The organism is Mammaliicoccus fleurettii, from assembly GCF_002018435.1.
In the GTDB taxonomy this organism is placed as follows: Bacteria; Bacillota; Bacilli; order Staphylococcales; family Staphylococcaceae; genus Mammaliicoccus; species Mammaliicoccus fleurettii.
On sequence record NZ_MWJM01000009.1, the window covers coordinates 1 to 57,671 of the forward strand.

General features: G+C 31.5%; 59 protein-coding genes and 1 pseudogene (1 of these 60 running past the window's edge). 16 read left to right on the top strand and 44 right to left on the bottom strand.

Going from position 1 to position 57,671, the window contains the following annotated elements; all coding sequences use genetic code 11:
* Positions 1-228: 228 nt before the first annotated feature.
* A complete protein-coding gene (locus B2G86_RS08380; RefSeq protein WP_158079032.1) occupies positions 229-1,131 on the bottom strand; it encodes a nuclease-related domain-containing protein in 903 nt (300 codons plus the stop codon).
* 94 nt (positions 1,132-1,225) lie between these two features.
* Entirely contained in the window at positions 1,226-2,563 is a 1,338-nt protein-coding gene (locus B2G86_RS08385; protein ID WP_078357654.1) for a glucose-6-phosphate isomerase, read from the bottom strand.
* Positions 2,564-2,775: 212 nt separating this feature from the next.
* Between B2G86_RS08385 and B2G86_RS08390 the strand changes: the two genes are divergently transcribed.
* A complete protein-coding gene (locus B2G86_RS08390; protein WP_078357655.1) occupies positions 2,776-3,978 on the top strand; it encodes an argininosuccinate synthase in 1,203 nt (400 codons plus the stop codon).
* Complete coding sequence (gene argH, locus B2G86_RS08395) at positions 3,975-5,348, top strand: argininosuccinate lyase (protein WP_078357656.1); 1,374 nt, start codon at positions 3,975-3,977, stop codon at positions 5,346-5,348. Before B2G86_RS08390 ends, argH begins: the two co-directional genes overlap by 4 nt.
* Before the next feature lie 718 nt (positions 5,349-6,066).
* Here the strand turns inward: argH and B2G86_RS08405 are convergent.
* The 6 genes from B2G86_RS08405 to B2G86_RS08430 all read right to left on the bottom strand — a co-directional run bounded on the left by B2G86_RS08405 (position 6,067) and on the right by B2G86_RS08430 (position 12,714).
* Positions 6,067-7,311 (bottom strand): Glu/Leu/Phe/Val family dehydrogenase, encoded by a 1,245-nt coding sequence (locus tag B2G86_RS08405; protein ID WP_078357657.1) that lies wholly within the window; start codon positions 7,309-7,311, stop codon positions 6,067-6,069.
* A 108-nt stretch (positions 7,312-7,419) separates the two neighbouring features.
* Positions 7,420-8,610, bottom strand: coding sequence for an ornithine--oxo-acid transaminase (locus B2G86_RS08410; protein WP_078357658.1), 1,191 nt, complete (start codon positions 8,608-8,610; stop codon positions 7,420-7,422).
* A 70-nt stretch (positions 8,611-8,680) separates the two neighbouring features.
* A complete protein-coding gene (gene pruA, locus B2G86_RS08415; protein WP_078357659.1) occupies positions 8,681-10,225 on the bottom strand; it encodes an L-glutamate gamma-semialdehyde dehydrogenase in 1,545 nt (514 codons plus the stop codon).
* 287 nt (positions 10,226-10,512) lie between these two features.
* Positions 10,513-10,893: a S1 domain-containing post-transcriptional regulator Ygs gene (gene ygs, locus B2G86_RS08420; RefSeq protein ID WP_078357660.1), complete on the bottom strand. Its 381-nt coding sequence runs from the start codon at positions 10,891-10,893 to the stop codon at positions 10,513-10,515.
* A 944-nt stretch (positions 10,894-11,837) separates the two neighbouring features.
* Entirely contained in the window at positions 11,838-12,038 is a 201-nt protein-coding gene (locus tag B2G86_RS08425; RefSeq protein WP_078357661.1) for a hypothetical protein, read from the bottom strand.
* An 82-nt stretch (positions 12,039-12,120) separates the two neighbouring features.
* Positions 12,121-12,714 (bottom strand): peptidylprolyl isomerase, encoded by a 594-nt coding sequence (locus tag B2G86_RS08430; protein ID WP_078357662.1) that lies wholly within the window; start codon positions 12,712-12,714, stop codon positions 12,121-12,123.
* Positions 12,715-12,790: 76 nt separating this feature from the next.
* Between B2G86_RS08430 and kapB the strand changes: the two genes are divergently transcribed.
* The 8 genes from kapB (at position 12,791) to mnhG (ending at position 19,053) form a co-directional block, all read left to right on the top strand.
* Complete coding sequence (gene kapB / locus B2G86_RS08435; protein WP_078357663.1) at positions 12,791-13,168, top strand: sporulation phosphorelay system protein KapB; 378 nt, start codon at positions 12,791-12,793, stop codon at positions 13,166-13,168.
* Between the two features lie 152 nt (positions 13,169-13,320).
* Positions 13,321-15,732 (top strand): Na+/H+ antiporter subunit A, encoded by a 2,412-nt coding sequence (locus tag B2G86_RS08440; protein ID WP_078357664.1) that lies wholly within the window; start codon positions 13,321-13,323, stop codon positions 15,730-15,732.
* Positions 15,713-16,141 (top strand): Na(+)/H(+) antiporter subunit B, encoded by a 429-nt coding sequence (locus B2G86_RS08445; protein ID WP_078357665.1) that lies wholly within the window; start codon positions 15,713-15,715, stop codon positions 16,139-16,141. Before B2G86_RS08440 ends, B2G86_RS08445 begins: the two co-directional genes overlap by 20 nt.
* Positions 16,141-16,482, top strand: a complete 342-nt coding sequence (locus B2G86_RS08450) for a Na(+)/H(+) antiporter subunit C (RefSeq protein WP_078357666.1) — start codon at positions 16,141-16,143, stop codon at positions 16,480-16,482. Before B2G86_RS08445 ends, B2G86_RS08450 begins: the two co-directional genes overlap by 1 nt.
* A complete protein-coding gene (locus B2G86_RS08455) occupies positions 16,475-17,965 on the top strand; it encodes a Na+/H+ antiporter subunit D (RefSeq protein WP_078357667.1) in 1,491 nt (496 codons plus the stop codon). The genes B2G86_RS08450 and B2G86_RS08455 overlap by 8 nt, the downstream gene beginning before the upstream one ends.
* Positions 17,965-18,447 (top strand): Na+/H+ antiporter subunit E, encoded by a 483-nt coding sequence (locus B2G86_RS08460; protein ID WP_078357668.1) that lies wholly within the window; start codon positions 17,965-17,967, stop codon positions 18,445-18,447. Before B2G86_RS08455 ends, B2G86_RS08460 begins: the two co-directional genes overlap by 1 nt.
* On the top strand, positions 18,444-18,734 hold the full coding sequence (locus tag B2G86_RS08465; RefSeq protein WP_078357669.1) for a Na(+)/H(+) antiporter subunit F1: 291 nt from the start codon (positions 18,444-18,446) through the stop codon (positions 18,732-18,734). The genes B2G86_RS08460 and B2G86_RS08465 overlap by 4 nt, the downstream gene beginning before the upstream one ends.
* Positions 18,712-19,053: a monovalent cation/H(+) antiporter subunit G gene (mnhG, locus tag B2G86_RS08470; RefSeq protein WP_078357670.1), complete on the top strand. Its 342-nt coding sequence runs from the start codon at positions 18,712-18,714 to the stop codon at positions 19,051-19,053. Before B2G86_RS08465 ends, mnhG begins: the two co-directional genes overlap by 23 nt.
* A 97-nt stretch (positions 19,054-19,150) precedes the next feature.
* Here the strand turns inward: mnhG and B2G86_RS08475 are convergent, their stop codons facing one another.
* From B2G86_RS08475 to B2G86_RS08505, 7 genes are all read right to left on the bottom strand, one after another.
* Positions 19,151-19,519, bottom strand: a complete 369-nt coding sequence (locus B2G86_RS08475) for a PaaI family thioesterase (protein WP_078357671.1) — start codon at positions 19,517-19,519, stop codon at positions 19,151-19,153.
* Positions 19,520-19,541: 22 nt separating this feature from the next.
* Positions 19,542-20,825 (bottom strand): Na+/H+ antiporter family protein, encoded by a 1,284-nt coding sequence (locus B2G86_RS08480; RefSeq protein WP_241837742.1) that lies wholly within the window; start codon positions 20,823-20,825, stop codon positions 19,542-19,544.
* 226 nt (positions 20,826-21,051) lie between these two features.
* Positions 21,052-22,527 carry a M17 family metallopeptidase gene (locus tag B2G86_RS08485; RefSeq protein ID WP_078357673.1) on the bottom strand — a complete coding sequence of 492 codons (1,476 nt, stop codon included), beginning with the start codon at positions 22,525-22,527 and terminating at the stop codon, positions 21,052-21,054.
* Positions 22,528-22,543: 16 nt separating this feature from the next.
* The gene (locus B2G86_RS08490) at positions 22,544-22,864 is read right to left on the bottom strand and encodes a YuiB family protein (protein ID WP_078357674.1); all 321 of its coding nucleotides are present in this window, start codon (positions 22,862-22,864) and stop codon (positions 22,544-22,546) included.
* Positions 22,865-22,929: 65 nt separating this feature from the next.
* Entirely contained in the window at positions 22,930-24,144 is a 1,215-nt protein-coding gene (locus B2G86_RS08495; RefSeq protein WP_078357675.1) for an NAD(P)/FAD-dependent oxidoreductase, read from the bottom strand.
* Positions 24,145-24,297: 153 nt separating this feature from the next.
* A complete protein-coding gene (locus tag B2G86_RS08500) occupies positions 24,298-24,657 on the bottom strand; it encodes a HesB/IscA family protein (RefSeq protein WP_078357676.1) in 360 nt (119 codons plus the stop codon).
* A gap of 11 nt (positions 24,658-24,668) precedes the next feature.
* On the bottom strand, positions 24,669-24,905 hold the full coding sequence (locus B2G86_RS08505; protein WP_025904683.1) for a YuzB family protein: 237 nt from the start codon (positions 24,903-24,905) through the stop codon (positions 24,669-24,671).
* A gap of 153 nt (positions 24,906-25,058) precedes the next feature.
* On the opposite strand from B2G86_RS08505, the gene B2G86_RS08510 reads away from it, so the two are divergent.
* The gene (locus B2G86_RS08510) at positions 25,059-26,123 is read left to right on the top strand and encodes an NAD(P)/FAD-dependent oxidoreductase (RefSeq protein WP_078357677.1); all 1,065 of its coding nucleotides are present in this window, start codon (positions 25,059-25,061) and stop codon (positions 26,121-26,123) included.
* Positions 26,124-26,157: 34 nt separating this feature from the next.
* On the opposite strand, the gene B2G86_RS08515 is transcribed toward B2G86_RS08510, so the two are convergent.
* Entirely contained in the window at positions 26,158-26,484 is a 327-nt protein-coding gene (locus tag B2G86_RS08515; protein WP_078357678.1) for a YuzD family protein, read from the bottom strand.
* A 109-nt stretch (positions 26,485-26,593) separates the two neighbouring features.
* Between B2G86_RS08515 and B2G86_RS08520 the strand changes: the two genes are divergently transcribed.
* Complete coding sequence (locus tag B2G86_RS08520; RefSeq protein WP_017001072.1) at positions 26,594-26,836, top strand: NifU family protein; 243 nt, start codon at positions 26,594-26,596, stop codon at positions 26,834-26,836.
* 552 nt (positions 26,837-27,388) lie between these two features.
* On the opposite strand, the gene dltD is transcribed toward B2G86_RS08520, so the two are convergent.
* The 8 genes from dltD to B2G86_RS08560 all read right to left on the bottom strand — a co-directional run bounded on the left by dltD (position 27,389) and on the right by B2G86_RS08560 (position 34,155).
* On the bottom strand, positions 27,389-28,567 hold the full coding sequence (gene dltD, locus B2G86_RS08525) for a D-alanyl-lipoteichoic acid biosynthesis protein DltD (protein WP_078357679.1): 1,179 nt from the start codon (positions 28,565-28,567) through the stop codon (positions 27,389-27,391).
* Positions 28,564-28,800 carry a D-alanine--poly(phosphoribitol) ligase subunit 2 gene (gene dltC / locus B2G86_RS08530; protein ID WP_078357680.1) on the bottom strand — a complete coding sequence of 79 codons (237 nt, stop codon included), beginning with the start codon at positions 28,798-28,800 and terminating at the stop codon, positions 28,564-28,566. The genes dltD and dltC overlap by 4 nt, the downstream gene beginning before the upstream one ends.
* 16 nt (positions 28,801-28,816) lie before the next feature.
* Positions 28,817-30,037, bottom strand: a complete 1,221-nt coding sequence (dltB, locus tag B2G86_RS08535) for a D-alanyl-lipoteichoic acid biosynthesis protein DltB (RefSeq protein ID WP_078357681.1) — start codon at positions 30,035-30,037, stop codon at positions 28,817-28,819.
* Complete coding sequence (gene dltA / locus B2G86_RS08540; RefSeq protein WP_078357682.1) at positions 30,034-31,494, bottom strand: D-alanine--poly(phosphoribitol) ligase subunit DltA; 1,461 nt, start codon at positions 31,492-31,494, stop codon at positions 30,034-30,036. Before dltA ends, dltB begins: the two co-directional genes overlap by 4 nt.
* Before the next feature lie 15 nt (positions 31,495-31,509).
* Positions 31,510-31,653, bottom strand: a complete 144-nt coding sequence (locus tag B2G86_RS08545; RefSeq protein ID WP_078357683.1) for a teichoic acid D-Ala incorporation-associated protein DltX — start codon at positions 31,651-31,653, stop codon at positions 31,510-31,512.
* A 317-nt stretch (positions 31,654-31,970) separates the two neighbouring features.
* On the bottom strand, positions 31,971-32,936 hold the full coding sequence (locus B2G86_RS08550; protein WP_078357684.1) for a 2-hydroxyacid dehydrogenase: 966 nt from the start codon (positions 32,934-32,936) through the stop codon (positions 31,971-31,973).
* Between the two features lie 21 nt (positions 32,937-32,957).
* Complete coding sequence (locus B2G86_RS08555) at positions 32,958-33,725, bottom strand: TIGR01457 family HAD-type hydrolase (RefSeq protein WP_078357685.1); 768 nt, start codon at positions 33,723-33,725, stop codon at positions 32,958-32,960.
* On the bottom strand, positions 33,712-34,155 hold the full coding sequence (locus B2G86_RS08560) for a DUF86 domain-containing protein (RefSeq protein ID WP_078357686.1): 444 nt from the start codon (positions 34,153-34,155) through the stop codon (positions 33,712-33,714). Before B2G86_RS08560 ends, B2G86_RS08555 begins: the two co-directional genes overlap by 14 nt.
* Positions 34,156-34,264: 109 nt before the next feature.
* On the opposite strand from B2G86_RS08560, the gene B2G86_RS08565 reads away from it, so the two are divergent.
* Positions 34,265-34,534, top strand: a complete 270-nt coding sequence (locus B2G86_RS08565) for a DUF3055 domain-containing protein (RefSeq protein WP_078357687.1) — start codon at positions 34,265-34,267, stop codon at positions 34,532-34,534.
* 585 nt (positions 34,535-35,119) lie between these two features.
* Here B2G86_RS08565 and B2G86_RS08570 read toward each other — a convergent pair.
* From B2G86_RS08570 to B2G86_RS08615, 10 genes and pseudogenes are all read right to left on the bottom strand, one after another.
* Positions 35,120-35,497: pseudogene (locus B2G86_RS08570) on the bottom strand (YutD family protein); the annotation flags it as partial.
* A 9-nt stretch (positions 35,498-35,506) separates the two neighbouring features.
* Positions 35,507-36,427, bottom strand: a complete 921-nt coding sequence (gene lipA, locus B2G86_RS08575) for a lipoyl synthase (RefSeq protein WP_078357689.1) — start codon at positions 36,425-36,427, stop codon at positions 35,507-35,509.
* Positions 36,428-36,503: 76 nt separating this feature from the next.
* Positions 36,504-37,835, bottom strand: a complete 1,332-nt coding sequence (locus B2G86_RS08580; protein ID WP_078357690.1) for a bifunctional metallophosphatase/5'-nucleotidase — start codon at positions 37,833-37,835, stop codon at positions 36,504-36,506.
* Positions 37,836-37,847: 12 nt separating this feature from the next.
* Positions 37,848-38,669: a sulfite exporter TauE/SafE family protein gene (locus tag B2G86_RS08585; protein ID WP_078357691.1), complete on the bottom strand. Its 822-nt coding sequence runs from the start codon at positions 38,667-38,669 to the stop codon at positions 37,848-37,850.
* A gap of 12 nt (positions 38,670-38,681) precedes the next feature.
* Positions 38,682-39,530, bottom strand: coding sequence for a DUF72 domain-containing protein (locus B2G86_RS08590; protein ID WP_078357692.1), 849 nt, complete (start codon positions 39,528-39,530; stop codon positions 38,682-38,684).
* A gap of 152 nt (positions 39,531-39,682) precedes the next feature.
* The gene (locus B2G86_RS08595) at positions 39,683-40,315 is read right to left on the bottom strand and encodes an ATP-binding cassette domain-containing protein (protein WP_078357693.1); all 633 of its coding nucleotides are present in this window, start codon (positions 40,313-40,315) and stop codon (positions 39,683-39,685) included.
* Positions 40,312-40,674 carry a YxeA family protein gene (locus tag B2G86_RS08600; RefSeq protein ID WP_078357694.1) on the bottom strand — a complete coding sequence of 121 codons (363 nt, stop codon included), beginning with the start codon at positions 40,672-40,674 and terminating at the stop codon, positions 40,312-40,314. Before B2G86_RS08600 ends, B2G86_RS08595 begins: the two co-directional genes overlap by 4 nt.
* Positions 40,674-42,674: a DUF1430 domain-containing protein gene (locus B2G86_RS08605; RefSeq protein ID WP_078357695.1), complete on the bottom strand. Its 2,001-nt coding sequence runs from the start codon at positions 42,672-42,674 to the stop codon at positions 40,674-40,676. The genes B2G86_RS08600 and B2G86_RS08605 overlap by 1 nt, the downstream gene beginning before the upstream one ends.
* Positions 42,675-42,924: 250 nt before the next feature.
* Entirely contained in the window at positions 42,925-44,178 is a 1,254-nt protein-coding gene (locus B2G86_RS08610; RefSeq protein WP_078357696.1) for an N-acetylmuramoyl-L-alanine amidase, read from the bottom strand.
* A 19-nt stretch (positions 44,179-44,197) separates the two neighbouring features.
* The gene (locus B2G86_RS08615; RefSeq protein WP_078357697.1) at positions 44,198-44,518 is read right to left on the bottom strand and encodes a phage holin; all 321 of its coding nucleotides are present in this window, start codon (positions 44,516-44,518) and stop codon (positions 44,198-44,200) included.
* A 141-nt stretch (positions 44,519-44,659) separates the two neighbouring features.
* Between B2G86_RS08615 and B2G86_RS08620 the strand changes: the two genes are divergently transcribed.
* Together B2G86_RS08620 and B2G86_RS08625 are read left to right on the top strand one after the other, a co-directional pair.
* A complete protein-coding gene (locus B2G86_RS08620; protein ID WP_078357698.1) occupies positions 44,660-44,989 on the top strand; it encodes a helix-turn-helix transcriptional regulator in 330 nt (109 codons plus the stop codon).
* Positions 44,990-45,024: 35 nt separating this feature from the next.
* Positions 45,025-45,489, top strand: coding sequence for an ImmA/IrrE family metallo-endopeptidase (locus B2G86_RS08625; protein ID WP_078357699.1), 465 nt, complete (start codon positions 45,025-45,027; stop codon positions 45,487-45,489).
* A gap of 593 nt (positions 45,490-46,082) precedes the next feature.
* On the opposite strand, the gene dgoD is transcribed toward B2G86_RS08625, so the two are convergent.
* The 5 genes from dgoD to B2G86_RS08650 are packed head-to-tail and all read right to left on the bottom strand — an operon-like array spanning position 46,083 to position 50,888.
* Complete coding sequence (gene dgoD, locus B2G86_RS08630; protein ID WP_078357700.1) at positions 46,083-47,231, bottom strand: galactonate dehydratase; 1,149 nt, start codon at positions 47,229-47,231, stop codon at positions 46,083-46,085.
* A gap of 1 nt (position 47,232) precedes the next feature.
* Positions 47,233-47,877, bottom strand: a complete 645-nt coding sequence (locus B2G86_RS08635) for a bifunctional 4-hydroxy-2-oxoglutarate aldolase/2-dehydro-3-deoxy-phosphogluconate aldolase (protein ID WP_078357701.1) — start codon at positions 47,875-47,877, stop codon at positions 47,233-47,235.
* 12 nt (positions 47,878-47,889) lie between these two features.
* Positions 47,890-48,843: a sugar kinase gene (locus B2G86_RS08640; RefSeq protein ID WP_078357702.1), complete on the bottom strand. Its 954-nt coding sequence runs from the start codon at positions 48,841-48,843 to the stop codon at positions 47,890-47,892.
* Positions 48,844-48,863: 20 nt separating this feature from the next.
* Positions 48,864-49,649: an SDR family NAD(P)-dependent oxidoreductase gene (locus tag B2G86_RS08645; RefSeq protein ID WP_078357703.1), complete on the bottom strand. Its 786-nt coding sequence runs from the start codon at positions 49,647-49,649 to the stop codon at positions 48,864-48,866.
* An 18-nt stretch (positions 49,650-49,667) separates the two neighbouring features.
* Positions 49,668-50,888 carry an ROK family transcriptional regulator gene (locus B2G86_RS08650; protein WP_078357704.1) on the bottom strand — a complete coding sequence of 407 codons (1,221 nt, stop codon included), beginning with the start codon at positions 50,886-50,888 and terminating at the stop codon, positions 49,668-49,670.
* Positions 50,889-51,122: 234 nt separating this feature from the next.
* On the opposite strand from B2G86_RS08650, the gene glcP reads away from it, so the two are divergent.
* Positions 51,123-52,490: a glucose transporter GlcP gene (glcP, locus tag B2G86_RS08655; protein ID WP_078357705.1), complete on the top strand. Its 1,368-nt coding sequence runs from the start codon at positions 51,123-51,125 to the stop codon at positions 52,488-52,490.
* A gap of 84 nt (positions 52,491-52,574) precedes the next feature.
* On the opposite strand, the gene sufB is transcribed toward glcP, so the two are convergent.
* The 5 genes in view from sufB to sufC are tightly spaced (at most 46 nt apart) and all read right to left on the bottom strand, a layout consistent with a single transcriptional unit that may run on beyond the window.
* Positions 52,575-53,972, bottom strand: a complete 1,398-nt coding sequence (gene sufB / locus B2G86_RS08660; protein ID WP_078357706.1) for a Fe-S cluster assembly protein SufB — start codon at positions 53,970-53,972, stop codon at positions 52,575-52,577.
* A 46-nt stretch (positions 53,973-54,018) separates the two neighbouring features.
* Complete coding sequence (gene sufU / locus B2G86_RS08665; protein ID WP_078357707.1) at positions 54,019-54,459, bottom strand: Fe-S cluster assembly sulfur transfer protein SufU; 441 nt, start codon at positions 54,457-54,459, stop codon at positions 54,019-54,021.
* A complete protein-coding gene (locus B2G86_RS08670; RefSeq protein WP_174221883.1) occupies positions 54,449-55,720 on the bottom strand; it encodes a cysteine desulfurase in 1,272 nt (423 codons plus the stop codon). The genes sufU and B2G86_RS08670 overlap by 11 nt, the downstream gene beginning before the upstream one ends.
* Positions 55,717-57,033 carry a Fe-S cluster assembly protein SufD gene (gene sufD / locus B2G86_RS08675; protein WP_078357709.1) on the bottom strand — a complete coding sequence of 439 codons (1,317 nt, stop codon included), beginning with the start codon at positions 57,031-57,033 and terminating at the stop codon, positions 55,717-55,719. Before sufD ends, B2G86_RS08670 begins: the two co-directional genes overlap by 4 nt.
* Before the next feature lie 35 nt (positions 57,034-57,068).
* Positions 57,069-57,671: the 3' portion of a Fe-S cluster assembly ATPase SufC gene (gene sufC / locus B2G86_RS08680; RefSeq protein WP_078357710.1), read on the bottom strand. 177 nt of this gene lie beyond the right edge of the window; the window shows 603 of its 780 coding nt (coding positions 178-780); its start codon lies beyond the right edge, outside the window — the gene reads right to left on this strand; it ends in the stop codon at positions 57,069-57,071.

Sequence of the window (57,671 nt, forward strand, 5' to 3'; positions counted from 1 at the left end):
TATATTTTGTTAATACCCTAGAAAAACCAAAGGTTGATTACATCTAAAGATATTACACAAAATTATGGACTTGACTCGTATTTTGCGTTTCTGGACCGTTAATTATTTTTATCGGTCCGTATTTTCTGTTTCTGGACCGTTAATTTATTTTATCGGTCCGTATTTCCTGTTTCTGGACCGTTAATTATTTTTATCGGTCCGTATTTTGCGTTTCAAAATACTTTTCATTCACTGAGCATAATACTTTGTGCTTTTTCCAGTTCCAATTCTTTTAAAATTATTATATAAAACCCTTTTGATAGAACTTCTATAAACACCTGTCCATTCTTCTGCTTCTTTGACTGAAAAAGGTGCATCTTTCAATAAATATAATTCTTTTAATGATTTTATAATAATATCACTTCTCATCAATACGGTACCACAATGGTTGCAGTTTAAATATTTTCGTTTATTATAAATCAACTCTGTTTGCAACATCTTCCGACATTTTGTACATCTTACCCCTCCATTTATCTCATCAAACTGTATTTTTTGAAAATGTTTATTGTTGGTTAAAAATGGCTGGTGTAGTGATTTCAACTTGTCATAAATCAATTTATTGTGATCATATTTGAAGTTATTTGATACCATTTCTTTTAATTTGTACAACTCGCTATTCACTAAAATATCCACTTTAGATCTTAAATCACCATGTAATGTAAATGTTGGATGTATAAATACAATATAACTTTTCACCCTTCTATTTATATTATATTTCTGAATAACTCTTTTTAATCCATCATGTGCTACTTCAAATTGATTAATAAGATCTTTTGCTACATAACCAGAACTTCTATATAGCTTTTGGTTGTCATAATAATAGTCTCCTGTGAAATTTTTAATTTCAAATTGAATGATTTCATCATCAGTTACCACTAAGAAATCAAATTGAATTTGGTTGTAATTTTTAATTTGTAAATCATATATCCACCATAGACCTTCTATTTCATTTAGAAGGCTAGCAAATTGCTTTTCTCCTTCGAAACCTTGTTTAATGACTTGGTATTGTTCATCTAATTCTTTTGGAAAATCTTCCACCCTTTCTTTAACCGCTTCAACATAATCAATGAATAAATTGTTAATCAACTTCAAAATTTTTTCACCTCATATTTTCAAAATTTCACTTACAAATCAAAAAAAGCCCTCCGAATAAAAATTCGGGGACTTTTTTAAAATCATTCTCATATTATAGTCTGTCTTCTAATTCTTTTTTCAAATCTTCAAATCCTGGTTTACCAAGTAGAGCAAACATATTTTGTTTATATGCTTCAACTCCTGGTTGGTTGAATGGATTAACGCCTAGTAAGTATCCACTCATAGCACAAGCCAACTCGAAGAAGTATACAACATAGCCGAATGTATATGCATCTAATTGAGGCACTTTAACAACTAAGTTTGGTACGCCACCATCTGTATGAGCTAATAGTGTACCTTGGAATGCTTTAGTGTTAACAAAATCAACAGTTTCACCTGCTAAGAAGTTCAAACCATCTAAATCGTCTTTATCTTCTTCTATTGTAATATCATGTTTAGGGCTCTCAACTTTAACAACTGTTTCAAATAAGAAACGACGTCCTTCTTGTACATATTGTCCTAATGAGTGAAGGTCAGATGTAAAGTTTGCACTTGAAGGATAAATACCTTTATAGTCTTTACCTTCTGATTCACCGAATAGTTGTTTCCACCATTCACTAAAGTATTGTAATGCAGGCTCATAGTTAATTAACATTTCAGTTGAATAACCTTTTGCATAAAGAATATTACGGATTGCTGCATATTGATATGCAATATTTTCTTCAAGTTCAGATGATGATAAATCTTCACGTGCTGCAGCAGCACCATTCATCATTTCTTGAATATCTACACCACTTGCTGCAATTGGTAGTAATCCTACAGCTGTTAATACTGAATATCTACCACCTACGTCATCTGGCACTACAAATGTTTCGTAACCTTCTCCAGTAGCTAAATCATTTAAAGCACCTTTTTCTTTATCTGTAGTAGCAAAGATACGATTTTTAGCTTCATCTTTACCATATTTTTCTTCTAAAATTTTCTTGAAAATTCTAAATGCTACAGCTGGTTCAGTCGTTGTACCTGATTTAGAAATAACATTAATAGAGAAATCTTTACCATCTATATATTCAATTAAATCATGTACATATGATGATGATAAATGATGTCCAACAAATATAATCTGAGGATTCTCACCTTTTTCGTAGTTAGCAAATGTTGAATTCAACATCTCTACTGCAGCACGTGCACCTAAATAAGAACCACCAATACCGATAACAAGTAATACTTCTGATTGTTCTTTAATACGTTTAGAAGCTGATAAGATTCGATCAAATTCTTCTTTATCGTAATCAACAGGTAAATCAACCCATCCTAAAAAGTCACTACCTGCTCCTGTTTTTTCATGTATAACATGATGTATATTCTTTACTAAATCTCTTGATTGGTCTAGTTCATGTTCACCAAAAAACGTTAATGCTTTTTTATAATCAAATTGAATATGTGACATAGTATCCTCCTATTGAATTCATAGTTAATTTAAACAACGTCTTTATTTTACTCTAGTTTTCATAGGCTTTCAATTGAAATGTAACGATATACTTTGTAATGCATAAATATTTAATAAAACTATTGAAAATACAAAATCAATATGGTATCGTATGTTTATCGATTAAATATACAAGATATTAAATATTAATACAAAAGGGAGCGATTTAAGTTATGTCTAATAAAGTAGTTTTAGCTTACTCAGGTGGTTTAGATACAAGTGTTGCAGTAAAATGGTTAATAGAAAAAGGTTATTCAATAGTTGCATGTTGTTTAGATGTTGGTGAAGGTAAAGACTTAGACCTTGTACAACAAAAAGCATTCGATATGGGCGCAGAACAATCATATGTCATTGACGCTACTAAAGAATTTAGCGAAGATTTTGTTGGTTATGCAATTAAAGGTAATACAATGTATGAAGGAACATATCCTTTAGTATCTGCATTAAGTAGACCTCTTATTTCCAAAAAATTAGTAGAAATAGCTCAAGCTGAAGACGCTATTGCTATCGCACATGGTTGTACTGGTAAAGGTAATGACCAAGTACGTTTTGAAGTTGCTATTAAATCATTAGCACCACATATTAAAGTATTAGCACCAGTTCGTGAATGGTCTTGGAGTCGTGAGGAAGAAATTGATTATGCAAAAAAACATAATATTCCTATTCCTATCAATTTAGACTCTCCTTATTCAATTGACCAAAATTTATGGGGTCGTAGTAATGAATGTGGTATTTTAGAAGATCCATTCGCAACACCACCAGAAGATGCATATGATTTAACTAATCCAATAGAAGAAACTCCGGATACACCAGAAGAACTTGAAATTGTTTTTGAAAATGGATTACCTACTTCAATAAATAATAAGTCGTATCCATTAGATCAACTCATTTTAAATTTAAATGAAATTGCTGGTTTACATGGTATCGGAAGAATTGACCATGTAGAAAATCGTCTAGTTGGAATTAAATCTCGTGAAGTGTACGAAACACCTGGTGCAAAAGTAATTATGGAAGCACATAAAGCTTTAGAAACGATTACTTTAACTAAAGATGTTGCACATTTCAAACCAGTTATCGAAAAACAATTATCAGAACAAATTTATAATGGCTTATGGTTCTCACCTTTAACTGAGAGCTTAAAACAATTTATTGATTCTACTCAAACTCAAGTAACTGGTACAGTACGTGTTAAACTATTCAAAGGAAATGTTATTGTAAATGGACGTAAATCTCCATTTAGTTTATATAATGAAGAACTTGCAACATATACTAAAGAAGATGCATTTAATCAAGAAGCTGCAGTAGGATTTATCGAAATCTTTGGCTTACCTACAAAAGTTAAAGCATTATTAGAAACAGAGGGTGTTTTAAAATGACAAAAAAAGCATGGGGTGGAAGATTCGAGTCTAACCCTGAATCATGGGTAGATGCATTCAATGCATCTATCCATTTTGATAAAAATTTGATTGATCAAGATATACAAGGCAGTATTGCGCACGCAACAATGCTTGCTGAACAAAATATTATTCAAAATGATGAAGCTGAATTAATTATTCAAGGTTTAAAAGAAATAAAACAAGATTATTACAACAATAATTTAGAACTATCAGAATCATTAGAAGACATTCATTTAAACGTTGAACACGCATTAATTCAAAAAATTGGTCAAGTCGGTGGAAAGCTACATACAGGTAGAAGTAGAAATGATCAAGTTGCAACTGACATGCATCTTTATACAAAGGAAAATGTCCAAGAAATTATTAAACTTGTTGAATCTTTACAAAAATCTATTATCAGCATTGCAGATGATCATATTCATACAATTATGCCGGGTTATACACACCTTCAAAGAGCACAACCAATATCGTTTGCTCACCATATAATGACGTATTTTTGGATGTTAGAACGTGATAAATCAAGATTTAATGACAGCATTAAAAGGATTGATATTAATCCACTTGGTGCAGCAGCATTAAGTGGCACTACACATCCAATAGATAGACATCGTACACAAGAACTTCTAGGTTTCAGTAGTTTGTATGAAAATAGTCTTGATGCTGTAAGTGACCGTGATTACATTGTTGAAACATTGCATAACATTTCATTAACGATGGTCCATTTATCAAGATTTGCTGAAGAAATCATATTTTGGTCTACAGATGAAGCTAAGTTCGTTACTTTATCAGATAGCTTTTCAACAGGATCTTCTATTATGCCACAAAAGAAAAATCCAGATATGGCAGAATTGATTAGAGGTAAAGTAGGAAGAACAACTGGTTACTTAATGAGTATGTTAGTTACTTTAAAAGGACTACCTTTAGCCTATAACAAGGATATGCAAGAAGATAAAGAAGGATTGTTTGATGCTATTCATACTATTAAAGGATCTTTACGTATATTTGAAGGTATGATTACATCAATGCAAGTCATTAAAGATCGTTTAAATGAAACAGTTCATAAAGACTTTTCAAATGCGACAGAATTGGCAGATTACTTAGTAGAACAAAATATACCATTTAGAGAAGCACACGAAATTGTAGGTAAAATCGTATTATGGTGTATACAAAATGGAAAATATTTATTAGATGTACCTTTAGAACAGTATCAATCATATAACAATAAAATCGAATCCAATGTATATGATTATTTAAAACCTGAAAATTGCTTAAGCCGTAGAAAAAGTTATGGTTCAACAGGACAAGAGTCCGTACAACATCAGATTAATGTAGCTAAAGAACTTATTTAAAATAAAATTATTATTCCAGAGGCTGGGACAATTAAATTGTCTCAGCCTCCATTTTGTAGTCAAATCTGCTTTTAATGGACTTCTTATCAGCAATTTTACCTAGTATTGCTTTTAATGCACCTCTTATCAGCTATTTTACCGAGTATTGCTTTTAATACACCTCTTATCAGCTATTTTACCTAGAATTGCTTTTAATGGACTTCTTATCAGCAATTTTACCTAAATCTGCTTTTAACGCACCCCTTATCAGCAATTTTACCTAGTATTGCTTTTAATGGACCTCTTATCAGCTATTTTACTGAGAATTGCTTTTAACACACCCTTATCAGCTATTTTACCTAGAATTGCTTTTAATGGACTTCTTATCAGCAATTTTACCTAAATCTGCTTTTAACGCATCACTTATAAGTATAATCGTAGAAAAAATGCATATAAAAATAGATCATTAGTAACGATTTTGTAAGTGCGGACGCCTGAGGGAATAGTATGCGTGAGAGACTACAGGCTCGATCCATACCCCTAGGCAAGCATGCACGTACAAAATCGTAAAGTATTATAAAAAATAAGCATATCACTATAAACTTTTAAAAAATCAGTTAAGTGATATGCTTATTTATTTTGAGTTAGAATTTATGTCCCAAAATCATTTTGAGGGTGAGACAAATTAATTGTCTCACCCTCAAATCATTCTATTCACAGTAGATTACTGGATTGAAGCTTATGCCCAACCTCTGTATCTAGCTGCTTCTGCTGTACGTTTAATACCTACAATATAAGCTGCTAAACGCATATCTATTTTTCTGTTTTCTGATAAGTTATAAACTGTATCAAATGCTTTAACTAGTTTTTCACGTAATTTTTCATTAACTTCTTCTTCAGTCCAATAATAACCTTGATTATTTTGTACCCACTCAAAGTATGAAACCGTTACGCCACCTGCACTTGCTAATACATCTGGTACTAATAAAATACCACGTTCACTTAAAATTTTAGTAGCTCCCATTGTAGTTGGACCATTTGCTGCTTCAACAATAATATTAGCTTTTATGTCATTTGCATTTTCTTCAGTAATTTGATTTGAGATTGCTGCTGGAACAAGAATGTCACAGTCAATTTCAAATAATTCTTTATTTGAAATAGTATCATCAAATAAATTAGTAACAGTTCCAAAGCTATCACGACGATCCAATAAATAATCGATATCTAAACCTTCAGGATCATGAAGTGCACCATAAGCATCAGAGATACCTACAATTTTTGCCCCTTGGTCATATAAGAATTTCGCTAAGAAACTACCGGCATTACCGAAGCCTTGTATAACGACTCTAGAACCTTCGATTGTTTTACCGCGTCTTTTGGCAGCTTGTTCAATTGCAATAACTACACCTAATGCAGTAGAACGGTCTCTACCTTGAGAACCACCTAACACAATTGGCTTACCAGTAATGAATCCAGGTGAATTAAATTCATCCATTTGACTGTATTCATCCATCATCCAAGCCATAATTTGTGAATTTGTAAATACATCTGGTGCTGGTATATCTTTTGTTGGCCCTACTATTTGAGAAATAGCACGAACATATCCACGAGATAATCTTTCAACTTCATGAATACTCATTTGTCTTGGGTCACAAACGATACCACCTTTACCGCCACCATATGGTAAATCTACAATTCCACATTTTAATGTCATCCACATAGATAAAGCTGTTACTTCTTCAACGTCAACATCAGGATGGAAACGTACGCCACCTTTTGTTGGACCAACTGCATCATTATGTTGGGCACGATACCCAGTAAACGTCTTAACAGAACCGTCATCCATTCTAACTGGTATACGCACTGTTAATAATCTCATTGGTTCCTTAATTAAATCGTACATCCCCTCATCAAAACCTAATTTATTAAGGGCTACACCAATAATTTCTTGTGTCGATGAAACTAAATTTAAATTTTCGCTCATGATCCTCTTCGCCTCTTTTTTAAATACTTTTAATCTCTAAATAATTGTAACATAATTGATTATTTTTAAAAGGTCTTTAACACTTTTTTGTAAACGTTATCAGCTTTTTTATTTAAAAACAGACTTAACTTGATCAAGTGCCCAATCTAAATCTTCTTTTTCAATGATTAATGGCGGTGCAAAACGGATTACTGTATCATGAGTTTCTTTACATAATAGTCCTAATTCTTTTAATTTCTCACAATATGGTCTAGCATCTTCAGTTAACTCGATTCCGATGAATAATCCTTTACCTCTTACTTCTTTAATAGATGGATGTTCGATTTTTTTCAATTCATCTTTGAAGTAAGTACCAAGCTCTAATGAACGCTCTGATAATTTTTCATCAATTATTACATCTAATGCTGCATTTGAAACAGCAGCAGCAAGTGGATTACCACCAAAAGTAGAACCATGAGAACCTGGATTAAATACTTCTAATATTTCTTTATTACCTACAATACATGAAATTGGGAATACGCCTCCGCCTAATGCTTTACCAAGAATATACATATCTGGTTGTACGTTATCCCAATCAGTAGCAAATAATTTTCCAGTTCTTCCTAAACCTGCTTGAATTTCATCTGCTATAAACAACACATTATTTTCATCACAGACTTCTCTAATTTGTTTTAAATAGCCATCTTCAGGTACATTAATACCCGCTTCACCTTGAATAGGCTCAATTAACACAGCTGCTGTGTTAGGTGTAATAGCTGATTTAATTTGCTCAATATCACCAAAATCAACGAGTTTAAATCCTCCTAATAATGGACCATAACCTCTTTGATATTCTTTTTCTGAAGAAAGTGAAACTGCAGCCATAGTACGACCATGGAAGTTTCCATTCATCGCAATAATTTCTGCTTTATTATCTTCTACACCTTTCACTTGATATGCCCAACGTCTTGCAGCTTTAATTGCTGTTTCAACAGCTTCTGCACCTGTATTCATAGGTAGTACCATTTCTTTGTTGGCAAGTTTACATATTTTTTCATACCATGGACCTAATTGATCACTATGGAATGCACGTGAAGTTAGTGTTACACGATCCGCTTGATCTTTTAATGCTTGGATGATTTTCGGATGACGATGACCTTGGTTAACAGCTGAATATGCTGATAACATATCTAAATAACGATTACCCTCTGGATCTTTCACCCAAATGCCTTCTGCTTCTGAAATTACAATTGGTAATGGCAAATAGTTTGGAGCACCAAATGTATTTGTTTGTTCAATTATTTCTTGTGATTTTGTCATATTAAATCTCCTCCCATTAAAACAGTAGAGCATGTATACGCCCTACTGTATTTTGAATATTCCAACATCATTATAACATTTCTGACGTAGTTCGTCCTTGTAAATGAAGTACTAAGTAATCTGGGCCTCCAGCTTTTGAGTCTGTACCAGACATTTTGAACCCACCAAATGGTTGATATCCAACAATCGCGCCTGTACAACCTCTATTAAAGTATAAGTTACCTACTAAGAAGTTTTTGCGTGCTTGTTCTAATTTAAATCTATTATTAGAAATAACGCCGCCTGTTAAGCCATATTCAGTGTTGTTAGCAAATTCGATTGCTTGATCAAAATCTTTTGCTTTACTGAAACCAACAACTGGTCCAAAGATTTCTTCTTGCATCACTCTATCATCATGTTTCAAATCAGCTATAACAGTTGGGTTAACAAAATGACCTTTTTCTTCATCAGTTGTTCCACCAGCTACAATACGGCCTTCTTTTTTACCGATTTCAATATATTTTTTAATTTTATTTAATGAATTTTCATCGATTACAGGTCCCATATAATTTTCATGATTTGTAGAATCGCCGACTGTTAATTTTTCAGTACGCTCAACCACTTTATCTAATAAATCATCATAAATATCTTCAACAGCAATTACACGAGAACATGCAGAACATTTTTGTCCTGAAAAACCGAATGCTGATTGTACTATAGAATCTGCAGCTAAATCTAAATCACCTTCAGAATCAACAATGATAGTATCTTTACCACCCATCTCAGCAATTACACGCTTAAGATGTGTTTGACCTTTTTGTACTTTTGCTGCTCTTTCATAAATAGATACACCAACATCGCGAGAACCTGTGAATGAAATTAAACTTGTATCTTTATGATCAATTAAGTAATCACCGATTTCACTTGATGAACCAGGTATATAGTTTACTACCCCTTTTGGTAAACCAGCTTCTTCAAGAACTTCCATAAATTTATAAGCAATAACAGGTGTTTTTGAAGATGGCTTTAACAATACCGTATTACCTGTAACGATTGGTGCTACAGTAGTTCCTGCCATAATAGCAAATGCAAAGTTCCAAGGTGAAATAACGACACTAACACCAATTGGTAAATAATTATATTTATTATATTCTCCAGGACGGCTTTCTACTTTTTTACCGTCTTTTAGTTCTAACATTTGGCGCGCATAGTATTCCATAAAGTCAATCGCTTCAGCTGTATCAGCATCAGCTTCTTTCCATGGTTTACCACCTTCTTTAGAAAGTAACGCTGAGAATTCATGTTTGCGGCGTCTAGTAATTGCAGCTGCTCTAAATAACACATCTGCACGAACAATTGGATCAGTTTCTCTCCAAGTTTTAAAAGCTTCTTTAGCCGCTTCCATTGCTTTTTCAGCATGCTTTTTGTTTGCTTTAGAAACTAGTCCAACTGTTTCTTCTATATTAGAAGGATTATAAGAACGTGTTTTATCATCAGTAAAAATTCTTTCCCCTCCAACAATAATCGGATATTCTTTTCCTAAATATCCTTCAACAGTTTTAAGACCTTCTAAATAAGCAGCCTTATTCTCCTCTTTCGCAAAATCAGTAAATGGTTCGTGTTTGTATGGAATCATTAAAGTAAACCTCCCTATGTTTATATGGGGCAAAAAAAGAAACCCCTTACATTCCTATAATGACACACTTTTATAGATTACTTCAAGCTATTTTTTTCAAAAATTAAGGATTAAAATAAGTTGTAAAATTACTTCAGATAAATATACAAAAAGACGATTAAAAGTTCACTTAAACACTATAAAAATTTAATATTTTTTCATAATTTTCACTTACAAATAGCAGTGTTTTATTCTTTATAGTCCTTTAAACAAAAAATGAGTATACAAAAAGACGATTAAATAATTATTTAATCGTCTTCAAGATGCTTATTAGATTGATTAATCCATTTAGGCAACCTTTCTTCTAAAGGTTGAAACCCATATTTTTCTGTCTCACGTATTTCATCTAGAACTGAACGCTTTTCTTTCTTACGCTCTTGTCTCTTGAAATACTCATTCTCTTTTAGTGATAAATTTAGTTTACCATCTACTTCAACTTTGATCACTTTTGCCTTAACAATTTGACCAACACTTAAAAATTGATTGAGATTATGCACGTAATCATTCATCACTTCTGATATATGAATGAGACCTTCCACATGTTCAGGGGTTTCAACAAAGGCGCCATATGGCTGTATGCCAGTCACTTTTACCTTTACAAACTGACCAACTTTATATTGTTTTCCCACTTTTAGAAAACCCCTTGTACTTATAGTTATTAACTCTTACATCATAGCATAGTTATTTTTAATTAACCATTAATTTGATATATAATTCTGAAAATACAATTCATAAATATAACTTAAAGAATGAACTTGGAACATAAAACATAACTAAAAAAAATATTACTAATAACCATTTTTATAAAATCTCACGATTTTGTTCGTGCATGCTTGCCTAGGGGTATGGCTCGAGCCTATAGTCTCTCGCTCATACTATTTTTTCAGTCGTCAGCACTTTACAAAATCACTACTAATAACCATTTTTTATAGAAACTAACGATTTTGTTCGTGCATGCTTGCCTAGGGGTATGGTTCGAGCCTGTAGTCTCTCACGCATACTATTCCCTCAGGCGTCAGCACTTACAAAATCGTTTAAATTATACAATAAAAACCAAATTAACGAGATGCTTTATATAGAAAAATGGTAGCTCTAAGTGCTACTACGGACTTTGAACAAATTGAACTTAAATTTATAAGTTCAGTTTGTTTTTTGTTTTAATAAGTAGATTTTTTAAACATAGAATCAGTTCTTGAATGAATTCCAACTATTTAATAAATATTTAATTAATATTTGTTATTTTTTAGCGCTGACTCCTGCGGGAAAAGCATGATTCGAAGACTACAGGCTGAGAACATGCCCGCGGAAAGCATGCGCATAAAAAATACCAACAAAGTCTATGAGCTGAACAATAATTTTCATAAAAAATAAGAACAGAAATTCATTATTAAAATGAATTTCTGTTCTTAATAAATTCTAGGATATTTATATCCCAAAGTATTCTCTTATATTACATTTCTCAACTAGCTTGTAATGATACTACTTTTATTACCATGATCTTACAATTGTTTAATCCTCAAACTTCATAGGATTTCAATCAGATAGTAGTTGGTGCAAAGCAATATTCACTTAGTTATTTTTTACTTTTATTCTCCTCTTGCTCTAAATGATCCATCACTTGTTTTTCAAATGATTTCATTTTCTCTTCGTCTTTTTTTGATTTTTTACGAAACATCATAAAAACAATGTACGCCAAAACCATAAATAATAATAACGTAGCAACAGCAGGAATATATTCTAATTTATTATCTGGAAAATAAAGAAATTCCATCATAATCCGACCACTCCCTTAGCATCTAGATTATAACAAAGATTAAGTCGAATGAATTGATTTTTTATGACAATTGAATGTCGATTTATTTTATAATATCAATTGTCTCGATTACTATGTCTTCAGCTGGCTTGTCATTAGCGCCAACTTTAACATTAGCGATTTCTTCTAAAATGTCTTCACCTTTAACGATATGACCAAATACTGAATGTTTTTGGTCTAACCAAGGTGTTCCACCTTTTTCAGCATAACGATCAACGATTTCTTCTGGCCAACCGCCATCTTTAAGTTGAGATAACATATTGGCTGGTACTTCTTTCATTTGGACAATGAAAAATTGAGAACCATTTGTATTTGGACCAGCGTTTGCCATTGATAATGCACCATACAAGTTAAATGCTTGTAATGAGAATTCATCTTCAAAAGCACTTCCATAAATACTTTCTCCACCCATACCAGTTCCTGTTGGGTCTCCACCTTGAACCATAAAGTCATTAATTACTCTATGGAAAATAATTCCGTCGTAATATTTTTTCTCAGCTAAGCCGATAAAGTTTTCTACTGTTTTAGGTGCTAGCTCAGGGAATAATTTGAAAGTCATATTACCTTTAGTTGTTTTAATTTCTACAACTCTTTCACCTTCTAGTATTTCATTTGTTAATTGTGGATAGTTTGTCATTTAAAATTCTCCATTCATGTTAAAATAATTACAATAGTGATATCATAACATAATTTAATAGAAAGGGGATATCAACATGTTATATCAATTTCCACATAAAACTGGTCAGTATGTTGTAGAAGTAATTGAAGAAATAGGAGATCAACTTCTTGTTAAAATTTTAGCAGTATTGAAACATCCTAGACAAGGTGATTTACATAGCCCTAATGAAGTAGAAAATGTGTTTTTCCATGAAAGAAAAGCATTGAGTCAGTTTGAAAAAAGATATACAACAGCTCAATTTTTGAAAGCGTATAATGAAGAGGTACCGAATTATATTGAATCACTAAAATCTTCTATTTATGAATTAGAAGAGAAGATGAAGAAAAAAAATAACGCTTATAGTGATCAAGCATTAAAGTGTATAGAACAATTGAAAAAAGATTATTCGAGACAATATAAGGTTAATATATAAATTTTACAAAAAAATTCAAGAAATTTATTACGAGTTTCTTCATATTTAAAAATCGCCTAAAAATTCTGAAATATAGTAATGCTAGTATTTTCAAGCATTGAGATTATTGTGTATAATATTAATTAGGTGAATTTTTGGAGGGAGGTTATTAAATGAGTTTAATGCATATTATGATTTTATTACCTTTAATTTTTGCAATCATAATACCAATTTTATATAAGTTTTATAAAGGAACTCATCTAGGATGGTTTGTATTACCGATTCCTATTATTATATTTAGTTATTTTATGTCATACATAAAGGTTCCTGACTCGGACAAACCATTTATTGTCATTTGGGAATTCATGCCAAGAATAGGAATGAATTTTTCAGTTCATCTAGATGGTTTGAGTTTATTATTTGCATCATTAATTACAGGTATTGGAGCATTAGTCGTTCTTTATTCCATTACATATTTAAGTAAGAATGAATCATTAGGGAATTTTTATTGTTATTTATTAATGTTTATGGGTGCAATGTTAGGTGTTGTTTTATCAGATAATCTACTTATGCTTTATCTATTCTGGGAATTAACATCTATTTCAAGTTTCTTACTAATCGCTTATTGGCGTCATAAACAGTCATCAATATATGGTGCTCAAAAGTCACTTTTAATCACAGTATTTGGTGGTTTAATGTTACTGGGTGGATTCATTTGTTTAGCATTAGCTGGTAATTCATGGAGTATTACTTCACTTATACAGAATGCAGAAACAATACAATCATCACCTTACTTTATATTTGCGATGATTTTAGTTTTAATTGGTGCAATGACTAAATCTGCACAATTTCCATTTCACATATGGTTACCTGATGCAATGGAAGCACCTACTCCAGTAAGTGCTTATTTACATTCAGCAACAATGGTTAAAGCAGGTATTTATTTAGTTGCTAGAACTACACCGATTTTCGCAGCAAGCGCAGGATTTGTGTGGGCGGTGACTGCAATAGGTTTAATAACACTATTCTGGGCATCATTTAATGCCGTAAAACAGCAAGATTTAAAAGGTATTTTAGCATTTTCAACTGTTTCTCAGCTCGGTATGATTATGTCGATGTTAGGAATTGGTGCTGTAAGTTATCACTACTCTGGAGAAGAAAGTCAATTATTCTTAGCGAGTATAATCGCAGCAGTTTTCCATTTAATTAATCATGCTACATTTAAAGGCGCGTTATTTATGATTACAGGTACAATTGATCATGAAGTTGGTACAAGAGATATTAAAAAGTTAGGTGGACTAATGACCATCATGCCGATTTCTTGTACATTCACGATTATTACAGCTTTAAGTATGGCTGGTGTGCCACCGTTTAACGGATTCTTATCTAAAGAGTTATTTTTAACAGCGATGTTTGATGCTCATAAAGCAGATGTTTTCAGCTTATCAACAATTGGTTACTTACTACCAATCGTCGCTATTGTAGGTAGCATCTTCACGTTTGTGTATTCATTTAAATATGTACATGAAGTATTCTTTGGTGAATATAAACCAGATGCATTACCTAAAAAGCCACACGAAGCACCAATGCTTATGTTGTTGCCAACAGGTATTCTAACATTTTTAGTAGTGCTTTTCGGGTTATTCCCAAATATATTAAGTGAAAGTATTATTGCTCCAGCTGTAAGAGCTATAGCACCATTTGCTGATGCACCTGAAGTACATATATCACACTGGCACGGTATCACACCTGCTTTAATAGGTACATTAATTGTATTTATAGTAGGTTTCATATTATTTAAATCCGTTGAAAAATGGATTGGTGTTTACAATATTCAGCCAGAATATTTAACGTTTAATTATTATTACGATAGAGGTATTCAATTAAGCTCTTATTTATCTAATAAAATTACTCAAAGTTATATGACTGGATTTATTAGAACATACTTAATGTATATATTTGCTTTCTTTATTATTATGACTGCACTAACTTTATTCACGCATCCTGTTAGTATCGCATTTGATAATATAAGCGAAATTAGACCATATGAAGTGATTTTAATGGGATTAATTTTAGTAAGTACATTTTGTATCGTATTAGCAAAATCAAGATTGTTCAGTATCATTATGCTTGCTGCAGTTGGATACTCAGTTGCGTTATTCTTTGTATTCTTTGGTGCACCTGATTTGGCACTAACACAATTATCTATTGAAACAATTTCAACTGCCCTATTCTTATTATGTTTCTATCATTTACCTAAAATGAATAGACACGATGAAAACCGTAAATTTAAAATCGGTAATTTCATAATTTCTATTTGCATAGGTATTGCTGTAATTACAATTGGGCTAATTGCATATGGTAATAGACATTATGATTCAATTTCTAAATATTATATTGATAATGTTTATGACTTAGCAGCAGGTAAAAATATGGTCAATGTAATACTTGTAGACTTCCGTGGTTTTGATACATTGTTTGAATCTGCAGTATTAGGTATTGCTGGTTTAGGAATTTATACTTTAATTAAACTACGTAATAATGATAAAAATGGAGGTGAAGAACATGAAGAAACAATCGAATGATGTGTTCTTTCAGTTTAATTCCATAATCATTTTCTTAATTATTATGATGTATGCTGTTTCTATATTCTTTGGTGGACACTATACACCTGGTGGCGGATTCGTTGGTGGTTTATTACTATCATCTGCAGTTATCATCATCGGGATAGCATTTGACACTAAAACATTAAAGAAAATGTTTCCTTTTGACTTTAAATTGGTGACAGGCACTGGTTTATTCTTTTGTGTTCTTACACCTATTTTAAGTTGGACTTACAATAAAACATTTTTTACACACGCATTTGGGGAATTTCACCTTCCTATATTTGGTGAAGTACATTGGCATACAGCAATGCTATTTGATTTAGGCGTACTGCTAGCTGTTGTAGGTACTGCGATAACGATTATATTAGCGATTGGAGAGAATGAATAATGGAAATATTAATGATTTTCGTTTCGGGTATTATTATATCTGTATCAGTATACCTAGTTCTCTCTAAAAGTTTAATTAGGATTATTATTGGTACAACGTTACTTTCACACGGTGTTCATTTAATGCTTCTTACTATGGGTGGATTAAAGAAAGGTGCTTTACCAATTGAAGAAGAAGGCATCAAAAATTATGTTGATCCATTACCACAAGCATTGATTTTAACAGCAATTGTTATTGCATTTGCTGTTACAGCATTTTTCTTAGTACTAGCTTTTAGAAGTTATAAAGAGCTTGGAACTGATAATTTAGAAGAGATGAAGGAGGTACCGAAAGATGAATAATTTGATTATTGTACCTCTTATCATTACATTTTTAACGGCTGTTACTTTAATTTTTGTAGGTCCAAGACCTTATTTAAAGCGTAAAGTCGTACTAACTGGTTTTACTTTAGCCTTTTTAGTAAGTTTATATAATATCTATATGATTAATATGGATGGTACACAAACACTGAACTTAGGTAGTTGGCCAGTTCCGTATAGTATTGTCATATACGTTGATATGTTGAGTGCTTTGTTAGTTAGTACGAGTTTGTTTATTACACTCGTAGTACTCATATACTCACACCAATCGATTGGTATACACCGGGAAAGATATTTTTATTACTTTGGTGTATCAATGATGGTTACTGGTGTTAACGGTGCCTTTATGACAGGCGATTTATTTAACTTATTCGTATTTTTCGAAGTATTCTTAATGTCATCATATTTATTACTTGTGATTGGTGGAACAAAAATTCAATTACAAGAAAGTATTAAATATATATTAGTTAACGTTTTAACTTCAGCTTTCTTTGTACTTGGTGTTGGTATGCTCTACTCCATAACAGGAACATTAAATATGGGTGACTTACATGTTAAACTTGCTGATCTTTCAGAAGCAAATTTAAATATAGTCGTAATTACTTTTATTATGTTTTTATTTGTTTTTGCTACTAAAGCAGGTATGTTCCCATTGTATTTCTGGTTACCTGGAGCTTATTACGCACCACCTATCCCGATTATTGCTTTATTCGGTGCATTACTAACTAAAGTAGGCGCATATGCAATCATGCGTACTTTCAGTTTATTCTATTCAACGAATAGTGAGTTTATAACTCAAACATTGATTGTACTTGCAATACTAACCATTATTATGGGTTGTATAGGTGCGATAGCATACTATGATGTTAAAAAGATTATTATTTATAATATTATGATTGCGATTGGTGTCATTCTTATCGGTGCTGCAATGATGGACAAAAATGGTATGATGGGTAGCATTTATTACTTACTACATGACATGATTATTAAAGCTTCTTTATTCTTATTAATTGGTGTCATCATTAAAATAACTGGTTCACCAGATTTAAGAAAATATAGTGGTCTAATCAACCATTATCCAGTTCTAGGATGGATATACTTTATTGCCGCACTATCATTAGCCGGGATACCTCCATTAAGTGGTTTCTACGGTAAGTATTTTATCGTAATGTCTACATTTGAAAATGGTCATTATATAAGTGGTATTGTCGTATTATTATCTAGTTTATGTGTCCTTTACTCAGTAATGCGAATCTTCTTAATGGCATTTTGGGGAGAAGAAAAAGGATATGTTTACAATCCTAAATTACCAATTAATAAGTTAATGATCGCATCAATCACAATTACAGTAGTGGCAATATTATTTGGACTTGGCGCAGACTTTTTATATCCTCTTATAGAAAAAGCAGCCTTGCCTTTCTATAACCCTGAGACATATGTAAATGCGTTAGGAGGCGATTATTAATGGCTATACAAGTACTAATTAATGTTCTATTAGCAACTCTATGGATGATGCTTTCTGAGACATATACTTTTGGTGCATTCATATTTGGATATTTATTCGGTATATTGTTTGTATTAGTTGCATTACCCCTACTACCTGGCAAACATTTGTACTTACGTCCAGTATGGAAAAGCATCTTATTAGCTATATTATTTATGAAAGAATTGATACTTGCTAATATAGATGTAATTAAAATTGTTATCCAAAAAGAAATTCATAATAAACCAGCGTTCTTTGCATACCCAACAGAACTAGAGCATGATTGGGAAATTACATTACTATCACAATTGATTACATTAACGCCTGGAACAATCGTCGTAGCCATTTCAGATGATAAAAAAACACTTTATATTCACTCTATAGATTTTTCTGATATAGATTCGGAAATAAGTTCTATTAAAGATTCATTTGAAAAAGCAATCAAGGAGGTGAGCATACGATGACAAATATATTCGTAATAATCGCTATTATCATCGTTGCACTCTCTATGATAGGTATTCTTGTTCGTGTCATAATCGGACCAACTTTAGCTGATAGAGTAATCGCTCTTGACGCATTAGGCATAACTTTAATGGCAATGATTGCATTGTTCTCTGTATTAACTAACACAAGATATTTATTCGTTATACTTTTATTAATAGGTATTTTAGCATTCTTAGGTACTGCAGCATTTGCGAAATTCATGGATAAAGGAGAGATCATTGAAAATGATAGAAACGATTCTTATTAGTATCTCAATAATTATGATGGTCATTGGTGCATGCTTTAGCTTTTTCGCAGCGTTAGGTATTCTAAGATTACCAGATGTGTTCTCACGAGCACATGCTTCTGGTAAAGCTTCAACTCTTGGAGTTATGTTAATTTTATTAGGTGTAATGATCTACTTCATAGGTAAAGAAGGTCATTTCAATGTTCAATTATTACTAGGTATTATTTTTATATTTATTACAGGTCCTTTAGCAGGACACTTAGTTTCAAGAAGTGCGTATTATATGGGGGTTAAACCTACTGAACGTACAATTCGAGACGATTTAAAAGATGCAAAATAAACAATACTTTAGGAATTAAAAAAGACGAAATTCACTCTTTATCGTGAATTTCGTCTTTTTCTTTGGGATTCTATAAATCTATGTCTCAGCCCTATTTTTATCTTTTCTTTTTTATAGCTATAGTTGCTCTAATTACTGAAATTAATTGCTCTTCTTCATTTGTTACTTTAACATCCCATACTTGTGTAGTACGTCCGATATGAAGTGCTTTCCCCACAGCTCTTACTTCACCGCTTCGTATAGATTTAATATGATTTGCATTAATTTCTAATCCTAAAGGTATTTCATCTTCATTTGAAGATATATGTGCACCAACAGATGCTGCTGTTTCAGCTAATGCGATTGTTGCGCCACCATGTAAATATCCAAATGGTTGTTTGACTTTGTCAGTTACAGGCATTGTCATTTCAATATAACCATATTTTGATTCTACTGTTTCTATTTGAAGATTTTCTATTAAGTCCATATTATGATCCCCCTTATTGATACTATAATACCATAGCAGCGATAAAGCCAAATATCAATAATGGTATATTATATATAATAAAATTGGGTATACAAGTATCTCTTATATGATCATGTTCTCCATCGACATTCAATCCTGCTGTTGGACCTAATGTTGAATCACTTGCAGGACTCCCTGAATCGCCTAATGCACCTGCAGTACCAATAACTGCTATTAGTGCCATAGAACTCATACCAATTTCTTGTCCGAATGGGATAAATAAACTTGCAATAATGGGAATGGTTGCAAATGAAGAACCTATGCCTAATGTCACGATCAATCCTATTATCAACATCATTATGATACTAAAAGCTTTGTTATCGCCTGTAATAGAAGAGAGACTTTTAACTAGTGTACCTACTTCATTCGTTTCATTCATTACACCCGCAAAACCATTCGCAGTTAAAATAACAACACCTATATATGCCATTATTTGAATTCCTTCAACTAATTTAACATCTAAATCTTTCCAGTTATATAATCCTGAGAAGAAGAAAATTAGAATACCAGCTAAAGCACCGAATATCATTGATTCTGTAAATGTCTGAACAATAAATGTTGCTAAAATGGCAACTCCAGTAACAATTAAAGGATATGGTTTTAAAGTTTTCAATTCTTGTTCTTCTTCTATTTTTATTGTTTTATATGTTCTTGGTCTCCAATAAAGTATGATTGCAATTATTAATCCAACAACATAGCCCATTGAAGGAATAAGCATTGCTTTCCAAATATTATAAAATTCTATATCTACATTTGCTTTACCAAATGCATCAAATATAATTGACTGGAAGATGTGTCCGTATCCGTATGGTAATAATATATAAGGAAAACATAATCCAAAACCTATTACTGTTGCTATTAACCTTCTATCCATTTTTAATTCATTAAATAGACTTAATAATGGTGGTATAAGGATTGGTATAAAAGCTATATGGACAGGTATAATATTCTGACTTAAAATTGAAATAACGAGTAATACACCTACCAAAGTAATTTTAATTTTAAGTCTACTTTTTTGCGAATTTTCTTTTTTCATTGATTTGATGATTTTACCAACTATGTAGTCAGTAATTCCACTATATGAAATAAGTGCCGCAAATCCACCTAATAAAGCATATGATAGTGCAACTTCTGAACCATCAACGATTGTTTTTCCAAATGTAGATATCACTTTATCAAGCGACATACCACTTAACAAACCACCTGTTAATGCACCCACGAAAATACTCAAAACGACATTAAGTCTCATTAAACAAAGTATAATCATTACAATAACAGCTACAAGTACTGCATTAAATTCCAAAAAGACCCTCTCCATTCTTTAACTCTCTACCACGATAAAGTAAAATGATGAATTTATCATATCAGTTGAGAAATATGATGTCAATATATCGATAACTAGTCAGAATTTTTAGAATAATATAATTTAAAAAATACTTACAAAACCAGTGTGACTTTGTAAGTATTTTTCGATTATTTTATAATATATCGCATTATCTGTTTTTTAAGAAATGAATAACCGTAGGAATCATTGCACCAGTAGCGCCTTTTGGTCCACGGAACGATACTTTTTCAGTTTCACCTGATCCAGCAATATCAAAATGTAAATGAGGAATATCTCCACTGAAATGTGTTACAAATGCTGCAGCAAATAGCGCTTTACCATTTTTATTTAATATACAGTTTGTTAAATCGGCAACTTCTGAAGACTTAATATCATCTTTTTCTTCGTCTGTAATTGGTAATTCAAAACTTACTTCATTTGAATACCTTGCTGCTTTCTTTACATCCTCAATATATTGATCTGCATCACTAGAGAATATACCTGTTTTTCCTAATCCTAATGCAGCAACTACTGCACCTGTTAATGTAGCAAAGTTCATAATAAGTTCTGGTTTATACTGAGCAACATATGAAACAGCATCTCCTAAAACAAGTCTACCTTCAGCATCTGTATTTGTAATTTCAACAGTTTCACCACTTAAAGCAGTAAATACATCATCAGGTTTCATTGCATTACTAGATACCATATTTTCAGCTAGCGGCAATACAGCAACAATGTGAACAGGTAATTGCAATTCTGAGATCGCATTAACCATTGCTACTACATTACTAGCACCACTCATATCGTATTTCATAGTAGGCATACCTGTTTTGGATTTAATTTGATAACCACCAGAATCGTAAGTGACCCCTTTTCCTACTAAAGCGATAGGATCATTTTTAGATCCTTTATACTCTAAAGTAACTAGACGTGGAGGGTTTACAGACCCTTTACCAACTGCATCTAATAAGCCAATACCTTCCTCGCGAATAGCTTGTTCGTCTTTGATAGTGACCTGAACTTTAGAGTTTTTAAAATGTTCTTCAATTTGTTGTGCAAAATAATCAGGTGTCAAAATATTAGGAGGTGTTTGTGAATAAGTTCTCGCCAAATTGATACTATCTCCTAAAATCTCACCGTGCTTAATGTATGACTCAATATTTTCATTAGATGTAGAAATAAAGTTTATCGTAGTTTCAACATTCGCTGATTTATTTGACTTAAAATGATCAAATTGGAATACAGCTTGTTTTGATAACCATCCGAATCGATATAATCGTTCTTTTTCAGTAACATTTTGTGTTAAAAATGTATCATCAAATAGATTAACAGTTTCTATTTTATTGCTATGTAGATAACGGCTTAAATTACCATATATAACTTGATAATCGTTTTCTTTAATTTCCTTTAAATTTCCTAAACCTATAGAAATTAATTTAACAATATTATTATTAACAGTAACGGCAGTACTTGTAACTTCACCTAGTTCACTACTTATAATTTGTTGTTTTTTCAAATTATCTAACTGCCCATTTAATATATTATTCACTTCTTCAAAATTATGCATTTGATTTAAATGACTTGGGCAACCTATTATAATTGGAAATTCATTATTTGAATATTTTTCTAAAATGTTAAATTTCATATTATTATCCCCTTTGTTAGAACATTGAATAACCACTTCTTCTTAAATTCCTTATAACAAAACCTGCTACAATCGCACCAATCCATCCTGAACCGAGCATTAATATGTCAGCTGTATGTATATTTGTTATGCCAGAAATAAGTTTTGAAAATGCTGTTGATGGATCTGTAAAATACATAGCTGTCGATATTTTATCTACAATCGCAAAAATAACGAATGGATAAAATACAACCATTAGCCAAGTAGTTTTTAATAGCATATTCAATATAAATGCGATGCCAAAAAACAAAACAAAAAACAATGCCATTGATATGATAACTTGAGGTAAAGATATCATAGCTAACCTCCTTTAAAAAAAGAGACCCGCCTAATAGCAGGTCTCTACATTTAATAATTAATCAATTAGAATTTACCTTTTTTATAGGCTAATCCGATACCACCGATTTTGAAAATAGCGCGAGTATCGATAACTTTTTTCATGAATGCTGCTTTTTTACCAGTAATTTCACGACCCATAACGACACCAACACCGTCACGGCTACCTAATGAACATACAGTACCTTTGTCATCATAAGAGAAAGCTTCTGTTTTTTCACCGTTAAAGATGTTTTTAATATTTTTAGCAAGGTGTTCACCTTGTTGCATAGCGATTTGAGCTGTTGTTGGAAGTGGACGTTTGTTGTCTCCTTCACCAGCCATAACAGCTGAACAGTCACCAATAACGAAGATATCATCGTAATTGTCGATTGATAAATCATCTTTAACAACGATACGACCACGTTTAACGCCATCGAATGATTCTTCCATTAATTTGCTACCTCTAACTCCAGCAGCCCAGATTGCTGTGTTTGCTTCAAGAGTTTGTTCTACATCATTAACTTTAACTACGAAGCCTTTTTCGTTACAAGCAACGATTGGTGTAGAAATTTTGAATTCTACTCCACGGTCTTCTAAATATTTAACAACATAGTTCACTAAGTTTTCTGAGAACATTGGTAACATTTTTGGAGCAGCCTCAACACAAGTAATTTTAACTTTAGATTGATCTACACCGTATTTTTTACATAATTCAGGGATACGTTCAGTTAATTCACCTAGTAATTCAACACCAGTGAAACCAGCACCACCTACTAAAATAGCTAAATCATTTTCATCTTTTTCTTTAGATGCAGCATAATTAGCAAATTTATCTTCAATATGCTTAGAAATACGACGAGAAGTGTTAATATTTTCGATTTGAAGAGCATGTTCTTTCATACCTTCAATTCCAAATGTTTCACTTTCGAATCCTAATGCAACAACTAAAATGTCATATTCAAATATACCATTAGATGTTTCAACTGTTTTAGCATCTTTATTGATTTTACTAACTTCTGCTTTTACAAAGTTTACTTTATTTCTATCAATTACATTTGTAATTGGATATAAAGCATCTTCGTAATTTAATGTTCCAGCTGAAGTTTCATGTAACCATGTAGCTTCATAGTGATAATCATTTTTGTTGATTAAAGTAACATCAACATCTTGGTTTGAAACTAATTTTTGCAATTTAGTTACTGTTTGTAAGCCAGCGTAACCTGCCCCTAATACGAGAACTTTTTTACGTTCAAATCCCATTATTTTCACCTATACTTTCTAATATTTGTTTGACACTTATAGGAAAGTTGTGTCACTTTGTGTTTTTCATCACAAGTAATGATACTGCTATTTACATACAAGTACAATTGTATATTTTTATAAAGATAAATTCAAGTGTCACATGTTATTTCCTTAGCAATTCTCTGGCGTACCTGCAACGTCTTTTGTTTTAAATGAACTTCCACAACCGCAAGCTGCAATTGCATTAGGATTCTCAATAGAAAATCCACCGCCCATTAATGATGTTTTGAAGTCAATTGTTGTACCATTTAGTATCGGAGCATCATTCTTATCTACTATTACTTTAACACCAAAAAATTCTAGTGTTTCGTCGTTTTCAGCAGGTTCTTCTTCTGCAGACATACCATAAGATAGTCCTGTGCAACCGCCACCTTTAACAGATACTCTTAAATAACCATTTGGCATATCGTTACTTTTCATCATATCTTTAACTTCATAAGCTGCTGCTTCAGTTAATATAACTGTTGACATATTTATTCCTCCTAAAAAATCCAATTTTCTTCTATATGACTATATATATTTTCTAGTAATTCTTCTGGTGTCTCTCCCTTAACCATATCTCCGTTAACTAGTGCATATAACCCTCTTGCACATGGTCCACAATTTTGTAGACAACCGTATTCCAATACATCTACTTCTGGATCATTGTCGAGCTTGTTAAACACTACATCAGCACCCTTGGCTAAGTTTGAAATACAAAATTCGACAATCGGATTCAATGTGTTCACCTACTCACTTTATATTCATTAAACTATTTTAACATTCATTGTAGTTTATGCCAAAAAAGATTATACTAAAAGTATACTTATATATTATAAAATATATACATACAAATTTGTAGAAATTTGATTTATGGACAAAGGAGAATAACGATGAAAAGCTTAGTATTATTAGGGGGCGGATATGGTAATATGCGTTTGATGAAAGAAATCCTTCCAAGCATTTTACCGTCCGATTATTCAATTACGCTGATTGATCGTATGCCATTTCATGGTTTAAAAACAGAATTCTACGCATTAGCAGCAGGTACAAAACCAGATAAAGATATTCGCGTTCAATTTCCTAAAGACAAAAAAATTAATACAGTATATGGGGAAATTACTGATATTGATTTAGATAATCAAATTGTTTCAGTTGGTGACTCACGTGTTGATTACGATGAACTTGTTATCGGCTTAGGATGTGAAGATAAATATCATAATGTACCTGGAGCAAAAGACTACACTTACAGTATTCAAACAGTACAAAATGCTCGTAAAACATATCAAGCAATATGTGACTTACCAAGTGATGCTACTGTCGGAATTGTTGGTGCGGGTTTAAGTGGTATCGAATTAGCTAGTGAATTACGTGAAAGCAGACAAGATATCAAGATTAAACTTTTTGATAGAGGTTCTAGAATTTTACCTGCATTTCCAGAAAAGTTAAGTAAATACGTAAAGAAATGGTTTGATAAACATAATGTAGAAGTTGTTCCTAATTCAAATATTACACAAGTTGAGCCTGGCCAATTATACAACAATGAAGACATTCATAATGTAGATTTAGTCGTTTGGACTGCCGGCATTCAACCAGTTGAAATCGTAAGAAATCTTCCAGTTGATACTAATGATGGTAGAAGAGTTATTGTAAACCAATATCATCAAATTCCAACTTATAAAAATGTATATATTGTAGGTGACTGTGCAGCATTGCCTCACGCACCAAGTGCTTATTTAGCAGAAATACAAGCAGATCAAATTGCTGAAGTTATGAAATTACAATGGACTGATAAACCTTTACCAGAAAAAATGCCCGAGTTAAAACCTCAAGGATTTGTAGGTTCACTTGGTGAGAAACAAGGCTTCGCTTATCTAATGGAACAAACAGTTACAGGACGATTAGCAAGAGTCATTAAATCAGGAGTACTCTGGTTATATAAATACCATAATGGATAATGATAAAAAGTAGCAGAAATATCTGCTACTTTTTTTATTGTTCAATGGCGACATGTTCATCAATAAATCTCGTGATATGCTTTAACTGAATAAAACCATCAGCAACATATTCATCATTTATTGTAACAAGTGGATAAAACAATTCATCTTCATTAATTCTTTCTATAAACTGAAGATCATGATCTGTTAAATTTTCAGTCTGTTTTAAAATATCAATATAAGTGTATTCAAATTCTAAATCCGTATATTTTCTTCCTAAAATAGCTTGTAACCATTCATATGTGTCCTTCGATGATGGTGCATTGACACAACTCGCACATACAACATCTGCACCATAAACTACTATACTTGCTTTGGACATATAATCATCCCCCTAGTTTGATGAATAGATTTTTTACCTTATATCTATTATAATAGATTAATAAGATTAATGTATCTAATAACACTTGATGAGAGGAGTATTTATATATATGACTACTGAACAACAAACAATGTTTGATCAAGTTAGTGATGTACTTGAGAAATTAAGACCATTCCTATTACGCGATGGTGGTGACTGTGAATTAGTAGATGTTGATGATGGTATCGTTAAACTACGATTACTCGGAGCTTGTGGTACATGTCCAAGTTCTACAATTACTCTAAAAGCTGGCATAGAACGTGCTTTACTAGAAGAAGTACCTGGCGTTGTAGAAGTAGAACAAGTTTTCTAATCACTTTCATTTTATTTATAGGTATTAAAAAAGCACCGTGCCATAAAGTTGGCACGGTGCTTTTTTTCTTTCTATTTATCAAGTTTGGCTCGTCTTGATAAATTCAGACTCTCTATTTATCATGTTGAGCTCGTCTTGATAAATTCAGCCCGTCTATTTATCATGTTTGACTCATCTTGCAATATTCAGCCTCTCAATTTATCATGTTGACCTTGTCTTGCAATATTCAGACTCTCTATTTATCATGTTGGACCTGTCTTGCAATATTCAGACTCTCTATTTATCATGTTGACCTTGTCTTGCAATATTCAGACTCTCTATTTATCATGTTTGCCTCGTCTTGATAAATTCAGACTCTCTATTTATCATGTTTGCCTAGTCATGCAATATTCAGTCCGTCTATTTATCATGTTAGCCTCGTCTTACAATATTCAGCCCGTCTATTTATCATGTTGGGCCCGTCTTGATAAATTCAAGACAGGTTGTCGACAGTCTGAAGCACCGTGCCATAAAGTTGGCACGGTGCTTTTTAATATTTCCTAGGTAATATTATTAATATTGTCGACTTACTTTATTATCATATTGTCCATTTATATGGTTAATCATTTGCTCGTTAATATAGACCCAACCTTTCCAACCTATATGAACTGCATCTGTAATGACATATGGTTCATATTCTTTATCGGTTATGTCATATACTTTCATATTATTTGATGTGAGCATTTTATTAATCTTTTGATATACTGCTTCTCTTTTCTCTCTATTAACATTAATATGATCATACCATTTTCCATTTGCTGGAATAACAACAAATAATGGATCTGCATTTACTTCTTTTAATGTGTCAATTAACAACTGTAAGTCATCGAATTCTTTAGACTGGTTATTGAACTCGTAATTTCTATTGTATCTTTTTCGTTGCTCTTTTAATAAATTCCAATATTGGTCATTCATTCCGAAATTATTAGTTGTAGAATGCTTTTCACCATATTGATTAGCATATAATCTCATTTCATCCCATTTCATATGACTAAAATGATGTTTAGAACTATTGGTTAAAGCGACTTTTTCTCTACCAAAAATAGACTTTAAAGCATCATGTTTTTCATGGATGTTATTTTCAAAATCATTCATAAAAGTTCCTTCATCATACTGATGATTTTTTTTACTTAATACAGAATTTAAATATGGATCTGATTTTAATTGTTTAAATTGAACTAATCTTTTTGCAAATCTGTCTTTTAATTCTGGACTCAAAGATTTAATTTTAAATAAATGATCCGCTTGTAATGGTGAAAATCTAGCGCTAAAGTTATCATTTGTTAAACCATGATCAGTAAACCACTGGGGTGAAATGATGATAGCTACTTTTTTTCCATTTAGATTGTGTGCTTGGCTGCCAACATTAATTGCATGGATTAAATCTGTAGAGCCACCTGTTCCAATTAAATATGGCTTTAATTTAGCATTTTTATCTTTCAAAATATGCGCTGGATGAAATATATCTTGTTTTTCCAATTCACTTGAGCCAAATATAGGATAATAATGTTTACTTAACAACATTTCCTCTTGAGAGTGCACGCCTTTTAGTACAGAATCATTTAAAGAAATTGCTTCTTTATTAATATTGTCTTGTTTAGATAAAGATGTAAGCCATTCAACTGGAATTAATAAAAATAAGCCAAATAAAATACCACTTAACAATAAAGGCAACAATAATTTTATTTTCATTGTAATTCCTTAAGTACTTTTATAATTTTATTCGGTGTTGCCCACTCATCTCTATCAAAATCCGTAATTGTAACATCAATGTCTAAATTATTTTGAATTTCTAACAACAAGCCTATAGTTGCAAATGAATCTATAATCCCTTCTTCAAAAATTTCGATATCAGGGTTTTCTTTTACGATATCATTTTCAGCAACTTCAGCTAATATATTTAATACTTTTTCTTCAAAATTCATAATATAACTCCCTTATTTAATGTATTAATTTTCCTGAGAATAATAAAAATCCAAATGCTACACTATGGAATGTAATTAATATTGCGATCACATTCATTAACTTATAATTAAGTTTTGGCGGATGCTTTTTGCGCCATTGTTCAAAATAACCATATGCAATAAATAAGAATGCGTGATATAAACCATAAAGAATATAATGTATTTCAATACCATGCCAAATTCCCATAATAAAGAAATTGATTAAAAATCCCAGGTTAGATATTAACAGCTTATCTTTTAGTAATTTTTCTTTGGATACCCAAAAAACAAACCTCATATATATACAATCTCTGAACCAAAAAGATAAACTCATATGCCATCTATTCCAAAATTCTTTAATATTTTTAGCTTTAAATGGCTTGTTAAAGTTAATTGGAGTTTGAATTCCGAATAAATAACTAAATGCTATAGCAAATAAACTGTATCCTGCAAAATCAAAAAACAGATAAAAACTATACCCGTACATGTAATAAAGATAATTTAAAAAGGTAGGATCTGTATCTATTGGCGTAACTTTAATTACATTTTCATTTATGTAATAAGCAATAATATACTTATATAAAAATCCCATAAACACCATATGTATAGCTTTTATAAGCATTCCATAATAAACATTGGGTTCAGGAATCTTTTCTTCATCCTTGATAAATCGCTTATATCTATCTATAGGACCTGAAGATATCGTTGGAAAGAATGTAATAAAATCAATTAGTTTCATTGTATTGATTGATTTTATTCTATTATCACGAATTTCCATAATGAGTTGAACACTTTTAAATGCAATATACGAAATACCTAGAAATCCTATAAATTCAATTAATTTATTACCGTGAACTGTTATTTGAAAATCCCCTAGCCAACTACTTTGTAATATTTTCACAATAATTAAAGGTAATATTGAAAGTACTATTGCAAAAGCATAATTTTTAAACTGGTTTGTTTTCTTTGCTATCGAAATATAAACTCTAATCAATACAACTTGATAACATATATATAGAGCAAAGAAAATAAATTGATAACTTAAAAATTTATTATCATATAAGTTTTTATTTTCATCCGAAAATATTAGTATGAGCATAACTAACGTAATGACTCGGTTATAAACAAGACTTCTCTTTCCGACTAACCCTAATATAATTACTGGTAACATTAAGGCTAAACAGATATAAAAATAGGTAAAATCCCCATATGGAATCATGGTTTTAACCTCTCTAATACTTTATTTCTATCTAACTTACCATTAGCAGTTAGTGGTAGATGATTCACAAAGCTAAATTTTCTAGGAATCATATATTCAGGTAAATGAATTTTTAATTCCTGTTTTAAATGGAGTATCATGTCATTTTCGTTATCTATTTCCTGATTTGTAAGAATAGCTGTAGCATGTAAATATTGAACTTTTTCACCTTTTTTAATTGGTGATATAACGACTTGTTTAACTTCTGGCAATTGCTCTAAAACCATTTCAATTTCTTCTAGTTCCATACGATAGCCGTTAATTTTTATTTGGAAATCTATTCTTCCATGTATAAACCAATAACCATCACGAAACTCTGCTTTATCTCCAGTAAAATAATTTACTTGACCATCTATATTTTTAAATACTTTATTGTGCTTTTCTTCATCTTTTAAATATCCTTGACTAATACTTTTACCAATTATCACTAATTCTTCATTATCAGCTAATTTTAATTGTGAATTTGGACGTACTGTACCAATTGGTAATGGATTAAATTTATCTAGAATTTCTTGAGTAATTTGAATACTTGTTACAGCAACCGTTGCTTCTGTTGGGCCATATGTATTATAAATAATCGAATCTTTAAATTGATTGATTAATTTCTGTGCTGTCTTATGACTCAGCACTTCTCCACAGAAGAAAAACTGCTTTAATTTAGTATGTTGATCTTGATTAAATCCTGGTAATAATAAACACATTTCTAAAAATGATGGCGTTGATACCCAAGATTCAATGTCTTTACTATTTAGTAATTCATATAATTGTTTTGGCTTTTCAATCATCTTTTTATCAACTAGTTGCAACGTCCCACCTGTCATTAAGCATGGATATATTGCCATAACTGATAAGTCGAAAGAAAATGGAGCTTGATTCAACCACATACTGTTGTCGCCAAGCTTATTAAGTTGTAACATCCAGTTAGTAAAGTCCATTAAACTTTCATAACTGATTTGTACACCCTTTGGCAATCCAGTGGATCCGGATGTAAAAATTGTATAAACAGTATCTAAATTATTAATTCTATTTAAGTCTTCCAAGTTTATTTGCGCTTCTTTACATGCTTCTATTGTTATTTGATTAATTTGTATATTATTCAATAAATTACCAGTTGTATTAAAAATAAAAGCAGGCTCTACCTTCTCAATGATATGCTCTATTCTTTCTAAAGGAATCGATATATCTATTGGAACGTATCCAATGCCTGCTTTCATACTCGCAATCATACCTACAATCATAAATGGTGACATATGACCATATAATACAATTGGCTTATCAGAATCTTGGATTAACGTAGCTAATTTATTTGAATAAAGATCTAGTTCACCATAAGTCATCTCTTCTTCTCTATAGTTTATAGCAATTTTATCGGTATACCACTTACTCATAAACTCTACTTGTTCTAAGATGTCTCTCATAAATGTTCTCCTTCATTAAAATTCATTATATATAAAATCGTTACTTGCACTACCACCAGCATAAATCCAAAATAAAACAATCATGATTAAGAAATAAAAAATGGTTAAACCAACTATTTTGCAATTCTCAGATAGTAATATTTGCCTAATTTTTTCCATTGTAAATCTCCTCATGTTTTTATTTTGTAATTATTCTATTTTTATATTATATTCTATGTATAAAGAGATATCAACGAAAATATGTAAAATTTTAGCATTTATTGGAATTTAAAAGGGATTAATCACATTACAAAATTGACATATAAACTGTCATAACAGACCTTATAAACAAGTATAATGAAATTTGATTTTAATACCTCTTATATAAAAAAAGATGGTGAGATAAATTAATTATCTCACCATCTAATCATTAAATTAAAAAGTCGTTTACTGAAGCGAAATAGACTGAAATCACGCTTTTTCAATCTTTGTCATCTCTATTTCTTCACTGGTGTTACTGGTTCACTACCTGCGATAATTTGTTTTGCATTATCAACACAAAGTTGAACCATATGATCTCTTGTGTTTATTGAGCTACTACCTATATGAGGAACAACTATTACTTGTTTCATTTCTAAAAATGGATGGTCCATTGCTATAGGTTCATTTTCTACTACGTCTAATGCTGCACCGAGAATTTCTTTTTGCTTAATTGCTTCTATTAAATCAGATTCTACGACATGTCCGCCGCGACCGATATTAATCAATATTGCACTATCTTTCATTTTCTTAAATGTTTCTTTATTAAATATGCCTTTGGTTTCAGATGTTAATGGAGCAGTACAAACTACAAAGTCACTTTCTGCTAACAGTTCATCCATATTTCTATATTCAACATTTAATTCTTTTTCAGCTTTTTCTTTTTTAGAACGGTTGTGATATATCACTTTGCAATTAAAGCCCTTTAATCTTCTGGCGAAAGCTTCACCTATTGCACCCATTCCATATATACCAACTGTAGATCCATGAACATCTTTACCTGCTAATAAGTATGGACCCCAACTTTTCCATTCGCCATTTTCTACATACTCAACCGCTTCTACAATTCTTCTTGCAGCAGTTAACATTAAAGTAAATCCTAATTCTGCAGTCGTTTCTGTTAACACTTCTGGTGTATTTGTTACAATAACACCTTTATTATGAGCCAAGTCAATATCAATATTATCATACCCTACTGCTAAATTAACGACTCCTTTAATTTTAGGTGCAGATTCAAAAAAGGTTTCATCTATTTTCTCACTTAATGTTGTGATTACAATTGTGGCATCTGCAGCGCGCTTTAAAAATTGTTCTCTTGGCATAGGTTCTAATTCACTATCCCAAACATCTACTTCTGCAAATTGTTCTATTTGTTGAATAAATTTATTTGGCAACTGTCTAGCAACTAATACTTTCTCTCCCATATTCCCATCTCCTTATTTCAGTTATTTGATTACTTCAAATAAGTTCTTAACACTATAAGTTGGTAATATCTCTTTTAAGTTAATTTCTTCTAATGATGTAACGCCTGTTTGTACATGTAATGTGTCAATTCCACTATTGATACCTGCTAAAATATCAGTATCGTACAAGTCACCAATCATTACACATTCTTCTTTTGAGAGACCTATTTTTTCTACTGCTTGTTCCATAATAATTGTTTCTGGCTTGCCTATAAAGATAGGCGTTTGCCCAGTAGAAACACTTACAACACTAGTTAATGAACCGTTACCTGGTAAGAAGCCTCTTTCATTCGGTATTGAAACATCTTTATTTGTTGAAATAAATTTCGCACCATTTCTTACTGCTAAACATGCAACTGATAATTTTTCATATGAAATATTAACATCCAGTCCCATAACAACATAATCTACATTTTGATCTTCTTTAATTACTAAACCAGCATCACTCAATGAAGATTTCAATCCACTTCCACCAACCATGTATACAGAAGCTCCTGGTGATTCTTCACTAATATATCCTGCTGTAGCCATAGCTGAAGTGATAACATGCTCACTTGAAGTATTAAACCCCATATTATTTAATTTTTCAGCTACTTCAGCAGGAGTTTTGGAAGAATTATTTGTAACAAATAAGTAATCTTTATTGTTTGCATTTAAATATTCTATAAACTCGATTGCGCCTTCAATTATTTCAGAACCTTTATACATAGTTCCGTCTATATCAATAAAATAACCTTTATAATCTTTCATTTTTATCTCCTTCACCAAATGCTGTAACGGGTACATTTTCATTTTTTAAAAATTGTTTAGTGTCTTCAATTGCTTGTTTATAAAAAGGATTAGCTATTTCAAAAGCTTTTTTTAATTTGTCGTGATTAATGCTTTCGTAATTACGAATTAATTCTTTTCTAAAATCAATAGAATTTCTAATAGCTTCAGCAGTTGAAGGTTGGAATACTTTTTCAAGTTCCATAATATCAATTACATCTTTATAATTTCCAGGGTCTCTTAATATAAAAGCATCAATAATTAAGTTCCCAATATCTACGACAGATTCAATCATCATGTGTGCAATTCTTTCTAAAGCATACGAAGAATCCTTCTCAACTTCAAAATCAACTGTTAATTTTTCTAAATAATTCATTTTTAAATTTAATGTTTTGCTATCTACGAAATACATGTAGAAAACCTCCTATTCATATATAATAATATCATAATTTTGAAATATACGGCATTGCTCTGTATACTAAACAATTAAAGAAAGCTTTTAAATAAAGGAGTAACTATTTATGGTAGAAATGTTTTTATATGATGAAGAAGATGAAGCAAAAATTCAATTTGTCGGTTTTGTAGGTGAACATAGTAGATATGACTTAACACTTATTTATACAGACAGACATTACGGTAAAACAATCGTGCTTAATACTCAAAACAATAAATTTGGAATAATCGGAAAAGACGATTTAGAAGAAGAAGGTTATATTAGCCACATCCTAGGTTTATCACCTGAAGAAGGAGAAGAAGTAACAGAATATTTACACGATGTTATAGATATCTAATAAATTGAGACTTAGTTATGTGACTATCACTAATAGCACTATTACTAACATGTTCATGAAAAATAACCTATCTAGATTAGAACTTAGATTGGTTCATAAGTTTATCTTAGTTTCAAAATGCCGACAAAGTCTTAAACTTTGTCGGCATTTTTCTATGTGTGTCCTTTCCGCAGTTGTGCTTATATGAGGTCCAGAAATCAGAAATACGGACCGATAAAATAAATTAACGGTCCAGAAATCAGAAATACGGACCGATAAAATAAATTAGCGGTCCAGAAATCAGAAATACGGACCGATAAAATAAATTAACGGTCCAGAAATCAGAAATACAGACCGATAAAATAAAATAACAGTCCTGAAATGAAGGATGTGAGAAAAATGTACTATAAATTTAAATATCATTCACACTTCTTCCACCTTATATAAATATAGATGGCCTATGTAAAAAGGCTGGGACAATTAATTTGTCCCAGCCTCTACTTTCTATAAATAATCTTTTAAAGTATTTCTAGAAGTTTGTTGTGTTTCAACTGTGTCTTTTTCTATAATTTTTTCTTCTACAATTTCTACTTCTTCGATTTCTTGTTTACTATTTTGTTGTATTGATGGTTCGATTTTTACATCATCTAATTTATTATCTTCATCTACAAAGTCAGCGTCTTCAGCTGTTAATTTCGTGATTTCTCCTTTAGATAAACGTCTTAGTACAAAATATTTACATCCAAAGTTACAATACTCGAGTAAATAATCTTGTATTGCCGAAAATCGTTTATTGGCATCGCTTTTTTTATTAGAATCGTGATAAAAACCTTTTAAACGAAGTTGGTCATAGCCAAAGTCGCCAACAATATAATCATATTTATCTAGTATTTCAGAATAACGTGATGTAAATTGTTCTTCATTGAATGATTGTTGATCGTCTTTAATTACTTCAAAATAGTTATTTTCTATTTTAGTTAACATTCAATCACCTTATTGTTTATTAAGTTCCTGTTCACCTAGAATATGTTTTTGTTTAGCTGCTTCATTTACTTGTTCGTCAGCGTGATATGAACTACGTACCATTGGGCCAGCTTGACAATGCTTGAAACCTTTTTCCATTGCTACTTTTCTTAATTTACCAAATTCTAACGGCGTATAATATTTTTGAACGTTTAAATGTTTACGTGATGGTTGTAAATATTGTCCGATTGTCATGATATCAACATCGTTTGCACGTAAATCATCCATTGTTTCGTAGATTTCTTCAACAGTTTCTCCTAAACCTACCATCAAACTTGATTTTGTAGGAATATCTGGATACATTTCTTTAGAACGTCTTAAAAATTCTAGCGTACGATCGTATTTTGCACGTGCTCTAACTCTTGGTGTTAATCTTCTAACTGTTTCGATATTATGGTTTAAAATATCTGGTTTAGAATCCATCAAAGTTTCTAACGCTTCATAACTACCGCCCATATCTGAAGGTAATATTTCTATAGTTGTATATGGATTTAATTCTCTTACTTTACGTACAGTTTCAGCATAAACGTTTGAACCTGCATCTTTCAAATCATCTCTTGCAACAGCTGTAATAACGACATGTTTTAAGTTCATTAATTGTACTGATTCTGCAACACGTTGTGGTTCGTCTAAGTCTAATTCGTTTGGAAGACCTGTCTTAACTGCACAGAAACGACATGCTCTTGTACATACTGCTCCTAAAATCATAAATGTTGCAGTACGTCGTTCTCCCCAACATTCATGAATATTCGGACATTTTGCTTCTTCACATACAGTATGTAGATTCTTTTCACGCATCATTTTCTTTAATCCAGTGTAGTTCTTGTTAGTATTTAACTTTATTTTTAACCAGTCTGGTTTACGTAATATTTCTTCATTTTTAGTAGCCATATACGTGAACACCCTTCTATAATTAATTTTCATCTTCGTTCATTATAACCAAAATACGTATAAATTTAAATGCTCCTTACACTTTCTTTTCTTTTTGTATTAACTTTTGTTCAAAAATATTTCTTAAAAACTCGGGCATAATATAATTTATATTCATATCTTTCAATATCGGAAAATATCTACCAAATGTATACATATCAATTGTTCCTAGTTTATATTGCTCGTGATCCTGAACTTCAATACCTTTTACAAAGCATTGGCCAGTGGATTCTATATAGCCGATATTTTTAAATACGTATCCGCCAAAAATATCTCCCCTGAACCCGAAACCAATCGCAACTTCATCTATATAGGACTGTTCCATCGCTTTGTAAATAATTTGTTTAAGCTCCACGCCTCTTAATTCAATTGAAACTGTATTTATTGGATGAGGTAGCATTTGATGAATATCATATTCAGTTATTTTACTATCATCAATTTCTTTAACAATTAACCCTGCATTTATGATTGCGCAATCTGCTTCTGTAAACTCTAATACACTTTCACAAAGTAAATCCGTCGTATAACTCGCACTATTTAAACGGCGAGGTAAAGATATTCTCCTATTTAAAACCGGTTTATCTAATAGTGATTTCCCTTTTTCTTCATAATTATTAGGAATTTCATCCAATAAAGTTGTATCGAGTATCTGTGCTTCTTTATGAATAACTTTATTATTTTCAATCTCTAAATCTACTTGCCCAACATAGTGTCCATACTTACCTGCAGCAGCCATCAATACTCCATTTTTTTCTTCTCCACGTTCAAAATAATGATGTGTATGTGCTCCAAAAATCACATCAATTTCTGGACACTCTTCGCATAACTGTTCGTCAAAAAAGATTCCTACATGACTCATAACAATTAATACATCATAATCTTCTTTAACTTGTGAGATTTCATTTTTTAATGCAAGTAACGGTGAAGTCACTTTCCAGTCTAAAGTTTCATATATATGATTAAATGGTGCTGTTAAACCTATCAAACATACTTTAATGCCATTAACATTCTTGAGTACATGAGATGTTAAATGATTAGGTAAATTACTATTAAGATCAAACAAATTACAACATGTTACATCAAATTGAGCATCATCATACAAATGGTTGAGTGAATCATGAGAGATTGTCATGCCTTCATTATTTCCAAGTGTCACAACATCTACATTGCTATCATTTAATATTTTAACATTCTCAGTACCTTGAGATGCTTCAGTTAATGGATGGAACAAGTCTATATGGTCACCTATATCAATATATAATGAATCATGTTGAAGTTTGCTTCTTTCATCTTTAATATATTGAGATATTTTTGCATATGTATTTAAATGGCTGTGTATATCATTCGTATGAAAAATTGTAAGCTTCACAGATTCAACTCCTTATAAAATACTTTTTATAATCAAATATATACCTAAGATTAACATTGTAATTCTTAAAATTAAAACAACTGTGTCTGATTTCATTCTACTATTAATTTTTACTCCAATTTTCGCTCCAAAGTAACTTGAGATAATCAATACAATTGCATGTACCCATAATACATTGCCTTGTATAACATGACTCACAGAACTTGATAAACTAGAGAAGAAAATCATCATCATACTTGTCCCTACTGCAACATGTGGTGGGAATTTAAATACAATAATCATGAGTGGTGTCATTAATGCGCCACCACCGATTCCAAATAATCCAGTCGTAATACCTACAATAAATGCTGATATAACAGCTGCAATTGGTGGTATGCCATATTGATGTTTTTCTCCTGTTTTATCAATAAATGATTTTAAATATTTTTCTTGTTGAAAATATTTAATTGGTTTCACTTGATTTCGAATCATTAAAATAATAGATATAAGTATTAGAAAAATACCAAAATATAAATTAAATGAATCTAATGTGAAATATTTACTTAAATATGCACCTACTAAAGCTCCAGGAATAATTCCAATCAAGAATATTAAACCATTCTTCACATCAACTTGTTTCGTTTTTAAATAGCCTAAAGTAGCAGTCAAACCTGTTGTAATCAAAATCACAGATGATGTCCCTATTGCTCTTTGTGGCGTCATACCTGAGAGTAAATGGTGATCAATTCCAAAGTAAACAAGTGATGGAACAATAATTATTCCGCCACCTATTCCTACTAAGGCACCTATAACCGCAGAACAAACGCCAATAATAACCAACACTAAATATGCCATAATTTCCCACCTCTAAAATAATTTAAGTTGTTTAGGTGCTAACCCTTCATACTTTATATCTAATAACTTTTGATAAGTTTTGGCATTTTGTGCTGCATGACCACCGGAATTATTATTAAATACTACATATATATCTTTTGCTTTATGGTTTAAGATCTTAACTTTATCTGATAATTCTTTTAGTTCCGCTTCATTATAATCATATAAATATCTTACATCACGCCACTCTTGATCAGTCATGTCTTTTTTAGTCCATCCATTAACATTTCTTCCATGATATCGAACAAAAGCTACATCATGTGTAATACGATTAATAAATGGAATAGAACCTTCTCCACTTTGTGGCTCATCACAAACACTATGAATAAATTTCATCTCAGTTAAAAATTCTAAAGTGTATTCTTTTACATCATCTTTAAACCAAGTGCGATTTCGAAATTCAATACATACATCAAAATCTTTTAATTGCTCTCTAACATAACGTAAATAATTAATATTTTGAGGTTGTAAATCAAACCAAGGTGGGAACTGAACTAGAATCATCGCTAATTTACCAGAAGCTTTTAAGGGCGCCATAGAATCTTTAAATAAGTTAAACAACTCTACCTTACCTGAAGCAAAATCAGTAATTTCAGCATGACCAGTTAAAGCCTGATGTATTTTAACAACAAATTTGAAATTATTTGGTGTTTCACGAATCCACTTCTCAATATTTCTTTGTGGTTGAATCGCGTAATAAGTCGCATCCAATTCCACAATTGGAAAATGAGCAGCATATGCCTTTAATTTATCTTTTTTATTAGAAAGGTCCTCATATAAACTATCATGATCTCCCCATCCAGTTAGGCCAATTTTTATCATATATTATCACCACATTTATCATACCATAACGAGTATTTATAGTTCATTTTGTTTGATTAAAATCATGTAAAAAGAAGATTACTTTTTGTCTATATAATAAAAAAGGAAGAGACAATTAATTTGTCTCTTCCTACTTTAACTATTCCAAAATATCATTTACTTAACTGTATATTTCTATCACAATAATTCATAACTTCTTCATCATGTGTAACAATTATTATCGTAGATTTTCCTTTGAATTCTAGTAATAATTTCAAGATAATATGTTTATTAACTTCATCTAATGCACCAGTTGGTTCATCTGCAAATATAACAAGAGGTTCTTTTAATAATAATCTTGCAATCGCTACCCTTTGTTGCTCTCCACCACTCAAAGTATAAACTTTTGTATCTAGTGACTTATCTAAACCAACTTTATTTAAAGCTTCTAACTTTAACTCTTTCTTCTTTGCTTTACTCAGTTTCTTATAACTTAATACAATCTCTAAATTGTAATTGATCGTTTCATGAGAAATGAGAGCATAATTTTGAAATAAATATCCAATTTCATTTCTATATATTAACACTTTATCTTTTTGTTTCATATTAGCTATATTACGTTTGTTAATTTCAATTTTACCTTTATCAAACTTTTCAAGTCCACACATACAAGCTAATAAAGTTGATTTACCAGAACCACTTTTCCCAGTTATAGCAATCATTTCACCTTTGTTAACAGATAAATTAAACTCCGTAAATAAATATTCACCATTAAACTGCTTATTTAAATTTTTCACTTGAATCATTGTTTAATTCTCTTTTCATATTCTGCTTTACTAATATAATCAATAAAGAATACCCATTTACCTTTGTGATCAATTTTGACATATTTTTCAGAAGGATTAAATCCTTTAAAATCTAATAAATAACTATTCTTTTTACCATTTTCATCAAACGATTCGATATCTTTATAATCTTGGATTTCTTCAATTTCTTTAGTACTTAATTTATCAGGATATTCACTATTAGGCACTTTAGCATAACTCCACTGTCTTTTAACTAAAGGATTAAATCTATCTATTTTCTCTTCAGTATATTTTAAAATAAATAAAGCTATGCAAATCACAACTATAATAGAAAAAATAATAATAAATATTCGCCTCACTACTGACTCTCACCTCGTCGTGCATTTTTTAATAAGTAATACTCATAACGTCGAATCACAAAAATCAAAGATAATATTTCAAATAATATAACTGAACAAATCACCGGAAATGAAAGTGATAAGACATCAAAATATTTAACAATTAACAAAGATATCAATGAAGAAACAATACTTATCATCATAAAGTGATAATGCTTTTTCACAAAAGAATATCCATGAATTGTCTTAACAAATATTTTTTTCTTTTCAGAATCGCAATATAAACATACATTAAAAATATAAACACTAAAAAGAACAACGCTCCCAAAAATGGCCGTTATCAAGGATATTCCTAAATTTAATTTTAGTTGTTGAATATCATCTATGACTTTACTATAAATGTTCGTTAAACCTTGAATTTCATCGTCTAGTTTATATTTTTCTATTTTATTTTGTATAAAATCATAGTCTTTAAACAATAAACTTCCATTAGATGCAGCTGTCGAATAAAAAGAAAATGGATTTAATTCTTTAGGCATAATTACAATGACCGGATTATATGAAATAGCATTTTTTAGTTCAAACATACTACTATAATTGAATAATTCGAAATGGTTATCAGTTTTCAAGACCTCTACATTTAAATATTTTTCTTTATTAGTAATACTTCTTTCATCATTAAGCTGGTTGATATATTCATTCATTTCTTTTTTTAATTGAAAAATATTCTTCTTGTTATATGCCTTTTCAGGTAATAAAATAGTCAATCTCGAAAAGTCTATTTGTTTTTCACCCTTTACTTTAATTCCATTTCTCTTTACATAAGTCTTATTTACAAAAATAGCATTTTCTAAATCATATCTCTCGCCTTTATTTTTCCAATCATAATAATTGTTATAAGATAATAGCCATTTATCTTCGGGAATTTTGTTTATTAAAGTTAAGATTCTTTTTTCAACGTTGTCATTTTTTTCTTTATCTGTACCATTTTCATTAGTTGATATTTCGGTCATAAATAAATCCTTATTTTTAATCCAATATTTTTCACTTACTAAATTGTCTTTTAATTCATTATAGTTAAACATCGAACTATTAATAACATTTAATAAGGTTAACATTACCAAAATTTTAATTGCACCTGGTAAGTATTTAAGAATATTTCCAATCCCATCATACTTAATATATTTCGTTATTTTAAACGACTCTTTGTATACGATGATAAAAGATATAGACATCATTATAAATAGGATGGTTAAAAACATTAATGCGAAAACCAAAAATGATAATTGAACATATATGAACTGTGCTAATTTATTATATATTAAGAGACCTATTGTCATAATCATATTAATTACAAAGAAATATTTAAGAAAAATGATAAAAAGTTCTTTTGATTTAATTCGAAAAATTTTCTGTGTAGTAAACCCGTGTAACCTTTTTATAGACATATCTTTAATTGAGGTTACATTATGATACAAAATAGCAATAAATAAAATGATCATCAACATTCCAATTGATGGAATCAATTTATATACATTTAAGTAGTCTACAAGGACAAAGAAAACAGGTTGATTAAAATATACCGCAGTAAGTCCATTATCTTCTAATTCTTTATAGAACGTTTGAGGTAAAGGTTCATCAGTAAAAAAGAATGCTCCCACAAGTTTCAACTGATTTACCTTTACATCATTTGGTTCTAATAATTTGTATTTCTTACCGTAAGTAAATGGACGCTCTGAAAAGCTGTGCTTATCATTTTTATATTGCACTAAAAATTTTGATTTCCCATTATCTTCATAATTCTTATTCTCTCTTATAATGTTAGTATTATACTTATTTGATAGTTTAACAATTACTTTATTTGCTTCTTTTTTACTCAGCTTTTTATCCAAATTAGTTATTATAAACCCTTCTTCATAACCAGGAATGCCTATTTCATCGTAATATTTATAAAAATTCAAAAACAAAAATGTCGAAGTAAGGAATGTAAAAAATATAGTTATTCTTGTTATATTTTTCATTCTTACACTTCCCTTATGTGATTTAAGCTAGCTTAATTATAATATAAACAATTCATAATATTCTGTCAATTATAAATTATACATTTATTCCCATAACAAAACCCTTGCTATCTTTTGTTGATAGCAAGGGTTTTGTGTTATATTTAAATTAGTTAGATACCTTACATATACTTATTAAATGATGGCCGTCATTGGGTAATGTTTATGTCTAAGGTATTTTTTTCGTTTTTATCTTTCATATTTACATCTCCTATTTTAATTTCAATACTTGTCCAATTTGTATCACATCTGATGTTAAGCCGTTTAATTTCTTTAATGTTGCGACTGTCACGCCTGTTTTTTGACTGATTCCCCACAACGTATCTCCTGCTACGACTGTATATGTTGATGGATTACTTCCAATTGCTGCTCCGTGTATTGCTTCTGCTAATGATTTTGTATATGCGCTTAAATTATTTTTAATGGCATTCATATCTTTTGTTGATGTGATGAATCCTAATTCTACAAGTCTATAGTTGATATATTCTGCTTTTGCAACATTACAATTTAATAGGTCACTTCTTTCAGTAATGCCTCGAATTGTGCCGACATGTTTTTGAATTGCTGCTTGTAATGCTTTATCAATGTTATCTGGTGCTAATCCACTTGGAATAATGACATGTCCTCCAGTTGCTGATGCTGATGCTGCGTCTAAATGAAATTCCACTACTATTTCATAACCTTGTGATTTAACCCAATACAGCCCATAATCTGTCTTGTTACCTACTTGTTGTCCATATGCTGTATCTTGATACATGTCTTGGTTTTTACCATATACTGCAACATCATTTCCTGCTTGGCTTAAATAATTAGCTACTCTATCCACAATATTTGCTCTAATAAAATCTCTTTCATTTGTACCATTTCCTACTGCTCCTGGATCATTATACCCATGCCCTGCTACGATCATAATTTTTCTACTCATTTGAACTGCTCCTTTATTTTTAGATTGATCTAATTTTTGATTTAATTTTGTAATATCATATTTTTCTATTGGCATACCACTGCAAACTCTTGTGATTTCATTTGCAATGTTTTCTCCTTTTTGACGTAGTTGAATATGCAAATGTTCACTCATTGGATTGTCATCGTAATTTGAATTACCTTGTAAGCCAATAATATCTCCTTGAATGACTTTATCTCCTTTGGAAAATTTCAAAGAATCTCTTTCCATATGCCCATATATCCAATCATTACCATTGCTATCTCTAATCTCCATTGTTCCACCAAAGTTTCCAAACGGTTCACTGAGAATTACTGTTCCGCTTGCAACTGCAGGAATATTATCTGTCTTATTATTAAATACGTCGAAAGCTCTATGATATCCGCTACAATAAGCATCATAGTTGATACCATCCTCTGTGTAGTTTCTATATCCATATTGCTTTGGATAGTTATCGTACGTTCTTGGATCTGAAGATATTTCCCATCCTTTTTTAGTTAAATAATTTATTGCTGTTAACATTCAATCATCCTCTCAATTTTTATTTCTTACCTGATTGCTTTAAAATCTTTTCCTGTTCCCTAGAGTGATTCGTTAAAATGAATGTATTTTTCCAAATTCCATATAGTACAAATACAATTGGAATACCTGTATTTAATACATTCATCCATGCATTTAACTTTTGAGGATTCAGCCATTCGACTTGAATACCAGAAGCATTTAAAGCTAAGTACAACGCTCCAATAAAACCACCTATCATTGCGATGAACTGTTTAACTTTATCCGGATCAATTTGGATTCCGTTCTCATCTTCTGAATAATTCAAATTAACTTTATCTGTTTTGAAATTCATTTTAACCATGTTTATCACCTCCTTGGTTACACTATAGTATAACTTTTGGTTGACGTCAATAACTTTAGGTTATATTTTTTATTATTTCATTGAAAAAATATAACCAAGAGTTATAATATAAGTATAAATCATATAAGGAGCGGGAAACTTATGGTGTCTGAAAATAAACTCTCTGAACAAATTAGTTTATTAAGAACAAGGAATGGATGGACGCAACAACAATTAGCAGATGAATTACAAGTTTCAAAGCAATCCATTTCATATTGGGAAACAGGTCGTAAAGCACCAAAGATGAAAAAAATAGAAGAAATGGCTAAATTGTTTAATGTAAGTGTGAGTTATATTTTAGATGGGGAAGCTAAAGGGACATATAATTCAACTGCCGAAACAATTGCAGCACATCTAGATGGAGAATTAACTGAAGAAGAATTAAAAAAAGTATTAGAATATGTTGATTTCATAAAACAAAGAAATAAATAAAACATATTTTATACAAAACTTATGGTGGGGATAATTTGAATAGATACGAAAAAACACTTATCAATAATGAACACATCGTCATAAAAGAAACAAATAACCTTCCACATCAATTGAAAGGTTTATATGTAGATGGATTAATTTTATTGAAAGATGATTTATCTAACAAAGAAAAGTTAGAAGTTCTAGGAGAAGAATTGGCCCATCATGATATAACGTATGGCGATATACTTGATACAAATGAATTATGGAAATGGAAATTCGAACATAAAGCAAGAAGATTAGGATTCGAAAAAATCATACCTTTAAAAAGTATAGTCCAAGCATATCAATCAGGTGTTCAAAACAAATTTGAGTTAAGCAATTATTTAGATGTATCGGAAGGATATATTGATGAAGCTTTAGTACATTATAAACAAAAATATGGTTTAAGTACTTGGTATGATCATTATTTAATTAAATTTAATCCACTTCAAGTATTTGAATATAGAGAAATAAATTAACAATAGAGGATGGGACAATAATTTAAAAAGCGCAGAAATTCAATTTCAACATTGAATTTCTGCGCTTTTTCTATAAAGGTTATTCACACTTCTACTGACTTGTGTGAATATGAGTGTCCTTGCTTACACTTCTTCCGACTTGTGTGAACATGACTATCCTTGCTTACACTTCTTCCGACTTGTGTGAACATGACTATCCTTGCTTACACTTCTTTCAACTTGTGTGAATATAACTATCCTTGCTTACACTTCTTCCGACTTGTGTGAACATGACTATCCTTGCTTACACTTCTTTCAACTTGTGTGAATATAGCTACCCTTGCTCACACTTCTTCCGACTTGTGTGAACATGACTATCCTTGCTTACACTTCTTTCAACTTGTGTGAATATAGCTACCCTTGCTTACATTTCTACTGACTTATGTGAATATGACTATCCTTGATTACACTTCTACTGACTTGTGTGAATATAGCTATCCTTGCTCACACTTCTTCCGACTTGTGTGAATATAAGCGTGCTATGACTAAGTAGATGACTGGATGGGACGACGAAATCTTTTTGAAAATTAGATTTCTGTCCTACTCCCTATTAACTACCACTCTGCTATACTTCCATCTTTATGTCTCCATATAGGATTATGCCAGTCATGACCTTGCTTAGCCATTTCTCTAACATGTTCTTCATCTATTTCGACACCTAGTCCTGGATTTTTAGGGATATCCACATACCCATCTTTAAATTCAAACACTTCTTTATTTTTAATATAATCTAAAATATCACTATCTTTATTGTAATGAATTCCAAGACTTTGTTCTTGAATAAAAGCATTATGGCATGTTGCATCTACTTGTAAACAAGATGCTAATGCTATCGGACCTAGTGGACAGTGTGGTGCTGCTCCTACGTCATATGCTTCAGCCATAGAAATAATTTTTTTACATTCAGTAATACCACCTGCATGAGATAAATCAGGTTGTATAATATCTACATAGCCACTTTCTAATATTGGCTTAAAGTCCCATCTTGAAAAAAGTCTCTCTCCTAATGCTATTGGAATTGTTGTAGTTTGACTAATTTCTCTTACTGCTTCTATATTTTCACTTAAAACTGGTTCTTCAATAAACATTGGCTTGAATTGTTCCAATTCTTTAGCTAATACTTTAGCCATTGGTCTATGAACTCTCCCATGAAAATCAATACCGATTCCTAATTGATTACCAACCGCTTCTCTAATGCTAGCTACACGTTCTATTACACTATCTATTTTTTCATAACTATCTACATATTGTAATTCTTCTGTTGCATTCATTTTAATTGCTTCAAAACCATTATCATGTGCTTTTTTTGCTGCCATAGATGTATCTTGAGGTCTATCTCCGCCAATCCAAGAATAAACTTTCATAGATTCTCTACACGCACCACCTAGTAGTTCGTGTACAGGTGCATTATGATATTTACCTTTAATATCCCATAGTGCTTGATCAATTCCAGAGATTGCACTCATTAATATGGGACCACCTCTATAAAAGCTACTTCTATACATCATATTCCAATGATTTTCTATATTTAATGGATTCTTGCCTATTAATTGTTGCATAAATTCATCTACTGCTGCCCCAACAGTACTCGCTTTACCTTCAATTACAGGTTCTCCCCATCCAACAATGCCTTCATCAGTCGTGATTTTTAAAAACAACCAACGAGGTGGTACTTGAAACAATTCATAATCAATTATTTTCATATTATGCACGTCCTTTTTCAGAATTTACTTTGTTATAAAATGATTGCGCAGTTTTTTCTAAATCATCATAATATCCATCGGTAATTTCGACTTTAGTATTTACTAAAGCACTTCCTAGCCCAACACCAACTGCACCGGCTTTAATAAAATCTTCAACATTATTTAAATCTACCCCACCTGTTGGTAAAAGTGGAATATGTGGTAATGGACCTTGTAAATCTTTAATATATTGTGGACCCATCGTAGTAGTTGGGAATACTTTAATGATATCTCCACCATATTCATACGCTTCTAATATTTCAGTAGGTGTTAATGCTCCTGGAATACTAACTGCACCATATTTCTTGCTCATTCTAATTGTATCTTTATTAACTGTTGGAGATAAGATGAATGTAGCACCATTTAATATCGCTAATCTTGCAGATTCAGCATCTAATACTGTACCTGCTCCAACGACTACTTTTCCTTTCATTTCATTAGCTATTAACTCTATTGATTCTAGAGCTTTAGGCGAATTCATTGTAACTTCTATTGCCCTAACTCCTGCTTTATATAACGTTTTAACAATAGGTAAAATATTATTTGGATCTGCATTTCTTAAAATTGCAATGAGCTTAGTTTCTTTTATAATTTTTAAAGTATCCATTATAATTACTCCTTATCTGATTACATCATCAGTAATCTTTGTATTTTTCATTTTTTCGATTTCTTCTTTACTTGGCAATCCTTCAACATCACCTTTAACAGTAGTCACAAGTGCTCCTGCATTACATGCTTGTTCGACAGCCTGATGAATAGACAATCCATCAATATAACCCGCTATAAATCCAGCTGCAAATCCATCACCTGCACCAACCGGATCAACAACTTCAATCTTTTTTGAAGCTGTTGCATATCCAGCATAATTTTCATTATGATAATATGCACCTTTGCTCCCTAGTTTCACTACAACAGTAGATGCACCATGTTCTATAATATTCTGAGCAATCTTTTCTTCAGACTTCTCATTAAACAAAAATTCACCTTCGCTAATTCCAGGTAACACAATATCACTTAATGAAATCATTTTTAATAGGGTTTCTCGAGCTTCATCTTCACTCCATAATTTAAGCCTCAAATTAGGATCAAATATAATTTTCAAGTTTAGTTCTTTTGCTATAGATATTAAATGGAATGTTGTCTCTTTACAGCTTTCACTTAGTGCTGGTGTAATACCAGTAACATATAAATATTTAAACTTTGCTATATAATCTTTATCTATATTTGAATTTGTCATGAGACTTGCAGCAGAACCTTTTCTATAATAATGTACACGTGTTTGATCTTGACGTACTTTTTCTTTAAGAAAGATACCAGTAGGTGCATCTTCTATTAATTGAACTGCATCAACATTAATGCCTTCACCTCTTACAAATGAAAGTATTTTATGTCCTAGTTCATCATTTCCAAGTTGACTAATCCATCCTGTTTTTATATCTAACTTTTCTAAGCCAATGAGCGTATTTGTCTCAGCTCCTGCTATATGAGTTGTAAAGCTGTGTGCGTAACGCATAGGACCAACTTCATTCGGAGAAAAAACTACCATCGTTTCACCAATAGATAAAACATCCATTATTTCCTCACTCCTTTAACTTAATAACCTTCTGCATTATATAATCTAGCTGACAATCCACCATCTATAACTAAGTGTTCACCTGTCATCATTTCCGAATCATCAGAAGCTAAATATTGTGCTAATTTGCCGATATCTTCAGGCTCATTTATTCTTGAAGTAGCATGTAAATCTAACACACCTTTTCTTACTTCATCTTCATTGTCCATTGAATCAAACCAATTTTTTAAATGTGAAGTATTTGTAAAACCAGGACAAATGGCATTAACTCGTATATTATATTTACCTAAACTTAGTGCCATACCTCGTGTCATGCCATTTACGCCACCTTTCGCAGCTGCATACATATCAGTATCAGGTAAAGTTGCAATCGAATGATTAGAAGAGATATTGATAATTGAACCTCCTCCTTGCTTTTTCATTTCTGGAATAACGTATTTTGTACAAAGAAACGTACCTCTCAAATCAATATTAATAATAGAATCCCAATCTTCTACAGTAGCTTCTTCTATTGATTTAAACACCGTAATTCCGGCATTATTTACGAGTGTATTAATCTGTCCATATTGTTTAACTGTTTCTTTAACCATATTTATAATACTTTCTTCTTTTGAAACATCTGTTTCAATAAAATAAGCTTCTCCACCGCTCTGTTTGATTTCTTCAGCTGTTTCTTTCCCAAAATCTGAATCTATAGTCGCTACTACTACTTTCGCACCTTTGCTCCCTAATTGTTTAGCGATTCCTTTTCCGATTCCTTTTCCAGAACCTGTGACAATTGCAACTTGTTCATTTAAATTACTCATTATGACTCCTCCTTGAATTTATTTATTTGGTCTTGGTAAAGAGAATATATCTTCAACGATTAAAGATGCTGCACCAATAGTGTATAAATCATCTCCTAAAGCTGAAGTAATGATTGGTGTATGTTTAGCTTCTTCACCCATTACTTTTAATTGAATCACTTCTTTTATAATAGGTATTAATGCATCACTTATTTTAGTTAAACTACCACCAAGAACTATAAATCTTGGTCCAAATAAGTTAATTAAAATAGTGAATCCTAACCCGAGATTTCTTGCAACTTCGTGCGCAATATTTATGCAAAATTCATCACCTTTATTTACTGCAATATAAAAATCATCGATGGTTAAGTCTTCAATGTTATCCTTTTGATTTAAAATATTGCTTTTCTCACCTATTTTTAATTTGCGTTTTACTTTTTTTAAAATAGCTGTTTCAGAAGTTAAAGTTTCTAAACATCCATAATTTCCACATGAACACAAAGGACCATCAGGATCTATCGTTATATGACCAACCTGCCCTGTAACATGATGACTCCCTTTAAAAATAGAACCATTGTTGATAATGCTTGCACCAACTCCATAGTCAACAATTACTGAAATGAAATTACTTTCATCTTTACCTTGTCCAAACCACATTTCTGCTAGTGCTGCACTATTACAGTCATTATCAATTAAGACTTTTAATTGTGTAATCTTTTCTAATATTGATTTAATCTGTACATTTCTCCAACCTAAATTAGGAGCAAATATATTTTCACCTTTTTCAGTATCAACGAGTCCATGCATGCCTACACCGATACCAAGTACTTCAATTTGATTTGCTTTATATCTTTCAGTAATTAAATTAATTTGATTTCCTAAATACTCAATCATCTCATTTGGATTTTTATGTACATCCATTTCAATTGCTATCTCATTTAATATCTCTGCCTTTAAATTGTTAACAATAACCATAGTAGAATATGCACCAATTTCTAAACCAATTATGACTTTCTTCTCTTTATTAATATCTAGAGGAATAGGTTGTCTTCCTCTTACTTTTACTTCAGAGGATTTTTCTTCAATCCATTGCTCTTCAATTAATATTGAAACAATTTCTGAAACTGATGGCCGAGATAAGTCAATTCTATTGGCAACCTCGACTCTAGATATAGGTCCATGCTTTTGAATAGTTCTTAATACAAGTTGTTTATTATAATCTTTCATCAAATTCACATTAATCCTTGATGATTGCTTCATAACAGTCCTCCTCACCTTAAATAAGTAATGTGCAATAACTATATAATTGATTTATTTTGAAATAAAACTTGATTTTATAATTGAAAAGGCTTACATTTATAATTAAATCAGATTATTTAGATAATTACAACCTTTTAGTTATTTAGAATAATTAAATCTGGTTTTGAAATAAATTATTCCTCGAATAGTTTTAGTTATTCGAAGTTCTTATTCAAAATATTTGGAGGTAATAGGATGGAAGCAAGCAATTATCGAACAAAGTTAATATTCTTTCTTGGTGCATTAGGTGGTTTGCTTTATGGATATGACACTGGCGTTATTTCTGGCGCTTTACTATTTATAAAAAATGATATTCCACTAACAAACTTTACCGAAGGACTTGTTGTAAGTTCCATGTTAGTTGGTGCAATATTCGGTTCGGGCGCAAGTGGACCTTTATCAGACAAACTCGGGAGAAGAAAGCTAGTATTTATAATAGCTATCGTATTTATACTTGGTGCTTTAATACTTTCATTTGCACAATCAATGGTCATACTTGTTATCGGTAGATTCATCATTGGTTTAGCAGTCGGAGGCTCTACAGCAATCGTACCAGTGTACCTTTCAGAAATGGCACCAACAGATACAAGAGGTTCACTTAGCTCGTTAAATCAACTTATGATTACAATAGGAATTTTAGCATCATATTTAGTAAACTATGCTTTCGCTGATGCTGAGGCATGGAGATGGATGGTAGGTTTAGCTGTTGTACCATCTATTATTCTTATGGCTGGTGTTTACTTTATGCCAGAAAGTCCAAGATGGTTACTTGAGCATAGAAGTGAAAAAGCAGCTAGAAAAGTTATGGCTATAACACGACAACAATCTGAAATCGATAAAGAAATAGATGAAATGAAAGAAATTATTCATATATCAGAAAGCACATGGACAGTATTGAAATCTGTGTGGTTAAGACCTGTACTACTCATTGGCTGTATATTTGCTTTATTACAACAAATAATCGGTATCAATGCTATCATTTATTACGCTCCTACTATCTTTAGTCAAGCAGGTTTAGGAGATGCAACTGCAATTTTAGGTACAGTAGGAATTGGTTCTGTTAATGTGATAGTTACCATTTTTGCGATTATGATTATGGATAAAATTGATCGTAAAAAACTACTCATTACAGGGAATATCGGTATGGTTAGTTCATTACTTATAATGGCAACACTAGTATGGACAATCGGTCTAGACTCCACAGTCGGTGCTTGGATAATCGTAACATGCTTAACAATGTTTATTATTTTCTTCGCATTCACATGGGGACCTATTTTATGGATTGTTCTACCAGAATTATTCCCTATGAGAGCACGAGGTGCAGCAACAGGAATTGCAACATTATCATTATCAATTGGTAGTTTATTAGTCGCTCAATTATTCCCGATACTCACGTCAGTAATGGGTATTGAACAAGTATTCTTGATTTTCGCAGCAATCGGAATATTAGCAATGATATTCGTTATAAAATACATTCCTGAAACAAGAGGACGTAGTTTAGAAGAAATTGAAGTAGATTTAAGAAACAGAACATCTTCAGCAACATTATCTGAAATAGATTAAAAATAAAACACCCAATCCGTAGTATTTCTTTCGGATTGAGTGTTATTTATTTTAATAAAATTGTATTACTGTAGTCGTTAATGATTAACCAATTGAACCTTCCATTTCAAATTTGATTAGGCGGTTCATTTCTACAGCGTATTCCATTGGTAATTCTTTTGTAAATGGTTCAATGAAGCCCATTACGATCATTTCAGTAGCTTCTTCTTCTGAAATACCACGGCTCATTAAGTAGAATAATTGTTCTTCAGATACTTTAGAAACTTTCGCTTCGTGTTCCAATGAAATGTTATCATTCATAATTTCATTATAAGGAATTGTATCTGAAGTAGATTCATTATCCATAATTAATGTATCACATTCAATGTTTGAACGAGCACCTGTAGCTTTACGGCCAAAGTGTACTTGTCCACGGTAAACAACTTTACCGCCATTTTTAGAAATTGATTTAGATACAATTGTTGATGAAGTGTTTGGCGCTTTATGAATCATTTTAGCACCAGCATCTTGTACTTGTCCTTTACCTGCAAGTGCGATAGATAAAGTCATACCTCTAGCGCCTTCTTCAAGTAAGAAACAAGATGGATATTTCATCGTTAATTTAGAACCTAAGTTACCATCGATCCATTCCATCGTACCATTCTCATAAACAAATGTACGTTTTGTAACTAAGTTATAAACATTATTTGCCCAGTTTTGAATAGTTGTATAACGACAGTATGCATCTTTTTTAACAATAATTTCAACTACAGCTGAGTGTAGTGAATTTGTTGAGTAAACAGGTGCTGTACAACCTTCAACATAGTGTACTGAAGAACCTTCGTCAGCAATGATTAATGTTCTTTCAAATTGACCCATATTTTCAGAGTTAATTCTGAAGTACGCTTGAAGTGGTGTTTCAAGTTTTACACCTTTTGGTACATAAATGAATGATCCACCTGACCATACTGCTGAGTTCAATGCTGAGAATTTATTATCAGCAGCTGGAATTACAGTTGCGAAATATTCTTTAAATAAATCTTCATTTTCACGTAATGCTGAATCTGTGTCTTTGAAGATAATTCCTTGATCTTCTAAGTCTTGTTCCATATTATGGTAAACAACTTCTGATTCATATTGTGCTGATACACCCGCAAGATATTTTTGTTCTGCTTCAGGTATACCTAATTTATCGAAAGTATTTTTAATTTCTTCTGGAACTTCATCCCATGAACGTTCTGAACGTTCTGAAGGTTTTACATAATATGTGATTTCATCAAAGTTTAATTCTGTTAAATCCCCACCCCACATTGGCATAGGCATTTTGTAAAATTGTTTTAATGATTTCAAACGAAAATCAAGCATCCATTGTGGCTCGTCTTTCATTTCAGATATTTTTTTAACGATTTCTTCTGTTAAACCTCTACCTGAACGGAAAATAGAAACATCTTCATCATGGAAGCCATATTTATAATCTCCAACTTCTGGTGATTTTTTAGCCATTTTCTTCACTCCTCTATTATAATAGCGTTCGCCCATTGTTCAAAAGTTACGCGTTATCTTGCTCTTTTGTTCCTTTTTCAAATGCTTTCCAAGCTAATGTTGCGCATTTAATACGTGCTGGGAACTTAGACACTCCTGATAGAGCTTCAATGTCGCCCATTTCTTCATTGATATCGTAAGATTCTCCAAGCATCATATTTGAAAATTCTTTGCTCATTGCTAAAGCTTCTTCGATTGAATGACCTTTTACTGCTTCAGTCATCATTGATGCACTAGACATTGAAATAGAGCAACCTTCACCTTCAAACTTAGCATCTTTAATAACATTATCTTCAACATCTAATGTTAAGCGGATGCGGTCACCACAAGTAGGGTTGTTCATATCTATTGTTAAAGATCCATCTTCAAGAACACCTTTATTACGAGGATTCTTGTAATGATCCATAATGACAGAACGGTATAGTTGATCTAAGTTATTAAAATTCATAAGAGAAAAACTCCTTCGCTCCATTAAGTGCCTGAATTAACTGGTCAACATCTTCAGTAGTATTATAAATATAGAAGCTTGCTCGTGCTGTTGAAGATTGGTTTAACCATTTCATTAATGGTTGCGCACAATGATGCCCCGCTCTTACAGCGACACCTTCAGAATCTAGTGCAGTCGCTAAATCATGTGGATGTACACCTTCTACATTAAATGTTATTAGCCCTGCTCTTTTGTCAGGGGCTGGTCCATAAATATCTAATCCATCGATTTTAGACATTTCATTGTATGCATAACTAACTAAATCATACTCATGCTGATGAATGTTATCCATTCCGATAGAATCAATATATCTTATAGCTTCAGCTAAGGCAATTGCTTCAGCAATAAGAGGTGTTCCTGCTTCAAATTTAGTTGGTAAGTCTGTCCATGTTGCATCTTCTAATCCAACAAAGTCAATCATATCTCCACCAAATTCAATAGGTTCCATCTTATCTAATAAATTACGCTTACCATATAAGACACCTATTCCAGTAGGACCTAACATTTTATGTCCACTAAAGCTAAAGAAGTCCACATCTAAATCTTGAACATCAACATTCATATGTGGTGCTGACTGTGCACCATCAACTGCTATAACAGCATTATGATTATGCGCAACTTCAGCAATATACTTCACATCATTTATCGTTCCTAATACATTTGATACATGAGTTACTGCAACAATTTTTGTATTATCATTTATCGTGTTATCGATGGCTTCTTTTTCAAGTTCGCCACTTTCTGACATCGGAATAAATTTAAGCTTTGCACCAGTTCTTTTAGCCAATTGTTGCCAAGGTACGATATTAGCATGATGTTCCATTTGTGTAACAACAATTTCATCACCTTCTGAAACATTTGCGTCACCATAACTATGTGCAACTAAATTGATTGCTGTTGTTGTACCTCTTGTAAAAACAACTTCTTCAAAATACTGTGCGTTTATAAATCTTCTAACTGTTTCACGCGCTTTTTCGTAAGCATCTGTAGCAAGCGTTCCAAGTGTATGCACACCACGATGAACATTTGAATTATAGCGATTGTAATAATCTACTATACTATTCGTTACTTGCGTAGGTGTTTGACTTGTGGCTGATGAATCTAAGTACACGAGTCTACTACCGTTAACTTGTTGCTCTAATATTGGAAAATCTTTTATAATTTTTTCTACATTAAATGTTGATTCGGCCACATTATCAGACCTTTCTGTGCCTTTATTTATATTTGTGTTGTTACTTTAAGTTCGATAACATCACGTAATTGACGTTTTACGTCTTCAATTGGCAATGCAGATACAACTGGGTCTAGGAAACCGTGAATAACTAAGCGCTCTGCTTCTTCACGAGAAATACCTCTACTCATCAAGTAGTATAATTGGGTTGGATCTACTCTACCTACTGAAGCTGCATGTCCAGCTGTTACATCATCTTCATCAATAAGTAAAATTGGGTTTGCATCTCCACGTGCTTTTTCAGATAACATAAGAACACGAGATTCTTGTTGTGCATCTGCTTTAGTACCACCATGTTTAATGTAACCAACACCATTGAAGATAGATGAAGAACTATCTTTCATAACGCCGTGTTTCAAGATATGTCCGATTGATTCTTTACCATATTGAATGATTTGTGTTGTAAAGTTTTGTTTTTGTTCTCCACGACCTACTACTACTGTTTTTAGGTTACAGTTTGAACGGTCACCCATTAAATAAGTAGTGTTGTCATTGATTGTACTACCATCATTCATTAAGCCTAATGCCCAATCAATTGTTGCATCAGCATCAGCTGTGCCACGACGAATAATATGTCCAGTAAAATCTTTATCCATGAAATCAACTGTACCATAAGTGATATTTGAGTTAGCTCCAGCTATAACTTCAGAAACAATATTTAACTGACCTTTATTTGAAGATACAGTAGATAAATAGTTCTCAACGTAAGTTATTTCAGCACTTTCTTCAGTTACGATAATCGCATGGTTGAAGAAGCTCGCATCGCTATCATCATGAAGTACTACATATTGTACTGGATCTTTAACGACAACATTTTTTGGTACGTATACGAAGACACCACCATTTACTAATGCTGCGTGAAGTGCAGTTAATCTATGCTCATCTACTTTAACAGCATCTGTCATGAAGTATTTTTGCACTAAATCACTATTTTCAATTAAAGCTGTTTTTAAGTCTTTAATTACAACACCTTTTTCAATTAATTTTTCGTCTACTTTAGTAAAAGCAGGCGTATTATTATGTTGAACAATTAAGTTTGTTGCATTTTCAGTATCGATAATTTTTTGTACTGATTCAGGTAAACTTTCAATTGAATCGAATGTATCACTTTCAACTACATGAGTGTTAAAAGTATCAAAATTCCATCTATCAATTTTAGTTTTGTCTGGTTTAGGCATTTCTAATTTATCTAAATTTTGAAAACTTTCTTTTCTTAAATCAGTCATCCATTGTGGTTCGTTCTGAGATGCTGAATAATTAACGATGTCTTCAATGTTAATATTTAACTTTGTTTCAGTTGCCATTTATACTCCTCCTACTTGACTATAATTCTTATATATTATTCAGCGTTGATTGTTTCGTCTTCAATATTAAGTTCGTCTTTAATCCACTCGTAACCTTCTTCTTCAAGACGTCTCGCTAATTCTTCGCCACCTGATTTTACAACGCGACCTTGCATCATAACGTGTACGAAGTCTGGTGTAATATAATTTAATAGTCTTTGATAGTGAGTAATAATTAAGCAACCAAAGTCTTCACCGCGCATTTTGTTGATACCTTTTGATACAACTTTTAAAGCGTCAATATCTAAACCTGAGTCAATTTCATCTAAGATAGCAAACTTAGGTTCTAACATCATTAATTGAAGAATTTCATTACGTTTCTTCTCACCGCCAGAGAAACCTTCGTTAAGGTATCTTTGAGCCATGTCTTGATCCATTTCTAATAGATCCATTTCTTTATCTAATTTCTTAATGAATTGCATTAAGTTAATTTCGTCGCCTTCTTCACGTTTAGCATTTATAGCAGAACGTAAGAAATCAGCATTTGTTACACCAGAAATTTCTGATGGATATTGCATAGCTAGGAATAAACCAGCTTGAGCACGTTCATCAACTTCCATTTCTAATACATTTTCACCATCTAAAAGGATTTCACCTTT

Bases quoted from the DNA above. Each gene is read 5' to 3' on its own strand.
- B2G86_RS08450 (WP_078357666.1), top strand. From the start codon at position 16,141: ATGGAAATATTAATGATTTTCGTTTCGGGTATTATTATATCTGTATCA.
- B2G86_RS08545 (WP_078357683.1), bottom strand. From the start codon at position 31,653: ATGGAAAAAATTAGGCAAATATTACTATCTGAGAATTGCAAAATAGTT.
- B2G86_RS08410 (WP_078357658.1), bottom strand. From the start codon at position 8,610: ATGACAAAATCACAAGAAATAATTGAACAAACAAATACATTTGGTGCT.
- B2G86_RS08390 (WP_078357655.1), top strand. From the start codon at position 2,776: ATGTCTAATAAAGTAGTTTTAGCTTACTCAGGTGGTTTAGATACAAGT.
- B2G86_RS08610 (WP_078357696.1), bottom strand. From the start codon at position 44,178: ATGTTAACAGCAATAAATTATTTAACTAAAAAAGGATGGGAAATATCT.
- B2G86_RS08515 (WP_078357678.1), bottom strand. From the start codon at position 26,484: ATGTCCAAAGCAAGTATAGTAGTTTATGGTGCAGATGTTGTATGTGCG.
- B2G86_RS08475 (WP_078357671.1), bottom strand. From the start codon at position 19,519: ATGGACTTAATAGAAAATCTTCAAATAGAAACAGTAGAATCAAAATAT.
- B2G86_RS08485 (WP_078357673.1), bottom strand. From the start codon at position 22,527: ATGAAATTTAACATTTTAGAAAAATATTCAAATAATGAATTTCCAATT.
- B2G86_RS08510 (WP_078357677.1), top strand. From the start codon at position 25,059: ATGAAAAGCTTAGTATTATTAGGGGGCGGATATGGTAATATGCGTTTG.
- B2G86_RS08645 (WP_078357703.1), bottom strand. From the start codon at position 49,649: ATGAGTAATTTAAATGAACAAGTTGCAATTGTCACAGGTTCTGGAAAA.
- dltA (WP_078357682.1), bottom strand. From the start codon at position 31,494: ATGAGAGACATCTTAGAACAAGTAGAGTTTATGAGTAAGTGGTATACC.
- B2G86_RS08445 (WP_078357665.1), top strand. From the start codon at position 15,713: ATGAAGAAACAATCGAATGATGTGTTCTTTCAGTTTAATTCCATAATC.
- sufU (WP_078357707.1), bottom strand. From the start codon at position 54,459: ATGAATTTTAATAACTTAGATCAACTATACCGTTCTGTCATTATGGAT.
- B2G86_RS08495 (WP_078357675.1), bottom strand. From the start codon at position 24,144: ATGGGATTTGAACGTAAAAAAGTTCTCGTATTAGGGGCAGGTTACGCT.
- dltB (WP_078357681.1), bottom strand. From the start codon at position 30,037: ATGATTCCATATGGGGATTTTACCTATTTTTATATCTGTTTAGCCTTA.
- dltD (WP_078357679.1), bottom strand. From the start codon at position 28,567: ATGAAAATAAAATTATTGTTGCCTTTATTGTTAAGTGGTATTTTATTT.
- B2G86_RS08620 (WP_078357698.1), top strand. From the start codon at position 44,660: ATGGTGTCTGAAAATAAACTCTCTGAACAAATTAGTTTATTAAGAACA.
- B2G86_RS08425 (WP_078357661.1), bottom strand. From the start codon at position 12,038: ATGATGGAATTTCTTTATTTTCCAGATAATAAATTAGAATATATTCCT.
- B2G86_RS08550 (WP_078357684.1), bottom strand. From the start codon at position 32,936: ATGGGAGAGAAAGTATTAGTTGCTAGACAGTTGCCAAATAAATTTATT.
- B2G86_RS08640 (WP_078357702.1), bottom strand. From the start codon at position 48,843: ATGGATGTTTTATCTATTGGTGAAACGATGGTAGTTTTTTCTCCGAAT.
- dgoD (WP_078357700.1), bottom strand. From the start codon at position 47,231: ATGAAAATAATTGATTATGAATTGTTTCAAGTACCACCTCGTTGGTTG.
- mnhG (WP_078357670.1), top strand. From the start codon at position 18,712: ATGATAGAAACGATTCTTATTAGTATCTCAATAATTATGATGGTCATT.
- B2G86_RS08635 (WP_078357701.1), bottom strand. From the start codon at position 47,877: ATGGATACTTTAAAAATTATAAAAGAAACTAAGCTCATTGCAATTTTA.
- B2G86_RS08650 (WP_078357704.1), bottom strand. From the start codon at position 50,888: ATGAAGCAATCATCAAGGATTAATGTGAATTTGATGAAAGATTATAAT.
- sufD (WP_078357709.1), bottom strand. From the start codon at position 57,033: ATGGCAACTGAAACAAAGTTAAATATTAACATTGAAGACATCGTTAAT.
- B2G86_RS08565 (WP_078357687.1), top strand. From the start codon at position 34,265: ATGGTAGAAATGTTTTTATATGATGAAGAAGATGAAGCAAAAATTCAA.
- pruA (WP_078357659.1), bottom strand. From the start codon at position 10,225: ATGATTCCATACAAACACGAACCATTTACTGATTTTGCGAAAGAGGAG.
- B2G86_RS08490 (WP_078357674.1), bottom strand. From the start codon at position 22,864: ATGATATCTTTACCTCAAGTTATCATATCAATGGCATTGTTTTTTGTT.
- B2G86_RS08440 (WP_078357664.1), top strand. From the start codon at position 13,321: ATGAGTTTAATGCATATTATGATTTTATTACCTTTAATTTTTGCAATC.
- lipA (WP_078357689.1), bottom strand. From the start codon at position 36,427: ATGGCTACTAAAAATGAAGAAATATTACGTAAACCAGACTGGTTAAAA.
- B2G86_RS08405 (WP_078357657.1), bottom strand. From the start codon at position 7,311: ATGAGCGAAAATTTAAATTTAGTTTCATCGACACAAGAAATTATTGGT.
- sufB (WP_078357706.1), bottom strand. From the start codon at position 53,972: ATGGCTAAAAAATCACCAGAAGTTGGAGATTATAAATATGGCTTCCAT.
- B2G86_RS08385 (WP_078357654.1), bottom strand. From the start codon at position 2,563: ATGTCACATATTCAATTTGATTATAAAAAAGCATTAACGTTTTTTGGT.
- B2G86_RS08500 (WP_078357676.1), bottom strand. From the start codon at position 24,657: ATGTCAACAGTTATATTAACTGAAGCAGCAGCTTATGAAGTTAAAGAT.
- B2G86_RS08455 (WP_078357667.1), top strand. From the start codon at position 16,475: ATGAATAATTTGATTATTGTACCTCTTATCATTACATTTTTAACGGCT.
- B2G86_RS08555 (WP_078357685.1), bottom strand. From the start codon at position 33,725: ATGAAAGATTATAAAGGTTATTTTATTGATATAGACGGAACTATGTAT.
- B2G86_RS08585 (WP_078357691.1), bottom strand. From the start codon at position 38,669: ATGGCATATTTAGTGTTGGTTATTATTGGCGTTTGTTCTGCGGTTATA.
- B2G86_RS08520 (WP_017001072.1), top strand. From the start codon at position 26,594: ATGACTACTGAACAACAAACAATGTTTGATCAAGTTAGTGATGTACTT.
- B2G86_RS08465 (WP_078357669.1), top strand. From the start codon at position 18,444: ATGACAAATATATTCGTAATAATCGCTATTATCATCGTTGCACTCTCT.
- B2G86_RS08560 (WP_078357686.1), bottom strand. From the start codon at position 34,155: ATGTATTTCGTAGATAGCAAAACATTAAATTTAAAAATGAATTATTTA.
- glcP (WP_078357705.1), top strand. From the start codon at position 51,123: ATGGAAGCAAGCAATTATCGAACAAAGTTAATATTCTTTCTTGGTGCA.
- B2G86_RS08430 (WP_078357662.1), bottom strand. From the start codon at position 12,714: ATGACAAACTATCCACAATTAACAAATGAAATACTAGAAGGTGAAAGA.
- kapB (WP_078357663.1), top strand. From the start codon at position 12,791: ATGTTATATCAATTTCCACATAAAACTGGTCAGTATGTTGTAGAAGTA.
- argH (WP_078357656.1), top strand. From the start codon at position 3,975: ATGACAAAAAAAGCATGGGGTGGAAGATTCGAGTCTAACCCTGAATCA.
- B2G86_RS08590 (WP_078357692.1), bottom strand. From the start codon at position 39,530: ATGATAAAAATTGGCCTAACTGGATGGGGAGATCATGATAGTTTATAT.
- B2G86_RS08615 (WP_078357697.1), bottom strand. From the start codon at position 44,518: ATGGTTAAAATGAATTTCAAAACAGATAAAGTTAATTTGAATTATTCA.
- B2G86_RS08605 (WP_078357695.1), bottom strand. From the start codon at position 42,674: ATGAAAAATATAACAAGAATAACTATATTTTTTACATTCCTTACTTCG.
- B2G86_RS08480 (WP_241837742.1), bottom strand. From the start codon at position 20,825: ATGATTATACTTTGTTTAATGAGACTTAATGTCGTTTTGAGTATTTTC.
- B2G86_RS08460 (WP_078357668.1), top strand. From the start codon at position 17,965: ATGGCTATACAAGTACTAATTAATGTTCTATTAGCAACTCTATGGATG.
- dltC (WP_078357680.1), bottom strand. From the start codon at position 28,800: ATGAATTTTGAAGAAAAAGTATTAAATATATTAGCTGAAGTTGCTGAA.
- B2G86_RS08595 (WP_078357693.1), bottom strand. From the start codon at position 40,315: ATGATTCAAGTGAAAAATTTAAATAAGCAGTTTAATGGTGAATATTTA.